We start from the raw sequence: 57,671 nt of genomic DNA, 5'->3' as shown, positions 1-57,671 counted from the left end.
GCGCTCGGTGCGTTGATCAGCATGGGCTCGATCAACCTGATCGCGGTCAAGGCCTTCGGTGAGTTCGAGTTCTGGTTTGCCCTGATCAAGATCGTCACCATCGTTGCGATGGTGTTCGGCGGCATCGGCATCATCGCCTTTGGTTTCGGCAACGACGGCGTGGCCCTGGGGATTTCCAATCTGTGGACCTACGGCGGCTTCATGCCCAACGGCGTGCAAGGCGTGTTGATGTCGCTGCAAATGGTGATGTTCGCCTACCTCGGCGTGGAAATGATCGGCCTGACCGCCGGTGAAGCGAAGAACCCGCAGAAAACCATTCCCGACGCCATCGGTTCGGTGTTCTGGCGGATCCTGCTGTTCTACGTCGGCGCGTTGTTCGTGATCCTGTCGATCTACCCGTGGAACGAAATCGGTACCCAGGGCAGTCCGTTCGTGATGACTTTCGAGCGGCTGGGCATCAAGACCGCGGCGGGCATCATCAACTTCGTGGTGATCACCGCTGCGCTGTCGTCCTGCAACGGCGGCATCTTCAGCACCGGGCGCATGCTCTACAGCCTGGCGCAGAACGGCCAGGCCCCGGCCGGGTTTGCCAAGACGTCGAGTAATGGTGTGCCGCGGCGTGCGTTGCTGCTGTCGATTGGTGCGTTGCTGCTGGGCGTATTGCTCAACTATCTGGTGCCGGAAAAGGTGTTTGTCTGGGTGACAGCGATTGCCACCTTTGGCGCGATCTGGACCTGGGCGATGATCCTGCTGGCCCAGCTGAAATTCCGCAAAGGCTTGAGTGCCAGCGAAGCCGCCGGCCTGAAATACCGTATGTGGCTGTACCCGGTCAGTTCGTACCTGGCGCTGGCGTTCCTGGTGCTGGTGGTCGGCCTGATGGCGTACTTCCCGGACACCCGCGTGGCGCTGTATGTGGGACCTGCGTTCCTGGTGCTGCTGACGGTGCTGTTCTACGTGTTCAAGCTGCAACCGACGAATGTTTCGCAAGGTGCGGCGCGTTCGGCTTCGTAAGGCGTAACCGTTGTAGGAGCGAGCTTGCTCCTACAATATTGCGGTTGATCCTTGGGCTGCCTGAGCAGTTCGGCTCAACCGCTTGTTGAATTCCAGCCACGCTCCCAGCAACGTCATCAATCCGGCCCCCACCAGCGCCGTGAAAATCTGCATGGCAAATGCATCGTCGGTCAACGCATTGACCATGTCCGCCAAGGGCGCCAGCAGCACGCCCAGGCAGAAAATCTCCAGCGAAAAACGGCCCATGCGGCAACTTTGCCGCGCCAGCCAGTTTTGCGTCCATCCGCTGTCGGGAATCAGCTTCGCCGTGACGTAGGCCAGTGCGAGGAAGTGCAGCAAGCGCACGGGGGACAGGTCGGTCTTGCTGATGGGGTACAGGAGGTTCTTCAGGCTCGCCGGCACCACGGCATCGTGTAGATCTGGCCAACGCCACAGGACAGTCAACACACCCGCGACCACTACATACAGCGCCGCACTGACAAACAACGGCTGGCGTAGCAGCGGGCGAGTGTCGGGCAGGCGCGGGCGCTGGCTGTGAATCGCAGCGGCACCGCCGAGTACGAACAGCAACTGCCAGGCAACCGGGTTGAAATACCACACGCCGTCCTTGATGGCCGCCAGGTTCCAGCCCGCCAGTGGCACCATCAGGTACAGCGCCAACGACATCGCGACCACCACCCAGGCCTTGCGCACCAGTACGGGCAGCACCAGTGGCAAACCCGCCAATAGCACGATGTACAGGGGCAACGGGTCCATCAGGTTCGGCTTGAAGCGCAACAGCAGTTCATCGATCAAGGCCTGCTGCGGGTTGCTGATGAAGTGATGCATGCCCATTTCCTCCACCAGATCCCGTGTTTCCACATGGCTGTTGGCGAAAAACACAATGCCCATCAGCATCGCCAGCAGGAAGATATGCACCACGTAGAGCACCCACGCCCGGCGCAGGATTTTCACGCAGGCGATCAGAACGCCTTCGCGCGCCAGGACCTTGCCGTACGCCAGCACGGCCGCGAAACCTGCCAGGAACACGAAAACCTCGGCTGCATCGCTGAAACCGAAGTTGCGCAGGGTGATTTGCCCCAACGGGTTGTGGGGCACGTGATCCCAAAAGATGAAGATCAGTGCCAGACCACGAAAAAAGTCGATCCGGTGATCGCGCGCTAACGTCATGACAGCAGGCTCGTAACAGCAGGTAAAAATGGGATTGGCCGTGGGCACAAAAGGCCGCGCGCCCAAGCGGCGGCGCGCAGGGTGGACTGATTTGCGGGCAATTGCAAAACCGGGATATTACCGGATGTCTCGGGCGTTGCCCCAAGGCCCAACCGCTGGTCCGAAAGGTCCAAAAACCTGCGATTTGTGACAGTGGACAGGCTGAAATATTAATGAGTGCAACGTTCTTAAAACGGGAGTCTCACATGAGACTGTTGTGGAAGGGGCTGTCCAGTTACACAGTGATCGGGGTCGCCAACACCCTGATTCACTGGCAGGTCTTTTTCCTGCTGAGCGTGGCGGCCGGCCTTAGCCAGGCACTCAGCAACCTGGCGGCCTTCTGCGTGGCTGCTTCGTTTTCCTTCTACATGAATGCGCAATTTACCTTCGCCGCCAGGTCCTCGGTCGGCGGCTATCTACTGTTTGTTTCGGGCATGGGGGCGTTGAGCCTGGGTGTCGGCTATCTGGGCGACATCTGGCGATTGCACGGTTTGTTCACCGTGGCCCTGTTTTCCGCGTTGAGCCTGGTGTTCGGCTTCCTGTATTCCAAATACGTGGTGTTTCGCGAGCGTGGCGCATGAAAGTCTCGTTGATTGTTCCGGTGTTCAATGAGGAACAGGCGATTGACCTGTTCTACCAAGCCGTGCGCCAGGAATCCTCGCTAAGCCCATATCAGGTTGAAATCCTGTTCATCAATGACGGCAGCACCGATCACACTTTATTGCTGGCGAGTTCGATCGCTCAGCAGGACAGCGATGTGCTGCTGATTAATTTTTCGCGCAACTTCGGCAAAGAGCCTGCGCTGTTTGCCGGGCTGGAATATGCCACCGGCGATGCGGTCATTCCGATGGATGTGGACTTGCAAGACCCGGTCAGTGTCATTTCCCGTCTAATCAAGGAGTGGACCGATGGCGCTGACGTGGTGCTTGCCAAGCGCCGCAATCGTTCGGCCGACGGTTATTTCAAACGCCATTTCGCGGCCCTGTTCTACCACCTGCTCAATCGGATTGCCTCAACCCGCATCGAAGAAAATGTCGGTGATTTTCGCTTGATGGACAGGAAAGTCGTTGACGTCATCAAGAGCCTGCCGGAACAGCAGCTGTTCATGAAGGGGGTGCTGTCATGGGCCGGATTCAATACGCGAGTCATTGAATACGATCGCGCGCCACGTGCCGCCGGCAAAAGCAAATTCAATATCTGGAAGCTATGGAACCTGGCACTTGAAGGCATCACCTCGTTCAGCACGGTGCCATTGCGTGTTTGGTCCTACGTGGGCGGCATCATCTCGCTGGCGGCACTTGTGTATGCGGCCTGCATGATTCTGGACAAGATTCTCTTCGGTAACGATGTCCCGGGGTATCCGTCCCTGATGACTGCCATTTTGTTCTTGGGCGGCGTTCAATTGATTGGCATCGGCATCCTCGGTGAATACATCGGGCGCATCTATATGGAGTCCAAGCATCGGCCCCGCTATGTCATCAAGGACATCATCAAAAGCAGTGACGAGTCGGCCGACAAACCCTCACTGAAGAGAATTGTATGAACGCGACGGAACGTCTGGCCGAGGATGTCCAGGAGCGTCAGTGGCGTTGGGCCGTCTACCCATCGATTGTGCTGGCGTTGTTCACCCTGGCCCTGATCGTTCGATTTCACGGGATTTCAGTCCCGATCATCTGGTACGACGAAGGCTATAGCCTGATGCTGAGCGAGCGTTCGCCGGCATTGATCTGGTCCACCACGGCGGGAGACGTTCATCCACCGTTGTATTACGTGATTCTTCATTACTGGACGATGCTGTTTGGCGCCAGTGTGGTGGCTGTGCGCGGACTGAGCACCGTGGCGGATGTGGGCACGGTGCTGCTGTGTATCAAACTGATGAGTCTGCTCGCCACGCGAAGAGCGACCTGTATCGCCGGAGTTTTGCTGGTGCTGCTGCCGATCTCGGTTCGTTACAGCCAGGAAGTGCGCATGTACACGCTCGTCGGTTTCTGGCTGATGGCCGCCACGGTCGCGCTGGTCTGCTGGAGTCGGCAACCGCAACTCAAACGCTATCCCGTGATGTACGTGCTGCTGATGACGGCGGCTTTCTACACGCACTACTTTGCAGCGCTCTGTGTGCTGGTGCATTGGCTGTACTGGTCGGGGCTGGGCAGTGGCGAGTCGGCATCGTTGCCTGTGCGCAAGTGGCTGATGGCCAATGTCGCGATCGTCGTGCTGTATTCGCCTTGGTTATCGCATTTCATTGACCAGACGTGGAAAATGAAAGGACTCGAATGGATCACGCCCACCACATGGGAAATGTTGCCGAGCTTTATCGCGCAATGTGTGGCGATGATATCAGCCACGGATGGCGGGTTATGGGGGGGGCTGATTGTCTCGGCAGTGATAATCGCCTGTTGTGTGATGGCGTTGCGATATGGGCGCTCCGGTCGCCGCTCGACCGTGCTGGTCATCGCCTATTTCTTCGTGCCGGTCATCACGGTATTTTTCTTGTCATTGGCCGTTCCGATCTTCGTTCCCAGGTACCTGGTGTTTGCCGCAGCCGGTTTGCCTTTGTTCGTTGCCGTTGTGCTGGATCGGTTGGCTGAACGACGCCCTGTGATTGCATTCCTCTGCTTGAGCATGTTTGTTGCGGGGGAAGTACATGGACTGCAGAAAGTGTATTCGCAACAAGACGGGCTGAACGGAACCTTCATTCGTAAAATGGCCAGGCTGGACACCTTGGCCGATGGCATCAAAAGGGAGGCTGAGGCGGGCGACGAGTTGGTCGTTGACGGCTTGTACTGGTATTTGCCGTTCCATTACTACAACACCACGGGTATCCAGCCGAGGCTTTACATCGCCCGATTGCCGACAGGCGCTTCGGACGGCCCTTCCAACTATGGTGGCTGGCTTCTTATCCCTCAGACTTTGGACTGGATTTTTTTCGACAATGTCGCAACAGTAAAACTCAGTTCCAAAAGAGTCTGGTGGGTGACCGGCAGGCCCCGGCCGGAAAAAGTCGTGACATTTCCCAAGGGGTGGAAACAGACGCAGACCCTCAAGGGAGGGGAAGTCGAGGCGCGCCTGTTTATTCTGGGCGACGAGCGCTGAAGTCCTCTCGGACTGTCAGCGCTATGGAATTGAGCATTAAGCCGCCGCTATTTCACTCGGCTCGAAACTGTCGGCCCGGGCCATCTGCCACATCCGCGAATAGAACTCGCCGTTCACTTCACCCGTCAGCAATTCCCCTGGCTTGAGGAACACGTGCAGCTGCGAGAACAACTTGATCTCGGTCGCCGACATGCGTCGTACCAGGTGCTTGGCCGATAGCTGCGACGGATGTTCGAGGCCGGCGGCGGCGAGCATTTCCGCCAGGGCCTTGAGGGTGTTGCGGTGGAAGTTGTAAACCCGCTGGGCCTTGTCCGGTACCACCAGTGCGCGCTGGCGCAAGGTGTCCTGGGTGGCGACGCCGGTCGGGCATTTATTGGTGTGGCAGCTCTGCGACTGGATGCAGCCGATGGCGAACATGAAGCCGCGCGCCGAGTTGGCCCAATCGGCGCCGATGGCCAGCACGCTGGCGATGTCGAAGGCGCTGACGATCTTGCCGCTGGCGCCGAGCTTGATCTTGTCCCGCAGATTCAGGCCCACCAGGGTGTTGTGCACGAACAGCAGGCCTTCGCGCATCGGCACGCCGATGTGGTCGGTGAACTCCACGGGTGCGGCGCCGGTGCCACCTTCCTTGCCGTCAACGACGATGAAGTCCGGGAGGATGCCAGTCTCCAGCATGGCCTTGGCGATGCCCATGAACTCCCACGGATGGCCGAGGCAGAACTTGAAGCCCACCGGTTTGCCGCCGGACAGTTCGCGCAGTTGTGCGATGAAATGCATCATTTCGATGGGTGTGGAAAACGCGCTGTGGCGTGACGGTGACACACAGTCTTCGCCCATCAGGATGCCGCGGGTTTCGGCGATTTCTTTGGTGACCTTGTGCTTGGGCAGGATGCCGCCATGGCCGGGCTTGGCGCCCTGGCTCATCTTGATTTCGATCATCCGCACCTGGGGCGTCCGGGCTTGCGCCGCGAAGCGTTCCGGGTCGAAGCGACCGTCGCTGGTGCGGCAGCCAAAGTAACCGCTACCCAGTTCCCAGGTCAGATCGCCACCGTTTTCCCGGTGATAGGGGCTGATGCTGCCTTCGCCGGTGTCATGGGCGAAATTACCCAGCTTGGCACCCTGGTTCAACGCGCGGATGGCGTTGGCGCTGAGCGAGCCGAAACTCATGGCCGAGATATTGAACACCGACGCCGAATACGGCTGGGTGCACTGCGGCCCGCCGACGGTGACCCGGAAACTGCTCGGGTCGCTCAACGGCGCGGGGCGCATGGAATGGCCGATGAATTCGAAACCCGACTGATACACGTCAATCAGCGTGCCGAAGGGTTTGTCGGCGGTTTCATTCTTGGCCCGGGAGTAGACCAGCGAGCGCTGGGCCCGGGAGAAGGGCAGGGCGTCGCTGTCGGATTCGAGCAGGTACTGACGGATTTCCGGGCGGATGCCTTCGACCAGGTAGCGGATATTGCCGAGGATCGGGTAATTTCGGCGCACCGCGTGGGGACTTTGCAGCAGATCGAACAGGCCGATCAGGCTGAGGACGGCGGTGACGGCGGTTATCGGCCAGAGCCATTCATATTCAAGAAACGGCAGGCTGGCGAGGGTGAAAATCACGCAGACGGCAAAGAAGGCGTAGCGGCTCAGGAGTGACAGGCTCATACGGTTTCCTTGGGTTCGGACTCAATAAATTTGGCTAAACACAAAACACTGTGGGAGCGAGCTTGCTCGCGATGGCGGTCTTTCATTCAGTATTGATAGCGACTGAACCACCGCTATCGCGAGCAAGCTCGCTCCCACATAAAAGCAAAGTGCTCCACAGGTCATTCAGGCATTTTGTGCCTGCAGAAAAATCGAAAACAGCTCGGACTGGGACTTGATCCCCAGCTTGCTGTACATGTGTTTCTTGTGGACTTTCACGGTTTCGACCGAGATTTCCAGCTTACGGGCGATTTCTTTACTGGAGCAACCGCTGAGCATCAAGCGCCCGACATCCAGCTCCCGGGCCGTCAACTGCGCACCTTTGAGCTGCTGCACCGAGGCCTCCAGTTGTACCCGCCAATCAGCTTGCGGCGGTGCGGGGGCCAGGGCCACGACTTCGTTGATTTCATAGGGTAGACGCTGGCGCAACAGGCCGAGCACCCACGGCTGGATCAACGACAACAAGGCGATCTGCTGGCCGCTGAAGCGCTGGGTGCTGCCCAGCGACAGGCACAGCGTGCGGTCGCCTTCGAGCTGACAATTGAACTGGATTTCGTCGGCCACCACATTAAGACGAAAGTAGCGTTGGTAATACTCGGTCAGCTCGAAGTGCTCCGGGGCCACTTCCGAAAGGCGATACAGCCCGGTGCGTGATTGCTCGCGGCAGGCGATGTAGAACGGGTCGAGCAGGTACAGGCCGCGTAGGTAATCCTGGAACAGTTGATCAGGGCTGCCATCCTCGCCGGGGCACTCGGCGAACACCTGCGGGCGCTGATCGGCACTGAAAAGCAGGGCCACCCAGCTGTCGAAGGACACGTACTGGTCCAGCAGGCGTACAAGCTGGGTCCAGAAATTGGGCTTGTCCAGGGCGTCGATCAGTTGCCCCACCGAGCGGTGCCAGGCGATGTCGTCCAACGAGAGTGTCATGCATCTACCCCTATCGTGTTACCCCAGCGGCGTAATTCCCCGCCCGGTTGCTTGCTGCGCATACTGGCGCACAGACACCGACCGGGCAATCTTTCTGCCGCCCGGCCCATGACAAGGAATACCCATGAAGGTCGAACTCGCCCAATTGGCAGGCCGTGACAACGATACGGCCTACAACCTCGAACGCACCCTGGCGGCGATGGCTGCGTGCGCAGCCGACACGCAACTGATCCTGTTCCCCGAAGGCCACTTGATGGGCTTCCCTTCGGCGGAGTCCGTGGCCGAGGTGGCCGAGGCGCTGGACGGCCCGTCTGTCAGTGCGGTGATCGCCGCCGCCCGCCAGCGCAATATCGCCGTGGCCATCGGCATGGCCGAAAACGACAACGGCCGTTTCTACAACACCACGTTGCTGATCACCCCAGAGGGCATCGCGCTGAAATACCGCAAGACTCACTTGTGGGCTTCGGATCGCGGTGTCTACGAGGCGGGCGATCGCTACGCCACTTGCCTGTTCAACGGCGTGCGTGTGGGCCTGCTGATTTGCTACGACATCGAATTCCCCGAAAGCGCCCGCGCCCTGGCGCAATTGGGTGCCGAACTGTTGATCGTCACCAACGGCAACATGGACCCGTACGGCCCGACCCACCGCACCGCGATCATGGCCCGCGCCCAGGAAAACCAGGCGTTTGCGCTGATGGTCAACCGGGTGCAAGAGGGTGACGGTGGTTTGTTGTTTGCCGGCGGCAGCGCATTGGTCGATCCGCTGGGCACCTTGTTGTTCGAAGCCGGACGCGAGGAAGGGCAGTTTGCGGTCGAACTGGACCTGAACCGGTTGACGGCGGCGCGCCAGGATTATCGCTATCTGGATGATCAGCGGCTGAGATTGCCGGGGGAGGTGGTTGAGCATGCATCCGGATTGCGCGAGCTGCTGATTCCAGCGCGCTGATCCGGATTACTTGTCGACCGGGCTGCCGCCATCGCGAGCAGGCTCGCTCCCACAGGATTTGTGTCATTAACAAAATCTGAATCCACAGGAGACCCCTGTGGGAGCGAGCTTGCTCGCGATGGGGGCCTGACAGACGACACACCTGTTTGACCATTCACCCTAGAACAACAACGCAACACCCGTAACTTGCGCCGAACTCGGCTCTGCCATAAATCCAATAAAATCCGGAGTAGTCGCTCATGGCTCGTTTGCAACGCACCCTGTCATTAGGGTCGGTGGTGCTGTTTGGCATCGCCTACATGACGCCGATCATTGTACTCGGCACCTTTGGCATCCTCGCCCAATCCACCGCCGGCATGGTGCCGGCCGCGTACCTCGCKGCGCTGGTGGCGATGTTCTTCACCGCCATGAGCTACGGGCGCATGGCCTCGGCGTTCCCGGTGGCCGGCTCGGCCTACAGCTATGTGCGCAAGGCCATCAGCCCGAAACTCGGGTTCATCGCCGGTTGGGCGGTGCTGCTCGATTACCTGTTCCTGCCGATGGCGATCTGGCTGATCGGTGCGGCCTACCTCAACTCCGCATTCCCGGCCGTGCCGCAGTGGGTCTGGGTGCTGGCGTTCATCGGCATCACCAGCGCGATCAACATCGTCGGCCTGAAACTGGCCAACGGCATCAACGCCTTGCTGATGCTGGTGCAGTTTTTGGTGCTGATCGCCTTCGTCGCGTTGTGCGTGCATTACGTCGGCGGCGATGCGAGCACGCCGTTGTGGTCGATCAAACCGTTCTTCAATGGTGACATGCAGATGCCGTTGATCATGAGCGGCGCGGCCATCGCCTGCTACTCGTTCCTCGGCTTCGACGCGGTCAGCACCCTGACCGAAGAAACCCGCGATCCACGCCGCACCATTCCCCGGGCGATTATGCTGATCACCCTGATCGGCGGGCTGATTTTCGTCGGTGTCTCGTACTTTGTGCAGATTGCTCATCCGTCGTTCCAGTTCGACAACGTCGACTCGGCGGCCTACGAAATTGCCCGCAACATCGGTGGCGACCTGTTCGTATCGATCTTCCTGATCGGCCTGATCGTCGGCCAGTTCGCCTCGGGCCTGTCGGCCCAAGCCAGCGGTTCGCGGCTGCTGTATGCCATGGGCCGCGACGGCGTGTTGCCAAAAGCGTTTTTCGGCACCTTACACGAACGCTTCGGCACGCCCATCAACAGCATCCTGCTGTGCGCAGTGGTGGCGTTGCTGGCACTGAAACTGGACGTCACCACCTCGACCTCGTTCATCAACTTCGGTGCGTTCCTGGCGTTCAGCCTGGTCAACCTGTCGGTGATCTTCCATTACTGGATCGGTGGCGAGAAAAAAGGTGCGCGCGAATTCGTGCTGTTCCTGCTGTTTCCGTTCATCGGCCTRGCGGCGGATTTGTGGCTGATGGTCAGCCTCGATCATCTGGCGGTGTACCTGGGGTTGACCTGGCTGGCGATTGGCGTGGTGTACCTGGCAGTGTTGACCGGTGGTTTCCGTCGGCAGCCGCCGGAGATGGATTTCCAGGAAGCGGCGTAAGCGAACAGCTTATGAGCTGATCACGCAGCGAAGTGCAAAAAAAAGGCGAACATCCTCAAGGATGTTCGCCTTTTTTGTCTCAAGCATGAGTGGCTTGTTGTTGTTCGTGTTTTTGCTTGTCACGGGGAAGGGTGTTGATGCAGTAGTTGACGTAGTAGAAGGTGAAAAGTCCGATATAGACCAGGTTCATGCGCAGTTCGAAGTTGTGTTCAGCCAAGGCATATGCCTTTAACACCCTTCGTACACGGAAACACCAGAGCAGGGTCAGCAGTAAATATAGTATGAACAGAACACCTATAAGGACGGATGCATCGTCGTGAGGTACCGGGCCGAGAGTTCCGATAAAACCCATGATGATCAGATAGAAGGCAAATAAAGCCGGGCTCATCGTCTTGATGTGAGTGACCTCCTCAAGTGCCGTGAAGGTTTTGTACATCCAGACATTTATATAGAGCCCACCAGACAATAGTCCCAGTAGAAGGAGAGTAAACGTCTTGGTGTTGATTTTTTCTTTCAGCGTAGAAATGTCAGACATGCGAGGCGTTCCAGTGGCGGCGGAGGGCGATTGACCGGTGAAGATCGGCAGAACACGCTACCAAAGTCGCTCGTGGGAAATTTCCGGGCTTGTTGGCGGAGAGTTCCGGATTCACTCTTGGCCGAGTTTTGAAGGCATGGGATTCTGTGCATCCCTCAACATGGACCTGTGGTCAGCGATGTCTTCTTCTATAAATGTTTCACTCAATCATTCCAGGCTCATCCGCATTGCCGCCGCCCTGCTGATCGGCCCTGATGGCCGCACACTGTTGGTGCGCAAGCGCGGCACCACGGCGTTCATGCAGCCGGGTGGCAAGATCGAGCCTCATGAATTGCCGGTCCACGCCCTGGCCCGGGAACTGGAAGAAGAACTGGGTCTGGACATCGACCCGGCGCAGGCCGTTTACCTCGGTCACTTCTCGGCACCGGCCGCCAACGAGCCGGGTTTTGTCGTACACGCCGAACTCTTTCAGCTGAATATTGATTCAGATGTCACCCCGGAAGCAGAGATCGAAGAAGTGATCTGGATCGACCCCGCCACCGATGGCGGTGTCAGCCTGGCGCCATTGACACGGGACCTGATCCTGCCGTTTTATCGGGCATCGCTGACCGCGATCGCCTGATCATCACGCAAAGGACCTCGCCCATGATCCCGCCTTCAGGACCTACTGATTTTTGCCGCTGCCGCGTTGCATCCTGGTTCGTCAACAATCCGTCCTGGCTGGCGATGCAGCGCTATTTCATGGGCTTCGTATTGTCGGCACTGGCGCTGCGGCTGATGCTTGAGCAAAAACGGATGGCTTGAGCATGTGGATCGAACGCCTGGATGTCAGCCATGCCCTGGACTACCGGGCGCTGATGCTCGAAGCCTACGACTTGCACCCGCAGGCCTTCACCTCGAGTGTGCGCGAGCGAGCGGTGATGCCGCTGAGCTGGTGGGAGTCGCGCCTGAGCGGCAAGCTGGACGTGGTGCTCGGGGCGTTTGAGGAAGGCCGGTTGGCCGGCATCGTCGGCCTCGCGTTCGAGCCAAGGGAAAAGGCCCTGCACAAGGTGACGCTATTTGGCATGTACGTCTCGCCGACGGTCCGCCAGCGCGGGCTCGGCTATCTGCTGGTTCAGGCTGCCTTGGCCGAGGCGCAGAGCCATGCGGGTTTGCGCCTGATCCAGTTGACCGTCACCGCCGGCAATGATGCCGCGTTCAACCTCTACCAGCGCTGCGGCTTCGTCCAGTTCGGCCTGGAACCGATGGCTGTGCGGGTAGGGGAGGATTATTTCGACAAGATCCACATGTGGCGCGAGCTCTAAGAACACCACAATACCCTGTGGGAGCGAGCTTGCTCGCGATGGCGGCGTGTCAGTCAATGCAGATGTTGAATGTCAGACCGCSATCGCGAGCAAGCTCGCTCCCACAGGGATATGTGTCGCTCTATCGAACTGCGCTAACCCCATCCAATGTCGAAAACGACGTGTCCTTGGCCGTCAGCAAGAAGTCGCGCATGTACGGTGCATCCAGCATGTCGGCACGGATTGCCGCATACAACGTCGCGAACAAACCTTTCTCACCCAGCCGCTTGGCTTTCACGTAGCCCCGTGAGCTGTACTCATGCAGTGCCCAATGGGGCATGCCGCACACGCCGCGACCGCTGGCCACCAGTTGCATCATCATCACCGTCAGCTCCGAGGTGCGGACCTGGGCCGGTTCGATGTCGGCGGGTTCGAGGAAGCGGGTGAAGATGTCCAGCCGATCCCGTTCCACCGGGTAGGTGATCAAGGTTTCCGGGAGCAGGTCTTCCGGGACGATATAGGCCTTGCTGGCCAGGCGGTGCTGATTGGCCACCGCGAGCATCGCTTCATAAGTGAACAGCGGTACATAGGTGATCCCGGCCAGATCCAGCGGGTCGGAGGTCACCACCAGGTCCAGATCGCCACGGGCCAAGGCCGGCAGCGGGGCGAAAGAGAAGCCCGAGGCCAGGTCCAGCTCGACTTCCGGCCAGGCATCGCGGAACTGGTCGATGGTCGGCATCAGCCACTGGAAGCAACTGTGGCATTCGATGGCCATGTGCAGGCGACCAGCGGTGCCCCCGGCCAGGCGACTGATGTCGCGCTCGGCAGCGCGCAACAGCGGCAGGGTGGCGTCGGCCAATTGCAGCAGGCGCAGACCGGCGCTGGTGAACCGCACCGGTTTGGTCTTGCGCACGAACAACGGCATGCCCATGCGCTCTTCCAGTTCTTTGAACTGGTGAGACAGGGCCGACTGGGTCAGGTGCAGGCGATCGGCCGCATCCACCAGGCTGTCAGCTTCGCGCAAGGCGTGCAGGGTCTTCAGGTGACGGATTTCAAGCACCGGTGGCTCCATGAGTGAAACTTGTGATCAATACGAAAAGGTTGAGTTTGTCTCATGTTGGCTTGAGTGTCGACAATGTCGCCATGTTTTACAGCAACTTTTATGGAGCAAACATTCATCATGGACAAAAAACCGTTGAGCTTTCCTGCTCAACGGTTTTTTAGATCAGCGAACATTCCAGGATGACTGGACGCAGGACTCAAAGCCCTTCGAAGTGAGCAACGACACCTGACCGTTTACCGATATCCGCGTAGGGTAGGTCCGCGTTGTCAGCATGAGTCAGAAACCGGTGCGCAGGCAGCTTCAAGTGAGCTTTCTCGAATTGTCGCAGCGCCGGCGTTGCGCTGGAGTAATGAAAGTGCGCATACCACAGTATTGCGGCAGGCTCGAGCGTAAGATCCCAGATTTCGTATTCCTGCATGTAGTCGTTGCGACCGTCCTTGCGTTTACCGAGGTTCTTGAGCTGGCTGGTTTTACGGATGTCGACGGCGTTCTGATCGAGCAGATCTTCGAGCATCCCATCCGTGGGTTTTTTGGTGGTCAGCGACTGCCGGGTGCGCATTTCCCGTCCGGTATTTGTAAGTGCTCCGGCCTTGTCGCGCAGCTGTCGAATGAGTGGGTTTTGAGCATCTATCGCCTGGATGCGATCGGCGCGGCGGCTGAGTTCGCCTGCTTCGCTGACCATCATGTGTTCCAGGTCAACCGGGAGCATGTCTTGATCGGCATAGGTATCAACCCTGGACTGATACGTTGGCTGAAAATCCAGGCGCTTTTGGGCTTCGTCCACCAGCGTTGCAAGATCCATTGGAACCGGTGCCGGTGTTTCGACCGTCGGATTCAACTGGCGGAACTTGCCATCACCGGTTGGTTCCCAGACTTCCCCCTCGTTTACTTCGAAATGCCGCTTTGTCTTTTTCTTGTCCCACTTTTCAACTCCGATCAGCCACTGGTTGTCTTCGGTGGGGAAGACCTTCTTCTCGATTTTCCCCGCAGGTGCCGCCGGGGCGGGTTGATCAATACCCTTGCGGGCCCACTCAGTCATCTTTTCGATTCCGCTCAGCAACGGTTCAACCGCCTCCATATGGAAATGTTGCGGGTAGCTGGTGGTCCAGATTTTCATTTCGCGACGAAATTGCGTGTACAGCGTAATGCAGTCCTGGAGGATCTGGTTACGTTGTTCCCGCGTGACGCTCACTTCCGGGAGGCTGTCTTGCGTATACAAGGCGCGATCGACCTTGGCACGAAGCTCCTGCGTCTGTCCTTGCAGGTAAAGCCAGGAGGTATCGCTGGTCCTGGCGTAGTGTTTGACAATTTCCAGGTAGTTGGCGGTTCTCAGATAAACCACATTGCTTTCACTGAGCTTTGCGTTCAAATGCTCGACATCGCGCCTTATGCAGTCTTTGTCTTTTTTGATGCGGATGCGATCGTACCAACGGTTGACATCGCCCTTGAATACCTCCATTTGATCCAGCTTGCGTACGAACTCCATGCGCAATTTGCGGATTTCCTCCAGTAAGCTCAAACGCTGGCTGAGTGCCTCCCTTGGTAACTCGTCCAGTTTCGCGCTCAGCACGGAAATCCGTTGCGTCAACGGGATGCTACTGTGGGAGGCAAAAATCGCTCGTTGTCTGTAGCGATCCGCTATCAACCAGGCGGTGCTGCTTTGCCCCTCGATCACGGTGCGCTCTTTTCTTGCTTGAGTCAGCGGTTCCAACTCAACCAGCGCGTCGTATCGGCGGGTGGCTGTTTCAATATCGCTGATACACACGGCTTCGACAGCGGGCATCAATGCCGGGCGATTTTCTGCCGCGGCTTCGTGGTATTGGTCGATCGTTTCATTGTTTTTCTTGATTCGGGCATCAAGTTGGTAAGCAAGATCATCGGCTGTCTCGGTCAACTGATGTTGGCGGCGAAATCTTTGATCGGCCCACCAGCGCGGCAACCGTTCGCGAATGACCTGCGGCCAGACCTGATCGAGCGAATCTGCCAGCAGCCCGAACACTTGACCTCCACCAAGCCCGCCGCCTTCGAAGGTCGTCCCGTAGACCCCGAACCAGGTATCCCAATGACCTGTTTCATCCAGGGCAATCGGCTGTTTGTAGGTTTTTTGGGCGTTACCGAACAAGCGCCAATTGCGTGAGTCCTTGCTGAGTTCAACCTGAAAGATGCGCCCTTGGCGCACGATGAAGTCGCCGTCGACATGCCGGTAAATGCCACGGTAGAGGCCGTGAGCGGCTGGCTGCAAACCGCTGAGCGAGATCGGTTTTTCATAGTCGTAACCGGCGAAGCGTGCCACGACATGTCGGGCCTGGCGCTGCGAGATGCCATGCATCGCGGCTCCATGCCTGGCTAACTTATGCAGCTGGCGAGTGCGCGTCAGTGAGCGAGCCGCCTTGGAGCCGACCGAGAATGCTGCTTCACCGGGCAACAGATCCATGGCGGCGTCGATCAGCGACACCAGCATCGATTCGACTTCCGCCAGGCCATCTCCCACCTCTCCGCGCAAAAAGGCCGCCACCGCCTGGTTCGCGCTGGTCCAGGCATCGTAGAGGGCGAAAGCGCTGCCAATGAAAGGCAGCATTCCCATCGCCATTTTTATGTAATTGAAGGCGCGCGGGCCTTTCAAGGCGTGACGCTCCATGTACAGTGCATCGTTGGAGCGGGATGTGCCGCGATGGGCCTCGATCAGGCGCCCCATATGCGCATTGAGCAGATGGGCGGCCAGTGAGGTGGTCGCCGGCCAGCTCACGCCAACACCGATCATTGCGTCGAAGTTTTTCAGCATGGCCTGTTTGATGCGGCTTTCATGAGCCGGCACGCTGCCCTGCAAGGCCCGGCCCGCCAGGTAGGTGACCCATTTGTCATGCAGGCACAGATTGAACAGGGCCTTGCGCGCCGCTTCCAGGCTGTCGTAGTGACGCAGGAATTGGTCGTCGGGGCTGTCGGGCAGGTACAGCAACGTTACGCCGCTGATCTGTTCTTCGATGAAGGTCACGCCCGACAAGGTGACGGAGCCTTCATTGGGCGTGTCCTTGCCACCCGGGGTCAAGCAGGCCGGCAGCAATACGATGCGCTTGCCATCGGCTTTCCACGCTTGGGAGGTGCTTGCGTCGATGGCGATCTTCAGGATATTCAGGTCGTTCTGGTTGATGTGTTGTTGCAGGCGGGCGAATTCGCCTTGCAGCTTCAGCATCAGTGCCCAAGGTTCGATCAGGCTTTCACGGCGATGCTCCCTGACGAAAACGGGCTCGGTGGTCGCCCCCATGAAAGCGTCGTGGATCAGTTGTTCATAGGTCTTGGGCAAATCGAGTTCCGGCAGGACGCGTTTCAGATAGTCACGGGTAATGCCGCTGGTCAGGGTCTGACGCTCGGTTGCATCCGCCGTCGTGACCTCCACCCGCATGAAGCCCAGTTGCAGTGAAAGCGGCTCCAGGTTCATCGACGGGGTGTTGTCGATGTTGAGTTGAGCCAACTCATCCAGGGCCATTTTGCTGCGTGTGGTGCTGGGAATCAGTGCGAGTTTGTAGCCGGAATGTCCAGGCGCGGGATCGAATCGCTTTTCCCATTTCACCGAATCAGGCAAATCGATCTGCACATCGAAACTGCCCTCGATCGAGAAATCCTTGCGCAGACGGGCATGCAAGTGTTTGCGCGTGAAGTCATCGCGCGATTCCAGGGCGATGGTCATCAGCGCGTGGCTGCGTTTCATCGCCGGGATATAGGTCTCGATCAGGCTCCTGAGTCCGTTACGATCGTCCTCGGTCAGTTTGCTGAGCCAGCCGGGCAGGTTGGATGCCAGGGTCGCGCTTTGGCGTTGCTCCTGCAGATGGGCGAAGGCCAGGTTTCTGGCGGCGTGCACTGGAACCTGCAAGGTGGCGAGTGTTTTTTTACGCAATATCTCCAGCTGTTCGTCCCTTTGAGCGTCCGCGGCCGCTCCGACGTGACGCTGGCGAATTGCACCGGCCTGTTCTTCGAAGCCGCTGGTCAATTGATCCAGGCCATACAAGAGCGCGTCGCCGGTGATTTTTTTTAGCAGCACCGTCAGCCCGGTATTTCGATCGTGAATCTTGAATACCTGGCGTTCCAGCTCGCGACGGTTGGCGAACCGTTGCAGGCCACCACCGGTGCCGATCCAGTAGAGCAGCACGCTGTGCGGTGAGTCGGCTTCGGTCAGCGCATCCGCTCGGGTCACGATAAATGCGCCGTTGAGTGCCTGAGTGTTGACCGTGGTCTTGTCGCCGTCCTGTTGGCTCATTGACAGAGTTATGCTGGCCGCCACTGCGTCGGGGCCGGGATCGTCGGGAGTATCCAGCAGGGCCTTGAGCAGACTGCAATCATAGTCGTCCATTTGCTTGAGGGTTGATTGCAGCGCAGCCTCGGCGTGCAATCCAGCCTTATGGGCGCTGTGCAGGGCGGTGAACTCACTCTGGAAGGTGACCAGATCCGCTACTCGCGACCGATTCAGCAAGCCAGAAGCAGCCTTGTCGGCCGCTTGTTCAGCGGTTTCCAGGGCTTTGAGCGAGTCCTTGAACGGTTTCAGGCCCTCACCCTCGCCAGCCTCTTCGATCAGTGTTTCGAGTGCATCGCGCTGTTTTTTCAGTGTCGACTGGCGCAAGGACCAGGGGATATCGGGATAGAGGCTGCCGAACAGTGATGTTTGATCGGTCTCGGCAGCGTCATCGACCCCTTCCAGCTTGGGGGGTGAGGCGAAGACGGTGAGGTGGCTGCGCTGCTGATCGGTCCGGTCAGCCTGGACCAGCGATTGCGCGCCATGCGCCGCCAGCCCGGATTTACCGGGCGTTCCATGACGCAGGGCGGTGACCTGGGACTGCGACAGGTCCGCAAACAGCCCGCTGGCACCCACGACCATAGGGTCTGTCTGGGCGGTGTATTCATAACGAATGTTGTCGGTGGGCAAGCCGGTGGGAACGAGTGTCTGCAGGGACAGCCAGGTTTCCATGTCGCTGCGGGTATTGAATCGCTGGATGGCGACGGGCCGGCTGGGCAGATACAGCCATTGGGCGACCGTTGCCGGGTCCCCCACGCTGATGACCCACGCACCTTTGGGTTTGATTTTGCTGCCGTTGCTCAAGATCAGCGCCAGTTGCTCGGTGTGGACGGGCTGGTTGTCCAGTGTCAGCGCTCCGGCGGGCGGGTCGATGAGCAGTTGCAGGGGTTTGAACTGTTCTGCCGTCAGGGTTTTTCGGGCCAATGCCAAGTGAGCGGCCGCCTCGAAATGTTGACGGTACAGCTGCGTGGCCCGTTCTTTTCGCGACACCGCAGTGCCGGCAGCACGCTTGTCCCAGAAGGTTACCCAGCGTTCGCTGTGTGCCTGTACCGGGTCAAGCGTCTTGAGTCGTTCGAGCATTTGCAGCGGGGTCAGGGACGACAAGGTGTGGGCTTGATCCAGGCCGGTCACTGTGCAGCCCTGATCCAGTGTTGTCTCCAGCGTCGGGTGTTGCAGGACGAAGGCGCAGGCCTGGGTAAAGCTGACAAAATGTTCCGGCTGTTCATCCGTGGCGACGAAGAGCAAGCCGGCCTGTTGCCCGTCCAGATCCAGTTCCTGTTTGAGCAGTTGATCGAGCGTGTCGCGGATTCCCGGACTGTCGGCCATCAGCTCGCGCAAGCCCTGGCTGCTGTCCCGCCAGCGTGCCGAGGCTTTCAGAAACAGGCTTTCGTCGGGGAGGGACGGCAACGGGGAAAAGGGTGGTATGACAGCCTGCGCCGGGAAGGGCAGGTCGAAGAGCAGTCTATCGGTCATGGCAGTATGGCTCGGTGTACGGGGAGCAGTGGATCTACTCCTTGGTTGAGCCATTTAAGGAAACTCCAGCGGGCCATTGGCACTACATAGTTACCGCACCGACCATTCAGCGACATTCATCAAACTGTCACGCAACTGTGGCAGCGCGCTTGAACAAACTTCATCAGACTCGCGCTCTACTGGGGTTCTGCGTTTTGGTGTTTTTTCATGGGCGCTTCATTCTTTTCACGAATCGTATTTTTGGCCGCGTTGTTGTTCGGCCTGCCGTCCTTGGCGGCTTCTCGTTGCGACGTCAATGTTCCGACCGAACGGGTGGATCTGGCCCAGGTAAGCCTGGCGTACCAGAGCATCGGCCGTGCGTCCGATCCGGCATTGCTGCTGGTGATGGGCCTGGGCGGGCAGTTGATTCACTGGCCGGACGAGGTGGTGGTCGCCCTGTGCCAGCAGGGGTTCCGGGTGATTCGTTATGACAATCGCGATGTCGGCCTGTCGACTTGGCGGCAAGCACCGGCCGAAGCCAACCTGACCTTCGAAGTGCTGCGCTACAAACTCGGATTGCCGGTGTCGTCGCCGTACTCGCTGACGGACATGGCTGACGATGGCCTGGGCTTGATGGACGCCCTGCACATCGATCAATTCCACGTGTTGGGCGCCAGCATGGGCGGGATGATCGCCCAGCACATGGCGGCCATGGCGCCGCAACGGGTCGAGAGCCTGACCCTGATCATGACTACCTCCGGCGCCGAAGGCTTGCCGGCACCGAGTGCGGCGCTGGTGCAGTTGTTGTCCCGGCGCGGTGCGCCGAGCCGCGAAGTGGCCCTGGAGCAACAGGCCGACTTGCTGGCGGCGCTGGGCAGCCCGATGGTCACCGATGATCGCCAGGTGCTGCTGCATCAGGCGGCGCTGTCCTATGACCGGGCGTTCAATCCCGAAGGCGTAAAACGCCAGATCATGGCCATTCTCGCCGAACCGAGCCGGGTGACCCTGCTCAATCAGTTGCGGGTGCCGGCGCTGGTGGTGCATGGCACGGCCGACCCGTTGTTGCCGGTGATGCACGGGGTGCATCTGGCGGCGCATCTGCGAGGCAGCCAATTGATCCTGATTCCGGGCCTGGCCCATCGCTTCCAGGAGGCGTTCAAGGCGCCGTTGCTGGCGGCGGTGTTGCCGTACTTGCGCGAGCACCGTGAAGACACTTCGCACTGGGCGCAGATCGAGCCGGTGGCCGATCGTAACCTCCTCTAACCCCCCCCGATCACCTGTAGGAGCGAGCCTGCTCGCGATAGCGGTGTTTCAGCCAACGATGATGTCGACTGATCCGGCGCTATCGCGAGCAAGCTCGCTCCCACAGAATGCATGGTCCATCAGTGGCTCAACCCGTATTTTTTCACTTTGTCGAACAGCGTGGTCTTGGCCATGCCCAGTTCCTGGCTGGCCTGGGTCAGGTTGCCGCCGCTGCGTTGCAAGGCATCGCTGAGCAGGTTGCGTTCGAACGCTTCCACCGCTTCGGCAAAGGCCAGGCCCTGATTGCCACCGCCGGCACCGGTTTTCTTGAACGCCGGCAGGCCCAGGGCAAAGCGCTCGGCAACGTTGCGCAGTTCACGCACGTTGCCCGGCCAGTCGTGGCTCATCAGGTTCGAAACGGTCTGGTTGTCCAGCTCCGGCACCGCGCGGTCGAAGCGCAGGGACGACTGCTGCAAAAAGTGTTCGAACAGTTGCAGGATGTCCTCACGGCGCTCGCGCAATGGCGGCAGTTCCAGGGTCACCACGTTGAGGCGGTAGTACAGGTCGCTGCGGAATTCACCGGCCTTGCTCGACGCGACGAGGTCGGATTTGGTCGCCGCGATCACCCGGCAATCCACCGCTACGCTCTGGTTCGAACCGAGGCGTTCGAGGGTGCGTTCCTGCAACACCCGCAGCAGTTTGATCTGCAAGGGCAGGGGCATGCTTTCCACTTCGTCGAGGAACAGCGTGCCGCCGTCGGCGTGTTCGATCTTGCCGATCCGCCGTTTGCCCGCGCCGGTAAAGGCGTTGGCTTCGTGGCCGAAGATTTCGCTTTCGAACAGGTTCTCCGGCAGGCCACCGCAGTTCAGCGCGACGAACTGCTTGGTGTGCCGCCGGCTGAAATCATGCAGGCAGCGCGCGACCAACTCCTTGCCGGTGCCGGTCTCGCCTTCGATCAGCACGTTGGCCGAGGTATCGGCGACGTTGGCAATCAGTTCCCGCAGGTTCTGCATGGCCGGCGAGCGTCCGATGATCCGCCCTTCGAGGGAGTCGCGCTCGGCCAGTTGCCGGCGCAGCGACGACACTTCCCGTGCCAGGCTGCGTTGCTCCAGGGCGCGGCGGGCCACGTCCACCAGGCGCTCCGGGGAGAACGGCTTTTCCATGAAGTCGTAGGCGCCTTTCTGCATCGCGCCGACGGCCATGGAGATGTCACCGTGCCCGGTGATCAGCACCACCGGCAGGCTGCGGTCGCGGGCCTTGAGCCGGGTCAGCAATTCCAGGCCGTCGATGCCCGGCAGGCGAATGTCGCTGACGACGATGCCGGCAAAATTGTCGCCGACCTGCTCCAGGGCTTCTTCGGCGCTGCCCACGCCAATGCAGGGAATGTCTTCCAGGGTCAGCGCCTGTTGGCAGCCGAGCAGCACATGGGGGTCGTCTTCGACGATCAATACACTAAGGTCGTTATTCATATTGGCTCGGCGGGAGTGGGGCTTACCAACGGTAAACTGAGGACGAATGTAGTACCACCGCTGGCCGGGTGCTCGACACCCAGATGCCCGCCGGTGGCGGCGGCCAGGCTGGCGGAAAGGGTCAGGCCAAGGCCCAGGCCCTGTTCGCCGGGTTTGGTGGTGAAGAAGGGTTCGAACAGGTGCTTGCGCGCTTCGGCGTCGATGCCATGGCCGTTGTCTCGCACGCGCAGGCGGTATTTGCCATCGAACGCTTCGCCTTCGAGCCACAGTTCGGGTTGCGGCTGCGCTTGCATGGCGTCGAGGGCGTTGCCGATGAGGTTGACCAGAATCTGCTCCAGGCGGGTCTGGTCGATCTGCACCTGCACGGCTTCGAAATGGCGGTGCAATTGCAGAGGGGTGTTTTCCACCCGTGCACCGTGCAATTGCAGGGCCGCGTCCACCGCTTTGCCGAGGCAGGCCTGGCCCTTGTCGTCACCGCGCCGGGCGAACGAGCGCAGGCTGGCGGTAATCCGGCCCATGCGGTCGATCAGTTCGTTGATGGTCTTGAGGTTGGTGCTGGCCACGTCGAGCTGGCCACGTTCGAGGAAGCGCACGGTATTGCCGGACAAGGTGCGCAGCGCCGCCAGCGGCTGGTTCAGTTCGTGGGCGATACTGGTGGACATCTGGCCGATGGCCGCGAGTTTTCCGGCCTGCACCAGTTCATCCTGGGCGCGGCGCAAAGTCTCTTCGGCGAGCCGGCGCTCGCGGATCTGCCCCTTGAGCCGTTCGTTGCTGGCTCGCAGGTCGGTGGTGCGTTCGGTAATCCGACGCTCCAGCTGGTTGTTGGCTTCCTGCAAGGCTTCCCGGGCCGCAAGACGGGTGGCGATCACCTTGCGCCGCTCGTTCCAGGCGATCAACAGAAAGGCACAGAGGGCAAACGCCACGGCCACCAGGATCCCCTGGTTGATCGCTTCGCGACGCAAATCCTGGAGCGGCGTGAGCAGGGTGAAGTTCCACGGCGTATCGCCGAGCGGCCGGGTTTGCGCCAGGTAACTGATGTTTTCATCGTCGGACGCCAGTTCGCTGTTGGCCGGGAACGTGAGTTTTTCCACGCCTTCGGACAGGGTTTCCCGGGCCAGCGGTTGCAGTTCGTTGAGCGGGAACCAGTAGTACTGCAGGCTGCGGGCGAGTTTTTCCTTGGTTTCTTCGCTCAGCGGCACCACCGATTTCAAACGCCGAGCCGGATCGCTGGACAGAATGATGATGCCGTTCTCGTCGCTGACGAAGGCTTCCAGGCGCGCCCGCTGCCAGCGTTCTTCCATGGCTTCCAGGCGTACCTTGACCACCGCGACGCCGATGATCTTGCCGTGTTCTTCCAGTCCATGGGCCAGGTAGTAGCCGGGTTCGCCGTTGGTACTGCCGATGCCGTAGAAGCGCCCGGGCTGACCACGTACGGCGTTCTGGAAATAGGCGCGAAAGGACAGGTCTTCACCCAGGTAACTGTCGACGTCGCGCCAGTTGCTGGTGGCCATGACGCGGCCGGTGGTGTCCATCACGTAGATGGCCCGACTGCGGCTGCGCCGGTTCAGGCCTTCGAGGTAATCGTTGACCGTTTGCCGGTGTTCCGGGGTCGGGTCGGCCAGCAACTGCGAAACGCTGGTTTCGAGCTCCAGCAGGCTGGGCAGGTAGGTGTATTTGCTGATTTCGCTTTCGACGGCACGGGCGTGCAGTTCCAGCTGTCGCTGGCCGTTCTCGCCAAGGCTGCGAATGCCATAGTGCTCACTGACCCAGAAGCCGATATAGCCCAGGCCGATCATCATGGCGATGATCAGCGGTGGCAGGAACAAATGACGAACCAGACGGGGTTTCACGGCGAGTGATGGCATTGCTGCGCGATAAAGATTGGAGTCGCATTTCATCACAGATGCCTTGGGTCAACCACCACACAAATCTGCAAGCCTCCGCCGCCCCCCGTGGGAGCGAGCTTGCTCGCGATGACTTCATCACAGTCAACATTGATGTTGAATGTCAGTCCGCTATCGCGAGCAAGCTCGCTCCCACAGGGGGGCGGTGCGGCTTCTGGCTATTGCCCAGTGCTTTTAGTGCTGCAGAATCTTGTTGAGGAAGTGCTGCGTACGATCCGCACGGGCGTTGATGTCGCCGAAGAACTCCTCTTTCTTGCAGTCTTCGATGATCTTGCCGGCGTCCATGAAGATCACCCGGTCCGCCACTTTACGGGCGAAGCCCATTTCGTGGGTCACGCACATCATGGTCATGCCTTCGTGGGCCAGTTGCACCATCACGTCGAGCACTTCGTTGACCATTTCCGGGTCCAGCGCCGAGGTCGGTTCGTCGAACAGCATGACGATCGGGTCCATCGCCAGCGCACGGGCAATCGCCACGCGCTGTTGCTGGCCACCCGACAGTTGGCCCGGGTGCTTGTGGGCATGGGCCGAGAGACCGACGCGCTCGAGCAGTTGCAGGCCTTTTTTGGTGGCTTCTTCCTTGCTGCGGCCCAGCACCTTGATCTGCGCGATGGTCAGGTTTTCTGTAATGGTCAGGTGCGGGAACAGCTCGAAGTGCTGGAACACCATGCCCACGCGGGAACGCAGTTTCGGCAGGTTGGTCTTCGGGTCGGCGATGGAGGTGCCGTCGACCACGATGTCGCCTTTCTGAAACGGCTCCAGGGCGTTGACGCACTTGATCAGGGTCGATTTGCCGGAACCGGACGGCCCGCACACCACGATCACTTCGCCTTTTTTGACCTCGGTGCTGCAATCAGTCAGTACCTGGAAGTCCCCATACCACTTGTTGATGCTTTTGATAGAGATCATACGGCGAACCTTTTTTGCAGACGCTTGACCAGCCGCGAGGCGGCAAAGCTGATGGTGAAGTACACGAGGCCGGCGAAAACCAGGAACTCATTGGAGCGGCCAATGATGTCGCCACTGGCGCGCGAAGCATTGAGGAAGTCCACCAGGCCGACGGCGTAGACCAGCGAGGTGTCCTGAAACAGGATGATGCTCTGTTGCAGCAACAGTGGGGTCATCTTGCGGAATGCCTGCGGCAGGATGATCAGGCGCATCATCTGGCCATAAGTCATGCCCAGCGCCTGGGCAGCGCCCATCTGGCCCTTGGGAATCGACTGCACACCGGCGCGGACGATTTCGCAGAAGTATGCCGCTTCGAACATCATGAAGGCCACGATGCAGGAGGCGAACGCGCCGATCGGCGTGTCTTCGCCGGTGATCCAGCGCAGCACGAACGGCACCGCCAGGTAGAACCAGGTGATGACCAGCAGCAACGGGATCGAACGGAAATAGTTGACGTAGGCGCCCGCGATGTTCGACAGCACTTTGCTGTGGGACAGACGCATCAATGCCAGGATGGTGCCGAGGATGATCCCGCCGACCACGCCCATGGCCATCAGCTTGAGGGTCATGATCATGCCGTTCCACAGGCCCGGCAGGGACGGGATGATGCCCGAGAAGTCGAATTCCATCATTTACCCCCTACGGAAATCAGGCCCGGTACGGCGACTTTCTTCTCGACCATGCGCATCAGCAGCATCAGGCTCATGTTCAGGGTGAAGTAGATCAGCGTTGCCAGGGTGAAGGCCTCGAACAGGTTGGCGGAAAACTCGGCAGTCTGTTTGGTCTGCGCCAGCAGTTCCATCAGGCCGATCAGCGAGGCCACGGACGTGTTCTTGAATACGTTCAAAAATTCCGAGGTGAGCGGCGGAATGATGATCCGGTAGGCCTGGGGCAGCAGCACGTTCCAGTAGATCTGCGGCAGCTTGAAACCCATGGCGCGGGCCGCGGATTCCTGGCCCTTGGGCAGGGCCTGGATACCGGTGCGCACCTGTTCGCAAACCCGGGCGGTAGTGAACAGGCCCAGGCACACCACGACGCTGAGGAAGGCCGAGGTGGTCGGGTTCAGATCCTGCTTGTACCACTCTTGCAGGTCCGGCGGCAGCAGGTCAGGTACCAGGAAGTACCAGATGAACAGCTGAACCAGTAGCGGCACGTTACGGAAGAGTTCGACGTAGCAGGTGGCGATGCCCGATACGATGCGGTTCGGCACAGTACGCATGACGCCCAGGATCGAGCCCAGTGTCAGGGCGATGATCCAGGCCGCGATGGCGATGCCGATGGTCCAGCCCAAACCGGTCACGTACCAGTCGAAATAGGTCTCGCTGCCCACGCCGGTGGACTTGAAGAACACGCCCCAGTCCCAGTTGTAATTCATTAGGGTCTCCCCTCGGATTCGATCGATGTACAAATACCCGCTTGGGGGAAGCTCCGTTCCCGCCTGTCCTTGAGGGACAGGCACACGCGCCCGGCTCGACAGCCACCGGTTCGAGTGTTTCCAAAAAATGCCAGCAGGGAGTGACCATCTCCTGAAAGGGCATGCGCCCTGTCAGGAGATAAGGTTAGTCAGAAATCAGGATTTCTTGTCGTCAGCCGCTTTATCGGTCGGATTGGCGATCAGGGCCTTGAGCTCGTTGCTCATCGGGAAATTCAGGTTCAGGCCTTTTGGCGGGATTGGCTGCATGAACCATTTTTCGTAGATCTTGTTGATCTCGCCCGATGCGTAGGTGGCCTTGATGGCGTCATCCACAGCCTTTTTGAACGGCTCGTCGCCTTTGCGCACCATGCAACCGTAGATTTCGTAGGACTGCGGAGTACCGGTCACTGCCCAGTCTTTCGCATTCTTGGCCTTGGCTGCTTCACCTGCCAGCAGGGCGTCGTCCATCATGAAAGCCACGGCACGGCCGGTTTCCAGCATCTGGAAGGATTCGCCATGGTCTTTGGCGGAGATGACGTTCATGCCCATCTGCTTGTCGGCGTTCATCGCCTTGAGGATGCGCTCGGAGGTGGTGCCGGCGGTGGTCACGACGTTCTTGCCGGCCAGGTCAGGGAAATCCTTGTACTTGGAGTCTGCCTTGGACAGCAGACGAGTACCGATTTCGAAGATGCCAACGGAGAAGTCAACTTGCTGCTGACGCTCGACGTTGTTGGTGGTGGAGCCGCACTCCAGGTCCACGGTGCCGTTCTGCACCAGCGGGATGCGGGTTTGCGAAGTCACCAGGTTGTACTTGACCTGGAGGTTCGGCATATCGAGGTCTTTTTTCAGCGCTTCGACGACTTTCAGCTGGATGTCGTGGGAGTAGCCGACCGGTTTGCCGGAAGCATCCGCGATGTAGGAGAACGGAATGGAAGCGTCACGATGCCCGAGGGTGATGACGCCGGACTCTTTGATCTTCTTCAGGGTGCCGGTCAGTTCGGCGGCGAAAACTGGCGTGCTGATCAGAGCGGCAGCAATGGCTGCGCCCAGGATGTGGGGAACGATGCGCATCAAATTTTCCTCGACATTGTTTTTTTTATGGAGCCAGTTCATCGGCCCTTTTGTGCTGCAAATCGCCTGAGCGCTACTGAGAGAGGGCGCAAAGGACATTCGTCGAAGAAGTGTAGAGCATGACTCGTGCCAGACCAGTGACAATAGGTCATGTTATTGATTTATAAGGAAATTAAATATTTATGGCGCGAATATTGAGGTTGGATGATCCGGTTAACCGAACTGACCCGCAGGTCGCGTTCGGAAAACCGAATGGTAGTTGGGTGCTACTTGGCTGTCAGGGATATTTGCGCTTGTCCGGGGCGGGCGGGAAGTACTGATACAACCAGGTTTCGCTCAGCGTGCGGTCGTTGGTGCGGATGAACAGGCGCAGCTCGACAGGCTCCACGCTGTCATTGGTCGGGTACCAGTCAAACAGGATGCGGTAGCCCTTGATGTCATCGAGCTTGAGAACGCTGAAATCCTTGACCTCGCCGTTCGAGCAAGTGACCACCGGCTCGATACCGGCGCCTTCGGGCAAACGGTCCAGACCGCCGCCGGTGAAGTCCACGGCAAACCGCCGCGCCCAGACTGGCGGGTAATGCTCGCCCGGCGCCCAGCCTTCGGTGAATCCGCCCATGCCTGAACGGGTCGCATTGACCCGCGCCAGTGGCGTACCGACCGGGGGCAGTGCGCTCCAGTAGAGTTTGTAGCCGTAGTTCAGCGAATCGCCGGCCGCTACCGGTTTCTTCGGGGTCCAGAAGGCGACGATGTTGTCCATGGTTTCGCCGGTGGTCGGAATCTCCAGCAGATCGATCGAGCCTTCGCCCCATGCGGTGGTCGGTTCGACCCACAGGCTCGGGCGGCGGCTGTACCAGTCGACGGTGTCCTGATAACTGGCGAACTCGTGGTCGGTCTGTACCAGGCCGAAGCCCTTCGGGTCGGTATCGGCGAAGGCATTGAATTGCAGGGTCGCCGGGTTATTCAGCGGGCGGCAGATCCACTCGCCGTTGCCGCGCCACATGGCCAGGCGGTCGGAGTCATGGATTTGCGGGTGAATGGTGTCGCACATCCGGCGCTCGTGGGTGCCGCAACTGAACATGCTGGTCATCGGCGCGATGCCCAACTGGTCGATGGCGGTGCGTGCGTTGACGTGGGCATCGATCTCCATCACCACGCGCTCGGCCTGGCAGTCTATATCGAAGCGGTAGGCACCGGTGGCGCTCGGCGAGTCGAGCAGGGCGTAGACCACGAAGCGAGTGCTGTCCTTGTCCGGCGTCTCGAACCAGAACTTGGTGAAGTCGGGGAATTCTTCGCGCTTTTTGGCGTAGGTGTCGATGGCCAGCCCGCGGGCCGACAGGCCGTACTGGCCGGTGGCATCCACCGCACGGAAGTAGCTCGCGCCCAGGAAGGACACCACATCGTGCTTGTCCAGTTCCGGGGCCTTGAACAACTTGAAGCCGGAGAAGCCCAGGTCGCCCTTGAGCTGTGCGGTGTCGACCGTGGTGTTTTCATAGTTGAACAGCGACGGGTGGAAATGCACCTCGCGGGCCATCCGGGTTTTCGGATCGACGCTGTACATGCGCACCGGCTGCTTGAATCCCATGCCGACGTGGAAGAACTGCACGTCCAGCTGACCCTTGAGCTCCTTCCACAACGAATGATTGCCGTCGTAGCGGATCGCATTGAAGTTCTGCGGTGTCATGGTCGCCAGGGTCGGCGGCAACTGTTGCTTGGTGTCCTGGTAGCGATTGCTGGCGAGCTGTTTGGCCTGGAGCTTCAGTGCCTCGAAATCGAACGCGGTGGCTTCGCCATCAGCGGTGCCGCCGCTGGCGGCCCAGGCCTTGGCGGCCAACAGGCCCGTGGCGGACAAACCGGTGTAGGCCGCGATGGCCATGGAGGCTTTGAGCAAGTTCCTGCGGTGCATAAATACAACCTGTCGTGAACAATCCCGCGCCGTTCCTGGCACGTGCTGGATCAGAAATATCGGTTCGGACATGCCTTCGGCCAAACGCAACGGACTTTTATACAGAGGCCGGCTAGCTTAAACCGTTCGATTGCAGAGCAAAATTGATTGATGGCACGGCGCTAGCCCGGCAATGAAACAAGACATGTCGGGAAATAATTCCGACAGTGGTTTCTGATTTAAAGGGCATTTCTGCTTTTTTCGACTAATTACTCTAAAAATCGCTTTTCAGCGCCCGGAATATTTCTATTCTGTGCACATGACCGGTTTATGCCCTTCGGACCGGTGCGGTTCAGTGGGCACCCAGCGGCTGCTGAAAAAGGGATAGGGCGATGCGGTTTTTTGCAGTTTCTTTGACGTCTAGAGAAGGACATCGTCCATGTCGAAAGTACAGAACATCACTGAGTTGTTGGGAATCTTTCCGTGCCTGGCCAGCGGGCGGCGAAGACGCCGGCTCAACAGCGAGGAAATGAAACTGGTGGAACGCTATCGGGAGCTGTCGGAGAGCGACAGGATTGCGATGAGGTATCTGGTGGATGCGATGAGGAGTGTTTCGAGGTTTTGAGCCAGGCTGGTTACCGTGGGAGCCATTTGGCCTTCACGGTGGCCAGGCCGGTTAACCTGCCTGCATCAGCGTCGGCTAGGCCGGCGTCGATTGCTTGCTGTCGGACTGATTGCTGGTCGAGCTTATGGAGATACGCCTCTGCAAACGAGCTATCACATGGAATCATTTCGATGACGTTTCGTTTGATGCTGCGAGTCTCGTTCATGTGGAAATAACTCATTCAGCAGGACAATTAATTGAGAGGACTCAAACCAAAGGGACGGACTGTGAGTCTGTCCCTTTTTGATCAGCCCGATTTATCCCTTCAACGGCAAGTGCCGGCGATTGGGAAGGGTCGCTGCACCTGCATCAACTCAGGCATGTCACGCCACTTGATCCAGGCGTGATGTTGGTAATGCAGCAAGGGCACGGAGATTCCGGCCCAATTCAAGGAACTCAAGCTTGGCCGGTTTTCCACAGGCGCTGATTTGGCGTCGCGCAGCGAGGGTATGACTTCGTTGCTCAACCACTGGCGCAGGTTGCGGTTTTCCGGAACGAAGTGGTGAACCAGCAAGGCGTACATGCCTGATTCGCTGACCATCAGGGCATCGACCGTTTTGCCGTCCTTGCGCAGCCAGATGCTGCGACGTTGGTCGGGGTCGAGTTTCAGGGTGAGCCGTTCATTCAGGGGTTTGCCCATCAGGCGCCCAAGGTCCTGAACACAAAACCAGGCTTGGTTGTGTTGCATGAAAGCGTGGAGGAAGCGGTTGTGGCGGGTGAAGACTTTAGGAATGAAGCAGGAAGGCGTTTCAGTCGGATGTGATGTGTGCTTGTGCATTTCTCGACTCCATGTTGAAGAAAGGAGCCGCCACTAATCCTTCGAAAGATTTGGGTGGCGGACCGTGGGGCGTTCGAAGTCGGAACATTCTCGATCAACATGGAAGCCGAGAGGCCCGCGCCACACGGCCCGCCATAACGCGAAACTGAAAGGCAAAAAAATGCCCCAGCTCATATGGGGGCGCGGATGCGCCATGTTGATATGTTCCGGCTTCGACTCCGGGCCGCTGATTTGGCAGCGACGGAGGAAAGCCTATCGGTCAGGCGTTCGCGGCGCCAAGTCTACTCTGGCGACGCTTGTTGTAGGAATCGGCGCCGGTATTCGAAGGTTCGATCTGTAGGATTTTCCTGTTTTTGCATGAGGTGCTGAGAGTCAGCACCTGAGCCGCAGTTTTTCCTTTATTTATTCGCATCCAGTGAATGAACTGCAGGTTTTCTCCATGCTGATCGAATTTCCGGTTTCCAATTACCGCTCTTTCCGGGACAGGCAAACGTTGTCTAAGGCGGCCGCTCCTTACCTGAGCAAAGCGCGAAATGTGCTCAAGCCTTCGAAGTGCACAGAAAGGCTTCCTGATTTACTGGAGAATGCTGCAATTTACAGGTCTAACTCCTCCGGTAAATCTTCACTGATCCGAGTGCATGAGATAGGCGGGCAGTTTTCTTCAGTTCACTCCACACTTACCTACGATGAGCGGAGGTTGCGGAGTTTTAAGCAAAGTATTACTTTTTTATCGAGGGTAATACTTGAGGGCGGAGTTATGTCGACAACGATGACCAGCAAGGGGCAGGTCACTATTCCGAAGCCAATTCGTGACGCTCTGCATCTGATGCCGGGTTCGGCGGTTGAATTCAGTGTCAACGCCAATGGCGAGGTGGTGCTGCACAGTGGTAACCCCAAAAAAACAGACAAGTCGATTGTTTCAGACCGATTTGAGGCTATGCGGGGCAAGGCCGATATCAAATGGCGTACAGATGAATTGATGGCGTTACTACGGGGTGAGGACTGATGATATTGGTCGACACGAATGTGTTGATCGATGTTCTGGAAGACGACCCTGTCTGGGCTGATTGGTCCATCAAGCAGCTTCGTGCCCAGTCACAGATTCATGAATTGGCTATTAATCCAATTATCTACGCTGAGCTATCCCAGGCGTTCTCAACCTTTGAGGCACTGGATGATGTAATTCACCAGCTCGGTCTCGCAATGTGCGAAGTCCCGCGGCCAGCTTTGTTTTTGGCTGGGAAGGCTTTCATTCGGTATCGGAAAGTAGGTGGCGGTAAAAGTAATGTCTTGGCGGATTTTTTCATCGGGGCACATGCTGCTGTAAAACAGCTGCCATTGCTGACTCGAGATGCCAAACGCTATCGCAGCTATTTTCCTTCGGTTGAATTGATAGTGCCCGTCTGAATTTTTTTGCTCCACGGATCGTTGGGAATAGCCATCCGTGGAGCTCAATTACCGTTGCTTAACCCACTCCCCCCACCGCCCGATACGCCTCATCAATCGCCGCATGGGCACAAGCGCTCAACGCTGCATCCGAGTTGGCGATGCTCACCCGTCCAACAGGTTGCCGGGCCAGGTTCATCAGCTTTTCGCTTTCGTCGGCATCGTCGTACAGGCTGTTGGAGAAGTTTTGCCCCGGCACCACGACGGCACCGGTGCGAATGCCGTTACCGGCTGACTTTCCAGGCATCCCCAGCAGGCGCCATGCCATGGTCATACGGCCTGGCGATCCACATGTAGAGCAGGCCCAGACCAATCACGATGGCGGTACTCAGCACCATCGCGTAGTTGATGTACCACGCGGCATCCGGGGTGCGTGGCCAGGCCATGTTGATGATGGCACCGACACCGTAGACCAGCGCGCCGATGTTCACCGCCCAGCCCCAGGCGCCGAGGGTGAATTTGCCGCTCGGTTTCCAGCCCTTCATGCGGGCGTACAGGGCCGCGAGCACGATCATCTGAAACGCCAGGTAGATGCCAATGGCCGCGAAGCTGACGATGGTGGCTACCGCGTCTTGCAGGAAGAAGCCGAGGATGATGATCAGTGCCGGCAGGACGCCGGACACGAACAGTGCGGCAACTGGTACCTGAGTCGTAGGGGAGATCTTCTTCAGCAGTCGGCTGCCGACGACCATTTCATCACGGGCGTAGGAGTACAGCAGACGACTGGCCGCCGCTTGCAGGCTGATCACGCAGGAGATAAAGGAAATCATCACCACGCCCATTACCACTTTCGAACCCACCGGGCCGAACGCGTTGTTGAGAATGGTGGTGACTGGATCCTTGTCGGTACCGTTGATCACCGCCTGCATGTCCGGCACGGCCAGGATCAGCGCCAGGCAGGCGAACATCGCCGCGATGCCGCCGATGTAGATGGTCATGCGCATGGCCACCGGGATCTGCTTGCTCGGGTTCGGGGTTTCTTCGGCCACGTCGCCGCAGGCCTCGAAGCCGTAGTACAGGAACATCCCCGCCAGCGAAGCGGTGAGGAACGCCGGCAGGTACGAGCCGTCGACGCTGATATCGAAGGTGTTGAACAACACGCTGATGGGTTGATGACGCTCGAAAATCAGCAGGTAAACACCGACGATCACCGCGCCGACCAGCTCGCAGAGGAAGCCGAACATGGCGATCCGCGCCAGCACTTTGGTGCCGCTGAGGTTGACCAGGGTGGCGAACAGCGTCAGGAACAGGGCGATGATGATGTTGGTGTTGTTGCTCGGTTCAAAGCCCATCATGGCGGCGAGGTACGGACCGGCACCCACGGCAACCGCCGCGATGGTCACGCACAGGGCGATGGAGTAGATCCAGCCGACCATCCACGCCCAGCGCTTGCCCACCAAGCGACGAGCCCACGGGTATACGCCGCCGGAAATCGGGAACTGCGAAACCACTTCGCCGAAGATCAGGCACACCAGCAACTGCCCGCAACCGACCAGCAAGTAGGCCCAGAACATCGGTGGCCCGCCCGCGGCCAGGCACAGGCCGAACAGGGTATACACCCCGACGACCGGGGACAGGTAGGTGAAGCCCAGGGCGAAGTTTTCCCACAGGCTCATGCTGCGATTGAAGTTGGAGGTGTAACCCAGCTTGCGTAGTTGCTCGGCATCGCTGTCGGCAAGGGCTGCAGAGAGATCGGGTGATGCACTCATGTGTGTTTGCTCCGGAAAATCGGCAGATTTCGGATGTCCGAAACCGTGGCGGGGCCTTGGGGGCGCCGCCCGGATCGGTGGTTATTGTTTTGTCTTCTTTGGGGTGGGGCCTGGTGGTGCTGGTGCCGGTTTCTTCCTTGAGGTTGCGGTGACGCCATCGCGAGCAAGCTCGCTCCGGGCGGCGATCCGACGATGCTTTTTCTAGTGCTTGAACATCACATGCCGCACGACTGTGTAGTCCTCCAATCCGTACATGGACATGTCCTTGCCATACCCGGACAGTTTCTGACCGCCGTGGGGCATTTCACTGACCAGCATGAAGTGCGTGTTGACCCAGGTGCAGCCGTACTGCAAACGGGCGGACAGGCGATGGGCGCGGCCGACGTCGGCGGTCCACACGGAGGACGCCAGGCCGTAGTCCGAATCGTTGGCCCAACCCAGCACTTGCGCTTCGTCGCTGAATTTAGTCACCGAGACGACCGGCCCGAACACTTCACGGCGGACGATTTCGTCGTCCTGTTGCGCATCGGCCAGTACCGTCGGTTCGAAAAAGTAGCCGTTGCCCTCGACCGCCTTGCCACCGGTGATCAACCGAATGTGCGGCTGGGCGATGGCGCGCTCGACGAAACCGGTAACGCGGTCACGGTGTTGCGCGGTGATCAGCGGGCCGAGTTCGGTTGACGGATCATCCTGCAGGCCGTACTTGATGCTGCTGACGGCGACGCCGAGTTTCTCGACGAACTTCTCGTAGATCCCTGCCTGCGCATAGATGCGGCAAGCGGCGGTGCAGTCCTGCCCTGCGTTGTAGAAGCCGAAGGTACGGATGCCTTCCACGGCGGCGTCGATGTCGGCATCGTCGAAGATGATCACCGGGGCTTTGCCGCCCAGTTCCATGTGCATGCGTTTGACGCTGTCGGCAGTGCTGGAAATGATGTTCGAACCGGTGGCGATCGAACCGGTCAACGACACCATGCGCACTTTCGGGTGAGTGACCAGCGGGCTGCCGACGGTAGGACCACGGCCGAACACCAGGTTGAGCACGCCGGCCGGGAAGATGTCCGACGCCAGTTCGGCCAGGCGCAAGGCGGTCAGCGGGGTTTGTTCCGACGGCTTGAGCACCACGGTGTTACCGGCGGCCAGGGCCGGGGCGATTTTCCAGGCGACCATCATCAGCGGGTAGTTCCACGGCGCGATGGAGGCGATCACGCCCACCGGGTCGCGGCGGATCATCGAGGTGTGGCCCGGCAGGTACTCGCCACCGGCCGAACCGCTCATGCAGCGGCTGGCGCCGGCGAAGAAGCGGAACACGTCGGCAATTGCCGGAATCTCGTCGTTCAGCGCGGCGCTGTAAGGCTTGCCGCAATTGTCCGATTCCAGTTTGGCCAGCTCTTCGCCGTGGGCCTCGATGGCATCGGCGAGTTTGAGCAGCAGCAGCGAACGCGCTTTCGGCGGGGTCTGCGACCAGCTGTCGAACGCGGCATCGGCGGCGCGCACGGCGGCATCGACCTGGGCTTCGCTGGCTTCGTTGATTTCCACCAGCACCCGTCCCAGCGCCGGGTTGAATACGGGTTGGGCGGGGCCTTCGCCATTGAGCAGTTGGCCGTTGATCAAGAGTTTGGTTTGCATGGCATTGTCCTCTTCGAAGCAGTTGTTGTTCTTCTGCAGAAACCGGCCCCCTGTGGGAGCGAGCTTGCTCGCGATGGCTGGCGGACATTCAACATTGATGTCGCCTGACACACCGCTATCGCGAGCAAGCTCGCTCCCACAAGGGCCGGTTTCCACATTGGGAATTGAGTTGTCAGTTATTTCCCACCACTCCCCGCAACGCTCTCACCACCGCGCGTCAGGTAATAGGCACCAAGAATCGGCAGCATGGTCACGATCATCACCAGCATCGCCACGACGTTGGTTACCGGCACGTCCCGTGGGCGGCTGAGCTGGTTGAGCAGCCACAGCGGCAGGGTGCGTTCATGGCCAGCGGTGAAGGTAGTGACGATGATTTCGTCGAACGACAGGGCAAACGCCAGCATGCCGCCGGCCAGTAACGCAGAGCCGAGGTTCGGCAGGATGATGTAGCGGAAGGTTTGCCAGCCGTCGGCGCCAAGGTCCATCGAGGCTTCGATCAGGCTATGGGACGTGCGGCGCAAGCGGGCGATGACGTTGTTGTAGACGATCACCACGCAGAAGGTCGCGTGGCCGACGATGATGGTGAACATCCCAGGTTCAATGCCCAGCGTCTTGAAGGTCGCCAGCAGCGCGATCCCGGTGATGATCCCCGGCAGGGCAATCGGCAGGATCAGCATCAGCGAGATGCCTTGCTTGCCGAAGAAGTCCCGGCGGTACAACGCGGCGGATGCCAGTGTGCCGAGGACCATGGCGATCAGGGTGGCAATCGAGGCGATCTGCAACGACAGCTTGATGGCTTCGAGTACGTCCGGCCGCGAGAACGCCACGCTGAGCCACTTGAGGGTGAAGCCCTTGGGCGGAAAGCTGAACGCCGCGTCTTCGGTGTTGAAGGCGTACAGGAAGATGATCAGGATCGGGAAGTGCAGGAACAGCAACCCGCCCCAGGCTGCAATGCGCAGACCTATGGAAGCTTTCTCAGAGTGCATCGAAGGCCCCCAGTCGTTTGACGATGGACAGGTAAATGGCGATCAGTACGATCGGCACCAGGGTGAAGGCGGCCGCCATCGGCATGTTGCCGATAGCACCTTGCTGGGCGTACACCATGCTGCCAACGAAGTAGCCGGGCGGGCCGACCAGTTGCGGCACGATGAAGTCGCCCAGGGTCAGCGAGAAGGTAAAGATCGAACCTGCGGCAATGCCCGGGATCGACAGTGGCAGAATCACTTGCGTGAAGGTCTGGCGCGGCTTGGCACCGAGGTCGGCGGAGGCTTGCAGCAACGATGGCGGCAGGCGTTCCAGCGAGGCCTGGATCGGCAGGATCATGAACGGCAGCCAGATGTAGACGAACACCATGAAGCGCCCCAGGTGCGAGGTCGACAAGGTGCTGCCGCCAACCCCCGGAATGCCCAGCACGAACTGCAGAACCGGTTCCAGCCCCAGGTGCTGCACGAACCACTGCGCCACGCCACCCTTGGCCAGCAGCAGCGTCCAGGCGTACGCCTTGACGATGTAACTGGCCCACATCGGCATCATCACCGCGATGTAGAAAAACGCCTTGGTCTTGCCCGTGGTGTAGCGCGCCATGTAGTAGGCAATCGGGAACGCGACGACGGCGCTGGCCATCGACACGACGACCGCCATGCCCAGGGTGCGCAGGATGATGTCGAAGTTCGACGGCTGGAACAGCGCGGTGAAGTTGGCCAGGGTCAGGTCGGGTGTGACCGCCATGGTGAAGTCATCGAAGGTGTAGAAACCTTGCCACAGCAGCACCAGCAACGAGCCCAGGTAGATCGCGCCGAACCACAGCAGCGGTGGCACCAGCAGCATCGACAGGTACAGGTTTGGCCGGCGATACAGCAGGTTGGAGAACCGGCGCAACGGCGAGCTGCCCGATCGGGTTTGAGAGATAGCCAGGGTGTTCATGTCACACCCCGCCCGCAACGGTGTCGTGCAATGCGATCATGGCTTCACGCGCCCAACGAGCGCTGATGCGCTGGCCGGTCTGGTGCTGTGCACTGGTGTCCAGCCATTGGTTGTTGGCCTTGCTGATGTTCAGGGTTTGGCCGTTTTCCAGTTTCAGCTCGTAGCGGGTGGCACTGCCCTGATACTGGATATCGTGGAGCAAGCCAGTGACTTCGATTTCGTGGCTGGCCAGCGGGCCTTCGGCGAATCGCACGTGTTCCGGGCGAATCGAGAACGGCTGCGGATTGCCACTGAGCTGCCTGGCCAGGTCACCGCGAATCACATTGGAGGTGCCAACGAATTCCGCGACGAAGGTGGTGGCCGGTTTCATGTACAGGTTGCGCGGGCTGTCGACTTGCTCGATGCGGCCTTTGTTGAACACGGCCACGCGGTCGGACATCGACAGTGCTTCGGTCTGGTCATGGGTGACGAAGATGAACGTGATGCCGAGCTGGCGTTGCAGCTTTTTCAGCTCGCCCTGCATTTGCTCGCGCAGTTTCAGGTCGAGGGCACCGAGGGGTTCGTCGAGCAGCAACACCCGTGGACGGTTGACCAGGGCGCGGGCCAGGGCCACGCGCTGGCGTTGACCGCCGGAGAGCTGCACCGGCTTGCGCTCGCCGTAGCCGCCGAGGGCGACCATGTCGAGGGCTTCTGCGGCGCGCTTGAGGCGTTGATCCTTGGCGACACCTTTGACTTTCAAACCATAGGCGACGTTGTCGCGAACGTTCATGTGCGGGAACAGCGCGTAATCCTGGAACACGGTGTTCACGTCGCGCTGGTAGGGCGGCAGGCCGGCGGCCTCTTCGCCATGAATACGGATGGAACCGGCGCTCGGTTGTTCAAAGCCGGCGATCAGGCGCAAACAGGTGGTTTTGCCCGAGCCGGAAGGCCCCAGCATGGAGAAGAACTCGCCGTCCTGGATGTCGATGGAAACCCGGTCTACGGCTTTCACTTCGCCGAATTGACGGGAAACGTTGGTGAACTGGACTGCAAGCGTCATGGTGCGGTGCTCCAAAAAGACGAAGGCCGTCGCAGCGGCCCTGCCTGGACTTCTGAAAAAACGAACATCTTCTATCTGTAAGCCGTGCGCGTTAGCGGCAATGGCGCTGATCTACTGTGGGAGCGAGCTTGCTCGCGATGAGGGCAGAACAGTCAGTATCTCTGTCGACTGACACACCGCCATCGCGAGCAAGCTCGCTCCCACAGGGGAGGGCGGGTTATCGGCCGCCCATGATCGCGATGTAGTCCTGGGTCCAGCGGCTGTACGGAACGAACTTGCCGCCTTCAGCCTGCGGGGTTTTCCAGAAGGCGATCTTGTCGAACTGGTCGAAACCGTTGGTCTTGCAGCCTTCGGCACCGAGCAGTTCGCTCTCCTTGCACGCCGCCGGAACCGCTGGCAGCGAGCCGAACCACGCCGCTACGTCGCCCTGGACTTTCGGTTGCAGCGACCAGTCCATCCACTTGTAGGCGCAGTTCGGGTGCTTGGCCTCGGCGTGCATCATGGTGGTGTCGGCCCAACCGGTGGCGCCTTCTTTCGGGATGGTCGAGGCGATTGGCTGTTTTTCGTTCATCAGGCCGTTGACCTGATACGGCCACGCGCCAGAAGCGACCACGCCCTCGTTCTTGAAGTCGCTCATTTGCACAGTGGTGTCGTGCCAGTAGCGGTGGATCAACGGCTGCTGGGCGCGCAGCAGGTCGAGCACGGCCTTGTATTGGGCTTCGGTCAGTTCGTAGGGGTTCTGGATGCCCAGTTCCGGCTTGGCGGTCTTCAGGTACAGCGCAGCGTCGGCGATGTAGATCGGGCCGTCATAGGCCTGCACGCGACCCTTGTTCGGCTTGCCGTCCGGCAGGTCTTCGGCATTGAACAGCACGCCCCAGCTGGTGGGCGCGGTCTTGAACACGTTGGTGTTGTACATCAACACGTTCGGGCCCCACTGATACGGGGCGCCGTAGGTCTGCTTGTTGACCACGTACCAGGGTCCATCCTTGAGGCGCGGGTCGAGGTTTTTCCAGTTCGGGATCAACGCGGTGTTGATCGGCTGTACACGCTTGCCGACGATCAGGCGCAGGGAAGCGTCGCCGGACGCGGTGACCAGATCGTAACCGCCCTTGGCCATCAGACTGACCATTTCATCGGAGGTGGCCGCTGTCTTGACGTTGACCTTGCAGCCGGTTTCCTTCTCGAAACCGGTCACCCAGTCGTAGGCCTTGTCGCTCTCGCCACGTTCGATGTAGCCAGGCCAGGCCACGATATCCAGTTGGCCCTCGCCCGCCCCGACAGCTTTGAGCGGCTCGGCGGCCTGGACGCTGGCGCTGGCGAGCAGTGCGGTGGTGATTGCACTGAGCAGTGCGGTCTTGTGCACGAACATGGGAATTCCCTCTTCTTTAATTATGGTCGGGGCAGTGTCTTGAGCGTGGTGAAGCATGCCGTTGGTGGCTTGTTATTAGCGTAGTCAGAGATGCTCGCCATGGCGGGCCATGATGTGCCGCACCACGCTGTAGTCCTGAAGCGAATCGCTGGACAGGTCTTTGCCGTAGCCCGAACGCTTCAGGCCGCCATGGGGCATTTCGCTGACCAGCATGAAATGGCTGTTGATCCAGGTGCAGCCGTACTGCAGGCGCGCTGCGACCTGCATGGCCTTGTCGAGGTTCTGGGTCCAGACCGACGAGGCCAGGCCGTATTCCGAATCGTTGGCCCAGTCCACCGCTTGTTCCAGTCCGTCGAAACGGGTCACGGTGACCACCGGCCCGAACACTTCGCGCTGGACGATTTCATCGCCTTGCTTGCATCCGGCCAACAGGGTCGGCTGGTAATAGAAGCCGGCGCCGGAATGCACGGCTGCACCGGTCACCCGTTCGATGTGCGGCTGACCGAGGGCGCGTTCGACAAAACTGGCCACGCGGTCACGCTGGCGGGTGCTGATCAGCGGGCCGATTTCATTGTCGGCGTCGCGCTTGCCGGCGAAGCGCAGGCTGCTGACGGCGGCACCGAGTTCGGCCACCAAACGGTCATGAATCCCGGCCTGGGCGTAAATCCGGCAGGCGGCGGTGCAATCCTGACCAGCGTTGTAATAGCCGTAGGTACGCACGCCTTCGACCACGGCCTGAATGTCGGCATCGTTGCAGACGATCACCGGGGCCTTGCCGCCGAGTTCGAGGTGGGTGCGTTTGAGGGTTTTCGATGCGGCCTGGAGGATTTTTTGCCCGGTGACGATATCGCCTGTCAGCGACACCATGCGCACTTTAGGGTGGCTCACCAGGTGGCTGCCAACGCCTTCGCCACCACCGCAAACGATGTTGATCACACCCCGTGGCAGGATCTCGGCCAGCGCTGGCGCCAGGGCGAGGATCGACAGCGGCGTGTGTTCCGACGGCTTGAACACCAGGGTGTTGCCGGCGGCGAGGGCCGGGGCGATTTTCCATGCGGCCATCATGATCGGGTAGTTCCACGGCGCAATCGACGCCACGACCCCGATAGGATCGCGGCGCACCATGCTGGTGTAGCCCGGCAGGTATTCGCCGCTGAGCTGGCCGGTCTGACAACGCACGGCACCGGCGAAGAAGCGGAACACGTCGATCGTGGCATTCAGGTCATCCTGGCGGGCCAGGTGCAACGGTTTACCGCAGTTCAGGGCTTCGAGGCGGGCGAGTTGGTCAGCGTTTTTTTCGATGGCGTTGGCGATGTCGAGCAACAGGTTCGAGCGTTGCTGCGGTGTGGTCCGCGACCAACCGGCAAACGCGTGGTGGGCGGCGAGGATGGCAGCTTCGACTTGTTCGATGCTGGCTTCGGCGATCTGCGTCAGGACTTCGCCGGTGGCCGGGTTGAGGATTGGCTCGACAATGCCTTGCCCAGAGACCAGTTCTCCATCGATCAACAGGGCGGTGAACAACGGGGTCTGCGCGCCAGCCATTTTTCGGGTTCTCTTTTTTTGTGTGGCTTGTTGTGTAGACATGGCAGTGCTCCCTGTGACTGGGGCCCGGCCGTCTTTATTGGATGCAACAAGACTAGTTCGCGGGCCCGAGGACAACAAATACTAAATACCGAAGGTGGCGTTCGATTAAATAGATGGCTTGCGCCCGCCGTGGGGTTGTTCGCGGGCGACCGTGAGGAAGGGGTCCACCAGCGCCGGCCGCGCGGTGCCACGACGCCACGCGAGGCCGACATCGAGGGTCTGGCTGAGGTCGGCTATCGGCCGGGCTTCAATGATGTCGCCTTCCAGTGACCACGGGCGATACGTCATGTCGGGCTGGATCGACACACCTAATCCGGCGGCCACCAGGCTTCGCACCGCTTCGGTCGAGGCCGTGCGCAGGGTGATGCGCGGTTGCAGCGAGGCTGCCGACCACATGCGCTGGGCGTTGCGGTCCATTTCATCGACGTTAAGCTGAATCAATGGCTCGCGAGCCACGTCGGCGAGGTTGATGCTGTCGTGTTCCAGCAGCGGGTGCTGAGCCGGCAGCCATAGTCGGTGCGGCGAATGGGTCAGCACTTCGGTCTGCAGGGCGTGGCGGTCTTCGAGGTTGGACAGGATCAACACGCCGACATCGATCTCGCCGCTGACCAGCAAATGCTCGATGTAGGGGCGCTCGTCTTCCATCACGCGAATTTCCACGTTGGGGTAGGCACGCTGGAAACGGGTGAGCAAATCCGCCAGGTAATAACCGGCGACCAGGCTGGTCACGCCGACGATCAACTGTCCGGCGACCTGATCGGTGCTCTGTTGCAGGCTGCGCTTGGCGTTATCCACAGTGGCCAGGATCAAGTGCGCCTGACGCAGGAATTGATGGCCCTGGTGGGTCAGGGTCATGCCCTTGGCGTGGCGGCTGAACAGGCTGACGCCGATTTCCTCCTCCAGTTGCTGGATCGCCAGGGTCAGGGTCGACTGGGAAATGAACGCGGTTTGCGCGGCGGCCGAGATCGAGCCGGTCTCGGCCACGGCGATGAAATGACGGATCTGACGCAAGGTCATCATGGGAAAGCACCCGGTGGGCTGTTTTTATCGATTTTTTGGAGTGTATATCTTTTTTTTCGATGGGCAGCGCCAGGTGACTTGGCGATGCAACATCTGGAAGCACTCTCGCGCACGGGACGTGGGTACTTTCGATCTAGGCTGGTGGCCTTGGTTTCAGGTTAAACGTCTTGTGGAGGCGGCAAATGAACACCCGTGGATTGCTCGATCAACTACTCAAGTCCGGCCAGGACCTGTTGCAGAACAAGGCCGGCAGCTCACAGCAAAAGGGTGCGAGCGGTGGCACCAGTGCCCTCGGCAGCTTGCTCTCCGGCGCGAGTGGCGGGGCATTGGCGGCCGGCGCCATGGGTTTGCTGCTCGGCAGCAAAAAGGCCCGTAAAGTCGGGGGCAAGGTTGCGGTCTACGGCGGTCTCGCCGCGTTGGGCGTGCTGGCCTATAAAACCTTGGGTAACTGGCAGGCGCAGCAGGGCGGTGTGGCCGCTACGGAGCCGCAAACCCTGGACCGCGTACCGGCCGCGCAAGTGGAGCTGCACAGTCAGGCGATTCTCAAGGCGCTGGTGGCGGCGGCCAAGGCCGACGGTCATGTCGATGAGCGTGAGCGAGCCTTGATCGAAGGCGAATTCACCCGGCTCGATAGCGACCAGGAACTGCAACGCTGGCTGCACGCCGAGCTCAACAAGCCGCTGGACCCGAGCGATGTCTCCCGCGCCGCCCGCTCCCCGGAAATCGCCGCCGAAATGTACATCGCCAGCGTGATGATGGTGGACGAGGAAAACTTCATGGAGAAGGCCTACCTCGATGAGCTGGCGCGGCAGCTCAAGCTGGAGCCGGGGTTGAAAGCTGAACTGGAGAAGCAGGTTCGCCAGGCCTCCCTGTAAACCTTCAGCCCGCCATCGCGAGCAATCGAGCGTCGACCGGCTGCTCCCACAGGGGATCTTCAGTGATCACAGATTTTGTGTACGCCAGAGATTCAATGTGGGAGCGAGCCTGCTCGCGATGGCGTTTTCAGTCGCACCACATATCCAATGACCATTCCACGGTCTCTTTCTGCCCAATCATCCCTGGCACCCGCCCCCTCAATTAGCGGACAGTCCCAATCCCGAGCCCCCCGGCTTGCCCGTGGGATGAGCGGTGGTGTGCAAGCGTCTTATAAATGAAACACCGCCCTCAGCTATACTCCCCCGCATTTCGTATCAGCCCCGAGGAATGACTGTGAAGAACTGGACGTTGCGCCAACGCATCTTGGCGAGCTTTGCGGTAATTATCACCATCATGTTGCTGATGGTGGTCGTCTCGTATTCCCGGCTGTTGACGATCGAAAACAGCGAGGCCAGCGTGCGTGAGGACGCTCTGCCAGGGGTGTATTACAGTTCGATGATTCGTGGCGCGTGGTCCGACAGTTATGTACGCATGCAGGCCATGCTCGGCCTGGAGGAAGGGCAGGGCTTCACTGCCGAGGATGCCGCGAACTTCAAGGGCTTCGCCGAGCGGTTGAAGGAGCAGATGGACCTCTACCGTGCAACGATGGCCGACGAAGAAGACAGGGTCGATTACGCAGCGTTCGAAAAACTTCATGAGGACTACCACCGGATTCTGGCCGCGGTGATCGAGTTGCATAAACGTAACCAGAACGCCGAGGCCGTCAACATGTTCCACAGTGAGCTGACCCCGACCTGGATAGCGGGTCGAATGAAAGTCAATGACATCCTGCAGCATAACAAGACCGTGGCGGACACAGAAATCGCGGCCATTGATGATGCGGTGGTCACCGCCAAAGCCATCATGGGCATTTCCCTGGTGATCGCGGTGCTGGCCGCCGCCCTCTGCGGCCTGTTGTTGATGCGCGCCATCATGGCGCCGATGAACCGCATCGTGAAAATCCTCGAAATCATGCGCACTGGCGACCTCAGCAGCCGCCTGAATCTGGAGCGCAAGGACGAGTTCGGCGCGGTAGAGACCGGCTTCAACGACATGATGACCGAGCTCACATCTCTGGTGTCCCAGGCCCAGCGTTCGTCGGTGCAGGTGACCACGTCGGTCACTGAAATTGCAGCCACTTCCAAGCAGCAGCAAGCGACCGCCACTGAAACCGCCGCTACCACCACGGAAATCGGTGCGACCTCCCGTGAGATCGCCGCCACTTCCCGGGATCTGGTGCGCACCATGACCGAGGTCTCCACCGCCGCCGATCAGGCTTCCGTGGCCGCCGGCTCCGGGCAACAGGGCCTGGCGCGCATGGAGGAAACCATGCACTCGGTGATGGGCGCGGCCGATCTGGTCAACGCCAAACTGGCGATCCTCAACGAGAAGGCCGGCAACATCAATCAGGTGGTGGTGACCATCGTCAAGGTCGCCGACCAGACCAACCTGTTGTCGCTCAACGCCGCCATCGAGGCCGAGAAGGCCGGGGAGTACGGGCGCGGGTTTGCCGTGGTCGCCACCGAAGTGCGGCGCCTGGCGGACCAGACGGCGGTGGCCACTTACGACATCGAACAAATGGTGCGCGAGATCCAGTCGGCGGTATCGGCCGGGGTCATGGGCATGGACAAGTTCTCCGAGGAAGTGCGTCGCGGCATGTCCGAGGTGCAGCAGGTCGGCGAGCAGTTGTCGCAGATCATCCATCAGGTTCAGGCGCTGGCGCCGCGGGTGCTGATGGTCAACGAAGGCATGCAGGCCCAGGCCACCGGCGCCGAGCAGATCAACCATGCGCTGGTACAGTTGGGCGATGCCAGCAGCCAGACCGTCGAGTCTCTGCGTCAGGCCAGTTTCGCCATCGATGAGCTGAGCCAGGTGGCCGTCGGGCTGCGCAGCGGCGTTTCGCGATTCAAAGTCTGATGAGCGAAATCACGGCCAAACGCTCTGCCGTGAAGCGGGCGCTGCATGCATTGTTTCTGGTGTTCCGCATCGGCAGCGAGCGCTATGCGTTGCAGGCCGTCGAGGTGGCGGAAGTGCTGCCGCGCCTGCCCTTGAAGCCCATTCCCCATGTCCCCGCCTGGGTCGCCGGGGTGTTCGCCTATCGGGGCGCCGTGGTGCCGGTGATCGACTTGAGCGCACTGACGTTCGGTACGCCTGCACAGGCCCGTACCAGCACGCGATTGGTGCTGGTCAACTATCGCCCGGATGAAACTACCGAAGCACAGCTGCTCGGATTGATTCTGGAACAGGCGACCGACACCTTGCGCTGCGATCCAGCGGATTTTCAGCCCTACGGCCTGGAAAATCGGCACACGCCTTACCTGGGGCCGGTGCGCAAGGACGAGCAGGGCTTGCTGCAATGGGTACGGGTCAGCGATCTGCTGGACGAACAGGTTCGCTCCTTGTTGTTTCCCTCGCCGCCACTGGATCCGGCACTGCTGGAGGAGCGGTCATGAGCAGCGATCAGCGCTTTTTCGACTTCCTCAAAGAGCGTATCGGACTCGACGTGACCTCGGTGGGACCGGCAATCATCGAGCGAGCGGTGCGCCAACGCAGCATAGCGTCGCAAGCACCTTCGGCCGATGAGTATTGGCACACCTTGCAGGGCTCGCGGGACGAGCAGCAGGCGTTGATCGAAGCGGTGATCGTTCCGGAAACCTGGTTCTTCCGTTATCCGGAATCCTTCGCCACCCTGGCGAAGCTGGCGAGCAAGCGTCTGGCCGGGATCAACAACCTGCGCGCACTGCGGATTCTCAGTTTGCCGTGTTCCACTGGCGAAGAACCGTACTCGATCGCCATGGCGTTGCTCGATGCCGGGCTCAAGCCGCACCAGTTCAAGGTCGACGGCATGGACGTCAGCCCGTTGTCGGTGGAAAAAGCCAGGCGCGCCTTGTACAGCAAGAATTCCTTTCGGGGTGACGACATTGCGTTTCGCGATCGCCATTTCATTGCCGAGGGTGACAACTATCGCCTGAACCCGTGTGTGCAGGAGCAGGTGCGCTTGCAGGTCGGCAATCTGCTGGATCCGGCCTTGCTGGCTGGTGAACCGCCATTCGATTTCGTGTTTTGTCGCAACCTGCTGATCTACTTCGACCAGCCGACCCAGAAGCAAGTCTTCGAAGTGCTCAAGGGCCTGACCCACGTTGACGGCGTGCTGTTTATCGGGCCGGCCGAAGGCAGTCTGCTGGGGCGTTTGGGGATGCGCTCGATCGGTATCGCGCAGTCCTTCGCGTTCAGTCGACAGGGGGCTCCGGACCCTGATCCCTTGCCGGCATTCGTGCCTGCTCCATTGCCAGTGCCGCAACCGCTGCGTAATCCACCGCCTGCGCCAGCGCGCAGTCGTCCATTCGCCAGTGTTGTGCCGCTGGCTTCTGCGCCGAAAACGTCTGGCGTCGATACGGTCGTGCTGCTGGCGAACATCGCCGCGCTAGCCAACGAAGGCAAAAGCGCCGAGGCGAGGGCCGCTTGCGAAAGCTATTTGCGCAGTCATGAACCGGTAGCCCAGGTGTTCTATTGGCTGGGACTGCTCAGTGATGTCGTCGGAAACGTCCTCGAAGCCCAGGGCTTTTATCGCAAGGCGTTGTACCTCGAACCGCAACATCCCGAAGCGTTGATGCACCTGGCTGCATTGCTGCAGGCCCAGGGCGACGTGGCGGGAGCCAGGCGATTGCAGGTACGTGCCGCCCGTAGCGCACGCACCACCGACAGTGAGCGTAAACGATGATCGCCTCCGACACCTTTAGCGTCACCCGGGATGCCCAGGCCATCGACGACTGCTGGAACCGTATCGGTATCCATGGCGACAAGTCTTGCCCGTTGCTGGCCGAGCATATTCATTGCCGCAATTGTGCGGTGTATTCGGCGGCCGCCACACGCTTGCTCGATCGCTATGCGTTGCAGCAGGAGGATCGCGGGCCAGTGTCCGTCACGGTCGAGAGCGAGGTGAAAACCCGCTCGTTGTTGATGTTCCGTCTGGGTGAAGAATGGCTGGGCCTGGCCACGCGCAGTCTGGTCGAGGTGGCGCCGCTGCAGGCGATTCACTCCTTGCCGCACCAGCGCTCCCGGGCCTTGCTCGGCGTGGCGAATGTGCGCGGTGCGCTGGTCGCCTGCCTGTCGTTGGTGGAGTTGCTCGGGCTCGACGACACTGGCAGCGCTGTGTCCGGCACGCGGGTCATGCCGCGCATGCTGATCATCGCGGCCCACGGCGGGCCAGTGGTGGTGCCGGTGGACGAAGTCGACGGGATTCACGCCATTGACGAAATCATCCTCGATACCGCATCGCGCTCGGGTGCTCAGGCCAGCGCCAAATACACCCGTGGCGTGTTGCAATTCAAAGGTCGCAGCCTGCGTTGGCTGGATGAAGAACAGCTGCTGTCCGCCGTGACCCGGAGCCTCACATGACCCCCGAGCAAATGCGCGACGCTTCTTTGCTGGAGCTGTTCAGCCTGGAGGCCGAAGCCCAGACCCTGGTCTTGAGTGTCGGCCTGCTGGCGCTTGAGCGCGACCCGACCCTGGCCGATCAACTTGAATCGTGCATGCGTGCGGCGCACTCACTCAAGGGGGCGGCGCGGATCGTTGGCGTCGATGCCGGGGTCAGCGTTGCCCATGTGATGGAGGATTGCCTGGTCAGTGCCCAGGAAGGGCGCCTGGTGCTGCGTCCCGGGCACATCGATGCGTTGTTGCAAGGCACCGATTTGCTGATGCGCATTGCCACGCCAGGCAGCACGCCGGGGGACGTGGACATCGACGCCTACGTGGCATTGATGGCGCGGTTACTGGACCCGACGGCGCCGTTGATTGCGCCAGCAGAACCGGTGATGGCCGAACTTCAACCCGAAGCACCCGCGCCCAAGGTCGAGCCGCCCATGACTGCCGCCGAACCGCCATCGGCGCCAGCCCCGCGCAAGACCACACGCACCACCGAAAACGGCGAACGTGTGCTGCGTGTCACCGCCGAGCGCCTGAACAGCTTGCTCGATCTGTCGAGCAAATCCCTGGTGGAAACCCAGCGGCTCAAACCGCACCTTGCGACCATGCAGCGGCTCAAGCGCATGCAGAGCAACAGCTTGCGTGCACTGGAGAGTCTCAACGTGCATCTCAAGGATCACGCCTTGAGCCTGGAGGCCCAGGAAACCCTTGAGGATGCCCGGCGCTTGCTCGCGCAATCCCAGCAGTTGCTTATGGAAAAGAACGCCGAACTCGATGAGTTCGCCTGGCATGCCAGCCAGCGGGCACAGGTGTTGTACGACACGGCGCTGGCCTGTCGCATGCGGCCGTTTGCCGATGTGCTGACCGGTCAGGTGCGTATGGTCCGTGATCTGGGGCGTGATCTGGGCAAACAGGTGCGACTTGAGATTGAAGGCGAGAAGACTCAGGTTGATCGCGACGTACTGGAAAAGCTCGAAGCGCCGTTGACTCACTTGTTGCGCAATGCGGTCGACCACGGCATCGAAACCCCGGAACAAAGGCTGCTGGCGGGCAAGCCGGCTGAAGGTTTGATTCGCCTGCGCGCGTCCCATCAGGCCGGTTTGCTGGTGCTTGAATTGAGCGATGACGGCAATGGCGTGGACCTGGAAAAGGTCCGTCGCAGCATCGTTGAACGAAGTTTGTCGCCCGCGCAAACCGCCGCTCAGTTGAGCGAAGAGGAGTTGCTGACATTCCTGTTCCTGCCCGGTTTCAGTTTGCGCGACACGGTCACCGAGGTGTCCGGTCGCGGCGTTGGCCTGGATGCGGTGCAGCACATGGTCCGGCAGTTGCGCGGCGCGGTGGTGCTGGAGCAGACGGCGGGCGAGGGCAGTCGTTTCCACCTTGAGGTGCCGCTGACCCTGTCGGTGGTGCGCAGCCTCGTGGTGGAAGTCGGCGACGAAGCCTATGCCTTCCCGCTGGCGCATATCGAGCGCATGTGCGACCTGGAGCCGGCGGAGATCGTGCAGGTCGAAGGCCGCCAGCATTTCTGGCACGAAGGCCGGCATGTCGGCCTGGTGGCGGCCAGTCAGTTGCTGCAACGTCCGGCCTGCCAGAACAGCGGGCAAACCCTGAGCGTCGTGGTGATTCGCGAGCGCGATGCGATCTACGGCGTGGCAGTGGAACGGTTTATCGGTGAGCGGACATTGGTGGTGTTGCCACTGGATGAGCGTCTGGGCAAGGTGCAGGACATTTCCGCCGGGGCCTTGCTCGATGACGGTTCGGTGGTGCTGATCGTCGATGTCGAAGACATGCTGCGTTCGGTGGATAAATTGCTCGACACTGGGCGTCTGGAGCGCATTGCCCGTCGCAGCGATCAGGTGGTCGAGGCGGCCCGCAAACGAATTCTGGTGGTGGACGATTCCCTGACCGTGCGAGAGTTGCAGCGCAAGCTGTTGCTCAATCGCGGATATGACGTGGCGGTTGCGGTGGACGGCATGGACGGCTGGAACGCGCTGCGTTCGGAGGATTTCGATCTGCTGATCACCGACATCGATATGCCGCGCATGGATGGCATCGAACTGGTCACGCTGCTGCGTCGGGACAATCGCCTGCAATCGTTGCCGGTGATGGTGGTGTCCTACAAGGATCGTGAAGAGGACCGGCGCCGTGGACTGGATGCCGGGGCCGACTATTATCTAGCCAAGGCCAGTTTTCATGACGACGCCTTGCTCGATGCAGTGGTCGAGCTCATCGGAGGAGCGCGGGCATGAGGATCGCAATCGTCAATGACATGCCCATGGCGGTGGAGGCCCTGCGCCGCGCCCTGGCATTCGAGCCGGCCCACGAGGTGGTCTGGGTCGCCGGCAATGGCGCCGAGGCGGTGCGCCAGTGCGCGCAGGACACACCGGACCTGATTCTGATGGACCTGATCATGCCGGTGATGGATGGCGTCGAGGCCACGCGGCGGATCATGGCCGAGACTCCGTGTGCCATCGTCATCGTCACCGTGGATCGCCAGCAGAACGTGCACCGGGTATTCGAGGCCATGGGCTACGGTGCGCTGGACGTGGTCGATACCCCGGCCCTCGGCGCCGGCAATGCCCAGGAAGCGGCCGCGCCGTTGTTGCGCAAAATCTTGAACATCAGCTGGCTGATCGGCGACAAGGGCAACCGCCCGCGTCCGACGCCGGCACCGTTGCGCAGTACGGGCTCACGCCAGAGCCTGATCGCCATTGGCTCATCCGCCGGTGGGCCGGCAGCGCTGGAAGTCTTGCTCAAGGGACTGCCGCACAATTTTTCTCCGGCCATCGTGCTGGTGCAGCACGTTGACCAGGTGTTTGCCGCCGGCATGGCTGAATGGCTCAGTAGCGCCAGCGGTCTCAACGTCCGCCTGGCCGAGGAAGGCGAGCCGCCGCAAAGCGGCACGGTATTGCTGGCCGGCACCAATCACCATATTCGCCTGCTGAAAAACGGCACGCTGGCCTACACCGCCGAACCGGTCAACGAGATCTACCGGCCCTCCATCGATGTGTTCTTCGAAAGCGTGGCCAGTTACTGGAATGGTGACGCCGTGGGGGTTTTGCTCACCGGCATGGGGCGTGATGGCGCCCAGGGGCTTAAACTCATGCGCCAACAGGGCTACCTGACCATCGCACAAGACCAGCGCAGCAGTGCGGTGTATGGCATGCCGAAGGCGGCCGCGGCCATCGACGCTGCCGTGGAGATTCGCCCGCTGGACAAGATAGCACCACGATTGCTGGAGATATTCGCCAAATGAGCACCTTTTCCCTCATCCCTGGCTCAGGTAGTACTCAGGTGACCGCACATGAATGAATTACAGCTCGACGACTTCAAGACCGACGAAAACGCCGCCATGGTGTTGCTGGTGGACGATCAGGCCATGATCGGCGAAGCCGTGCGCCGCGGCCTGGCGAATGAAGAGAATATCGATTTCCACTTCTGCGCCGACCCGCACCAGGCCATCGCCCACGCGGTGCGCATCAAGCCGACGGTGATTCTTCAAGACCTGGTGATGCCGGGACTGGACGGTCTGAGCCTGGTACGTGAATACCGCAATCACCCGGCGACCAAGGACATTCCGATCATCGTCCTGTCGACCAAGGAAGACCCGTTGATCAAGAGCGCGGCCTTTGCGGCCGGAGCCAACGATTATCTGGTCAAGCTGCCGGACAACATCGAACTGGTCGCACGTATCCGCTATCACTCACGCTCCTACATGACCCTGCTGCAACGGGACGCGGCGTACCGCGCGCTGCGGGTCAGCCAGCAGCAACTGCTCGACACCAACCTGGTGCTGCAACGCCTGATGAATTCCGACGGCCTGACCGGGTTGTCGAACCGTCGGCACTTCGATGAATACATGGAACTGGAATGGCGCCGTTCGCTGCGTGAGCAGAGCCAGTTGTCGTTGCTGATGATCGACGTGGACTACTTCAAGGCCTACAACGACAGCTTCGGTCACCTGGAGGGCGATGAAGCCCTGCGCAAGGTCGCCGCGGCGATCAAGGACGCCAGTGCCCGGCCTTCGGACTTGCCGGCCCGCTACGGCGGCGAAGAGTTCGCCCTGGTGCTGCCCAACACCTCCCAGGGCGGGGCACGGCTGGTGGCCGAGAAGCTGCGCCAGACCGTGGCCGCCCTGAAGATCCCGCATAACTCGCCCACCGAAGGTTCGAGCCTGACCATAAGCATCGGCCTGTCGACCATCACCCCGAAAGCGGGCAGCAATTGCCGCGACCTGATCCTGGCGGCGGACAAGGGGCTGTATTCGGCGAAGAACAATGGGCGTAATCAGGTGGGCGTGGAGTGATCTACCCTATTTCCTGAGCGACGCAAAGCCCTGTGGGAGCGAGCTTGCTCGCGATGGCGTTGTGTCAGTCGATAGTTCCATGGACTGACACTCCGTCATCGCGAGCAAGCTCGCTCCCACAATGGCCTCAATCGCTGTAAAGAACGTCTGTAAACCCGTCTTTTCGGCCAAGCGGACTGCCGTTATCGGCCGTTTCCCGGTATACTCGCCGGCTTTCAAAAGTTCGCCAACGAGTGCTGCCCGTCATGGAAATCAACCCGATCCTGAACACCATCAAGGACCTGTCCGAGCGCTCCGAAACTATTCGGGGGTATCTTTGACTACGATCAAAAGCATGAGCGTCTGACCGAGGTCAATCGCGAGCTTGAAGATCCGAGTGTCTGGAACAAACCTGAATACGCCCAGGAACTGGGCCGCGAGCGCGCTGCGCTGGCGCAGATCGTCGATACCCTCGACGAACTGAACACCGGTCTGGCCGATTGCCGTGACCTGCTGGACATGGCCGTTGAAGAGAACGACGAAGGCGCAGTGGGCGATGTCGTCGCCGAGCTGGCCCGTCTCGAGGAAAGCCTCGCCAAGCTGGAATTCCGGCGCATGTTCAGCCATGAAATGGACCCGAACAACGCGTACCTGGACATCCAGGCCGGTTCCGGCGGCACCGAAGCCCAGGACTGGGCCAACATCCTGCTGCGCATGTACCTGCGCTGGGCCGACAAACGCGGTTTCGACGCGACCATCATGGAGCTGTCGGCCGGTGAAGTCGCCGGGATCAAGGGCGCGACCGTGCACATCAAGGGCGAATACGCGTTTGGCTGGTTGCGGACCGAGATCGGCGTGCACCGTCTGGTGCGCAAGAGCCCGTTCGACTCCGGCAACCGTCGCCACACTTCTTTCTCGGCGGTGTTCGTTTCCCCCGAGATCGATGACAAGGTGGAAATCGAAATCAACCCGGCAGACTTGCGGATCGACACCTATCGCTCCTCCGGTGCCGGTGGTCAGCACGTAAACACCACCGACTCGGCCGTACGTATCACCCACGTACCGACCAACACCGTGGTCAGCTGCCAGAACGAACGTTCCCAGCACGCCAACAAAGACACCGCCATGAAAATGCTGCGGGCCAAGTTGTACGAGCAGGAAATACAGAAGCGCAACGCGGCGTCCCAGGCGCTGGAAGACACCAAGTCCGATATCGGCTGGGGTCATCAGATCCGTTCGTACGTGCTCGATGCTTCGCGGATCAAGGATCTGCGCACCAACATCGAACGCAGCGACTGTGACAAGGTGCTCGATGGCGACATCGACGAATACCTGGAAGCCAGCCTGAAATCAGGGCTGTAAAAGACGCAATACAGGATCGGCTGATTCAACTCGATCCCTGTAGGAGCCAGCCCTGCTGGCGATCCCCGGGCCGAAGGGCCCGGGGGCAACGAACCTGTGATGGAATTTTTAAAGACATGAGCGACCTAGAACTCGACCCGCAAGCCCTGCAACAGGAAGAAAACTCCCTGATCGCCCTGCGCAAGGAAAAGCTTGCTGCCGAGCGCGCCAAGGGCAATGCCTTCCCGAACGACTTCCGCCGCGAAAACTACTGCGAGCAACTGCAGAAACAGTACGCGGACAAGACCAAGGAAGAGCTGGCAGAGGCTGCGATCCCGGTCAAGGTTGCCGGTCGCATCATGCTCAACCGTGGTTCGTTCATGGTGATCCAGGACATGACCGGGCGCATCCAGGTCTATGTCAACCGCAAGACCCTGTCCGAAGAAACCCTGGCCGCGGTGAAAACCTGGGACATGGGCGACATCATTGCCGCCGAAGGCACCCTGGCCCGTTCCGGCAAGGGCGACCTGTACGTTGAAATGACCAGCGTGCGCCTGCTGACCAAATCCCTGCGCCCGCTGCCGGACAAGCACCACGGCCTGACCGACACCGAACAGCGCTACCGCCAGCGCTACGTTGACCTGATCGTCAACGAAGACGTGCGCCAGACCTTCCGCGTGCGTTCGCAAGTCATCGCCCACATCCGCAGCTTCCTGATGAAACGTGACTTCCTGGAAGTGGAAACGCCGATGCTGCAAACCATTCCGGGCGGCGCGGCAGCCAAGCCGTTCGAAACCCACCACAACGCGCTGGACATGGGCATGTTCCTGCGTATCGCGCCGGAGCTGTACCTCAAGCGCCTTGTTGTTGGCGGCTTCGAGAAAGTGTTCGAGATCAACCGCAACTTCCGTAACGAAGGCGTTTCGACTCGTCACAACCCTGAATTCACCATGTTGGAGTTCTACCAGGCGTACGCCGACTACGAAGACAACATGGACCTGACCGAAGAACTGTTCCGCGAACTGGCGCAGCTGGTTCTGGGCAGCACCGACGTGCCGTACGGCGACAAGGTGTTCCACTTCGGCGAGCCGTTCGTGCGTCTGTCGGTGTTCGACTCGATCCTCAAGTACAACCCCGAGCTGACCGCTGACGACCTGAACGACATCGACAAGGCCCGCGCCATCGCCAAGAAAGCCGGCGCCAAGGTGCTGGGCTTCGAAGGCCTTGGCAAGCTGCAGGTGATGATTTTCGAAGAACTGGTCGAGCACAAGCTTGAGCAGCCGCACTTCATTACCCAGTACCCGTTCGAAGTGTCGCCGCTGGCCCGTCGTAACGACGACAACCCGAACGTCACCGACCGTTTCGAGCTGTTCATCGGTGGTCGTGAAATCGCCAACGCCTATTCCGAGTTGAACGACGCGGAAGACCAGGCCGAGCGCTTCATGGCCCAGGTGGCCGACAAGGACGCCGGTGACGACGAAGCCATGCACTACGACGCTGACTTCGTTCGTGCGCTGGAGTACGGCATGCCGCCAACGGCCGGTGAAGGCATCGGTATCGACCGTCTGGTGATGCTGCTGACCAACTCCCCGTCGATCCGCGACGTGATCCTGTTCCCGCACATGCGGCCGCAAGCGTAAGTGTTTCAATTAAAAAACCGCCTTTTCAGGCGGTTTTTTATTGCCTGTCTGGTACAAACGTATCAACTTGTTACTTTCATCTGAGAGGAAATACCTGTCGTGATTCGTGCAATAGCTCAAGAAGGTGCAGCGGGTGTCGCCACTGCGGTCGCTGAAAGTGTTCAGTACCAGGGCCGCAAGGCCAGCCGACAGGGCAGCGAGCAGCGACGACAGGAAATCCTGGATGCTGCCATGCGCATTGTCGTGCGTGACGGTGTACGGGCCGTAAGGCACCGTGCGGTGGCCGCCGAGGCGCAAGTGCCGTTGTCGGCGACCACTTACTATTTCAAGGATATCGATGACTTGCTCACCGATACCTTCGCCCAATACGTGGAACGCAGTGCGGCGTACATGGGCAAACTGTGGGTGAACAACGAAGGCCTGTTGCGCGACATGATCGCCAGTGGCGATGGCAGCCCGCAGGCGCGCTCGAAACTGGCGGACGATATTGCGCGACTGATGACCGATTACGTTCACCGGCAACTGGTCAATCGCCGTGAACATTTGATGGCCGAGCAGGCGTTTCGTCAGGAAGCATTGCTCAACCCGCGCCTGGCCGAGCTGGTGCGCTCGCATCAGCAAATCCTCCTGCAGGGCTCTTGCCAGCTGTTCCAGGTGCTGGGCTCGCGCGAGCCGCATCAGGATGCCAAGGTGTTGACGGCGATTATCGGCCGGATGGAATATCAGGGGCTGCTCAACGTAGACGAGCCTGCCGCCGAAGAGGAAATGCTCGGCATCCTGACGCGCTACATGCACCTGGTGCTGGCGTCGGTGTAGTTCCGGGCGGGAGTTACCTCTGTAGGAGCGAGCCTGCTCGCGAAGGCGGCTTAACATTCAACATTGATGTTGTCTGGCACACCCTCATCGCGAGCAGGCTCGCTCCTACAGGTCAGCGGTGTATTCATAGGGAGTATTGAATGAAAGCCTGGCGTGTCGTTGTGATCGCCTTGTCGTTCCTGCTGCTCAGTGGCTGTCTGGTGGCCTTCAAGGAACCGCTGCCTGCCAGCGACCCCGCGCCCAAAGGATTGCTCGGCAAATGGACCAGCACCAATGCCTGGGGCGAGCCGCTCAACCTCGAACTGACCCGCATCGGCGACAACCGCTATCAGGCCGTCAGCTACTACCGGGCCAGGCCCAGGGAACGTGAAGCCTACCCGTTCACCCTGTCGCGCCATGGCAACCGCTGGTACCTGTCGGCGAAGGTGCCGGCGCAATTCGGCGGGCATTTCACCATCGGCGGGTTTGAGCTGACCGACAAGCATGAACTGGTGGTCTACAACCTCGACCTCGACCAGATCAACCAGGCCATGAAGCAAAAAGCCCTGAGCGGTGAAAGCTTCCAGACCAACGACGGCGATGGCGTATTGATCGACAGCCACATGGATCAAGTCGCCGCCTACCTCGACGACCCGGCCAACTCCGATGTGTTCGTCGAAGCGGTGCGCTATCAGCGTCAGGCCAAAGCCAAATAACCGGCACCAACAGGTTTCTACAGGAGTTTCGCGTGGACGATTACCAACAGTCGATACGCATTTTGTCCGATCGCATTGTGGTGGCGCAGACGCCGATCCGCGTCCTCGATGCGGTCAAATGGGACGACAACATTCGCAAGGGCTTCCTCAAGGCCCAGGGCAAGGAAATGCCGGCGGTTGACCGCGACTACTACCTCAACCGGCCGCTGGCGTTCGATTCCAGCAAAGTGAAGCTGGAGTTCCAGAACATCGAGCGCGACATTACCCGCCAGCTCGGTCAGTTCAACCCGGTCGGCCAGATCATGCGGCGCATGTGCAAGGAATACCGCATGGTGGTGCGTATGCTCGAAGCGCGTGGCACCGAGGATTTCGGCCTGATTTCCCAGGAGTTGTACGGCGCCGCGTCGGACGCATTCCACGCCGGCGATCCGACGCTGTCTGACCTGGGCATGATGCTGTCCGAATACCTGAACAACATCGACGGTCGTGGTGACCTCAAGGATGAACCGAAGACATTGACCGCCAAGGAGGCCGTCAGCCTGCTGCAACACCGCTTGAACAAGGTGTTCGGCGAGGCCGAGGAAACAATCCGGGTGTTCGAGTCCGACGGCATCGTCGCCGATGCGGCGGCGGGCGCCGACTACATCAAGATCCGCGCCGACGCGATGTTCAACGACCGCGATGTGCGCGCCCTGGAAGTCCACGAAGGGCTGGTGCACGTCGGCACCACCCTCAACGGCCTGAACCAGCCGATCTGCACCTTCCTCTCCAAGGGCCCGCCCTCGTCGACGGTGACCCAGGAAGGCCTGGCGATCCTGATGGAAATCATCACCTTCGCCTCGTACCCGAGTCGCCTGCGCAAGCTCACCAACCGTACCCGCGCCATTCACATGGTTGAGGAGGGCGCGGACTTTTTGCAGGTGTTCGAGTTCTTCCGCGAGCAAGGTTTCGAGATGCCCGAGAGCTACAGCAACGCCAGTCGCGTTTTCCGTGGCTCGGTGCCGACAGGTCTGCCATTTACCAAAGACTTGTCCTACCTCAAGGGCTTCATCATGATTTACAACTACATTCAACTGGCCGTGCGCAAAGGCAAGCTGGAGCAGATACCGCTGTTGTTCTGCGGCAAGACCACCCTGGAAGACATGCGCACCTTGCGTCAGTTGGTGGACGAAGGCCTGGTAGTGCCGCCCAAGTACCTGCCGGAACAGTTCCGCGACATGAACGCGCTGTCGGCGTGGATGTGCTTCTCCAACTTCCTCAACCACCTGAGCCTGGACCGGATCGAGGCGGATTACTCCAATATTTTGTGAGCAACGGGTCCCCCTGTGGGAGCGAGCTTGCTCGCGATGGCGGCATAACATTCAACATGGGTGCAAGCTGACAGATCGCTATCGCGAGC

The 57,671-nt window shown here is 60.1% G+C and carries 48 protein-coding genes and 1 pseudogene (1 of these 49 running past the window's edge); 26 read left to right on the top strand and 23 right to left on the bottom strand.

The window, feature by feature from the left end; all coding sequences use genetic code 11:
• A protein-coding gene (locus tag AC1DRN_RS12700; RefSeq protein WP_223458234.1) for an amino acid permease crosses the window boundary here: on the top strand, window positions 1-1,011 show its 3' portion. It extends 411 nt beyond the left edge of the window; only the last 1,011 of its 1,422 coding nucleotides appear in the window; its start codon lies beyond the left edge, outside the window; the stop codon is at window positions 1,009-1,011.
• Between the two features lie 30 nt (window positions 1,012-1,041).
• On the opposite strand, the gene AC1DRN_RS12695 is transcribed toward AC1DRN_RS12700, so the two are convergent.
• Entirely contained in the window at window positions 1,042-2,181 is a 1,140-nt protein-coding gene (locus AC1DRN_RS12695; RefSeq protein WP_223458236.1) for an OpgC family protein, read from the bottom strand.
• 245 nt (window positions 2,182-2,426) lie between these two features.
• Between AC1DRN_RS12695 and AC1DRN_RS12690 the strand changes: the two genes are divergently transcribed.
• Genes AC1DRN_RS12690 through AC1DRN_RS12680 form a run of 3 tightly spaced genes read left to right on the top strand, consistent with a single transcriptional unit; the run spans window position 2,427 to window position 5,313 of the window.
• Entirely contained in the window at window positions 2,427-2,801 is a 375-nt protein-coding gene (locus AC1DRN_RS12690) for a GtrA family protein (RefSeq protein WP_223458238.1), read from the top strand.
• Complete coding sequence (locus AC1DRN_RS12685; protein ID WP_223458240.1) at window positions 2,798-3,763, top strand: glycosyltransferase family 2 protein; 966 nt, start codon at window positions 2,798-2,800, stop codon at window positions 3,761-3,763. Before AC1DRN_RS12690 ends, AC1DRN_RS12685 begins: the two co-directional genes overlap by 4 nt.
• Complete coding sequence (locus tag AC1DRN_RS12680; RefSeq protein ID WP_223458242.1) at window positions 3,760-5,313, top strand: glycosyltransferase family 39 protein; 1,554 nt, start codon at window positions 3,760-3,762, stop codon at window positions 5,311-5,313. The genes AC1DRN_RS12685 and AC1DRN_RS12680 overlap by 4 nt, the downstream gene beginning before the upstream one ends.
• A 36-nt stretch (window positions 5,314-5,349) precedes the next feature.
• Here AC1DRN_RS12680 and AC1DRN_RS12675 read toward each other — a convergent pair whose 3' ends face one another.
• Together AC1DRN_RS12675 and AC1DRN_RS12670 are read right to left on the bottom strand one after the other, a co-directional pair.
• Window positions 5,350-6,969: an FMN-binding glutamate synthase family protein gene (locus AC1DRN_RS12675; RefSeq protein WP_223458244.1), complete on the bottom strand. Its 1,620-nt coding sequence runs from the start codon at window positions 6,967-6,969 to the stop codon at window positions 5,350-5,352.
• 165 nt (window positions 6,970-7,134) lie between these two features.
• The gene (locus tag AC1DRN_RS12670) at window positions 7,135-7,935 is read right to left on the bottom strand and encodes a helix-turn-helix transcriptional regulator (protein WP_007985741.1); all 801 of its coding nucleotides are present in this window, start codon (window positions 7,933-7,935) and stop codon (window positions 7,135-7,137) included.
• A gap of 124 nt (window positions 7,936-8,059) precedes the next feature.
• Here AC1DRN_RS12670 and AC1DRN_RS12665 point away from each other — a divergent pair, with 124 nt between their 5' ends.
• Entirely contained in the window at window positions 8,060-8,881 is an 822-nt protein-coding gene (locus AC1DRN_RS12665) for a carbon-nitrogen hydrolase family protein (RefSeq protein WP_223458246.1), read from the top strand.
• Window positions 8,882-9,120: 239 nt separating this feature from the next.
• Entirely contained in the window at window positions 9,121-10,446 is a 1,326-nt protein-coding gene (locus AC1DRN_RS12660; protein ID WP_223458248.1) for an APC family permease, read from the top strand.
• Between the two features lie 79 nt (window positions 10,447-10,525).
• Here AC1DRN_RS12660 and AC1DRN_RS12655 read toward each other — a convergent pair whose 3' ends face one another.
• Window positions 10,526-10,981, bottom strand: coding sequence for a hypothetical protein (locus tag AC1DRN_RS12655; protein ID WP_223458251.1), 456 nt, complete (start codon window positions 10,979-10,981; stop codon window positions 10,526-10,528).
• Between the two features lie 178 nt (window positions 10,982-11,159).
• Here AC1DRN_RS12655 and AC1DRN_RS12650 point away from each other — a divergent pair, with 178 nt between their 5' ends.
• From AC1DRN_RS12650 to AC1DRN_RS12640, 3 genes and pseudogenes are all read left to right on the top strand, one after another.
• Complete coding sequence (locus AC1DRN_RS12650; protein ID WP_223458253.1) at window positions 11,160-11,603, top strand: NUDIX hydrolase; 444 nt, start codon at window positions 11,160-11,162, stop codon at window positions 11,601-11,603.
• 65 nt (window positions 11,604-11,668) lie between these two features.
• Window positions 11,669-11,785: pseudogene (locus tag AC1DRN_RS12645) on the top strand (LysE family translocator); the annotation flags it as partial.
• A gap of 2 nt (window positions 11,786-11,787) precedes the next feature.
• On the top strand, window positions 11,788-12,285 hold the full coding sequence (locus AC1DRN_RS12640; protein ID WP_223458255.1) for a GNAT family N-acetyltransferase: 498 nt from the start codon (window positions 11,788-11,790) through the stop codon (window positions 12,283-12,285).
• 121 nt (window positions 12,286-12,406) lie between these two features.
• Here the strand turns inward: AC1DRN_RS12640 and metR are convergent, their stop codons facing one another.
• Complete coding sequence (gene metR / locus AC1DRN_RS12635; RefSeq protein WP_223458257.1) at window positions 12,407-13,324, bottom strand: transcriptional regulator MetR; 918 nt, start codon at window positions 13,322-13,324, stop codon at window positions 12,407-12,409.
• A gap of 199 nt (window positions 13,325-13,523) precedes the next feature.
• Entirely contained in the window at window positions 13,524-19,085 is a 5,562-nt protein-coding gene (locus AC1DRN_RS12630; RefSeq protein ID WP_223458259.1) for a dermonecrotic toxin domain-containing protein, read from the bottom strand.
• Between the two features lie 207 nt (window positions 19,086-19,292).
• On the opposite strand from AC1DRN_RS12630, the gene AC1DRN_RS12625 reads away from it, so the two are divergent.
• On the top strand, window positions 19,293-20,327 hold the full coding sequence (locus tag AC1DRN_RS12625; protein WP_223458261.1) for an alpha/beta fold hydrolase: 1,035 nt from the start codon (window positions 19,293-19,295) through the stop codon (window positions 20,325-20,327).
• Between the two features lie 119 nt (window positions 20,328-20,446).
• Here the strand turns inward: AC1DRN_RS12625 and aauR are convergent, their stop codons facing one another.
• The 7 genes from aauR to AC1DRN_RS12590 form a co-directional block, all read right to left on the bottom strand.
• Window positions 20,447-21,775 carry a two-component response regulator AauR gene (gene aauR, locus AC1DRN_RS12620; protein ID WP_223458263.1) on the bottom strand — a complete coding sequence of 443 codons (1,329 nt, stop codon included), beginning with the start codon at window positions 21,773-21,775 and terminating at the stop codon, window positions 20,447-20,449.
• Window positions 21,772-23,673: a two-component sensor histidine kinase AauS gene (gene aauS / locus AC1DRN_RS12615; RefSeq protein ID WP_223458265.1), complete on the bottom strand. Its 1,902-nt coding sequence runs from the start codon at window positions 23,671-23,673 to the stop codon at window positions 21,772-21,774. Before aauS ends, aauR begins: the two co-directional genes overlap by 4 nt.
• Before the next feature lie 180 nt (window positions 23,674-23,853).
• Entirely contained in the window at window positions 23,854-24,588 is a 735-nt protein-coding gene (locus AC1DRN_RS12610) for an amino acid ABC transporter ATP-binding protein (protein WP_007985725.1), read from the bottom strand.
• A complete protein-coding gene (locus AC1DRN_RS12605) occupies window positions 24,585-25,256 on the bottom strand; it encodes an amino acid ABC transporter permease (protein ID WP_223458267.1) in 672 nt (223 codons plus the stop codon). Before AC1DRN_RS12605 ends, AC1DRN_RS12610 begins: the two co-directional genes overlap by 4 nt.
• Window positions 25,256-26,002, bottom strand: a complete 747-nt coding sequence (locus AC1DRN_RS12600; protein ID WP_223458269.1) for an amino acid ABC transporter permease — start codon at window positions 26,000-26,002, stop codon at window positions 25,256-25,258. The genes AC1DRN_RS12605 and AC1DRN_RS12600 overlap by 1 nt, the downstream gene beginning before the upstream one ends.
• Window positions 26,003-26,197: 195 nt before the next feature.
• On the bottom strand, window positions 26,198-27,112 hold the full coding sequence (locus AC1DRN_RS12595; protein WP_223458271.1) for a glutamate/aspartate ABC transporter substrate-binding protein: 915 nt from the start codon (window positions 27,110-27,112) through the stop codon (window positions 26,198-26,200).
• A gap of 277 nt (window positions 27,113-27,389) precedes the next feature.
• Complete coding sequence (locus AC1DRN_RS12590; RefSeq protein WP_223458273.1) at window positions 27,390-29,018, bottom strand: glucan biosynthesis protein D; 1,629 nt, start codon at window positions 29,016-29,018, stop codon at window positions 27,390-27,392.
• A 418-nt stretch (window positions 29,019-29,436) separates the two neighbouring features.
• On the opposite strand from AC1DRN_RS12590, the gene AC1DRN_RS12585 reads away from it, so the two are divergent.
• The gene (locus tag AC1DRN_RS12585) at window positions 29,437-29,622 is read left to right on the top strand and encodes a hypothetical protein (protein WP_223458275.1); all 186 of its coding nucleotides are present in this window, start codon (window positions 29,437-29,439) and stop codon (window positions 29,620-29,622) included.
• Between the two features lie 304 nt (window positions 29,623-29,926).
• Here AC1DRN_RS12585 and AC1DRN_RS12580 read toward each other — a convergent pair whose 3' ends face one another.
• Window positions 29,927-30,439, bottom strand: a complete 513-nt coding sequence (locus AC1DRN_RS12580; protein WP_223458277.1) for a BRO-N domain-containing protein — start codon at window positions 30,437-30,439, stop codon at window positions 29,927-29,929.
• A 439-nt stretch (window positions 30,440-30,878) separates the two neighbouring features.
• Between AC1DRN_RS12580 and AC1DRN_RS12575 the strand changes: the two genes are divergently transcribed.
• Complete coding sequence (locus tag AC1DRN_RS12575; RefSeq protein WP_411740696.1) at window positions 30,879-31,445, top strand: AbrB/MazE/SpoVT family DNA-binding domain-containing protein; 567 nt, start codon at window positions 30,879-30,881, stop codon at window positions 31,443-31,445.
• A complete protein-coding gene (locus tag AC1DRN_RS12570; protein WP_223458279.1) occupies window positions 31,445-31,846 on the top strand; it encodes a type II toxin-antitoxin system VapC family toxin in 402 nt (133 codons plus the stop codon). The genes AC1DRN_RS12575 and AC1DRN_RS12570 overlap by 1 nt, the downstream gene beginning before the upstream one ends.
• Window positions 31,847-31,904: 58 nt before the next feature.
• Here AC1DRN_RS12570 and AC1DRN_RS12565 read toward each other — a convergent pair whose 3' ends face one another.
• The 9 genes from AC1DRN_RS12565 to AC1DRN_RS12525 form a co-directional block, all read right to left on the bottom strand.
• The gene (locus tag AC1DRN_RS12565; RefSeq protein ID WP_411740697.1) at window positions 31,905-32,132 is read right to left on the bottom strand and encodes a hypothetical protein; all 228 of its coding nucleotides are present in this window, start codon (window positions 32,130-32,132) and stop codon (window positions 31,905-31,907) included.
• On the bottom strand, window positions 32,110-33,594 hold the full coding sequence (locus AC1DRN_RS12560) for an APC family permease (protein WP_223458281.1): 1,485 nt from the start codon (window positions 33,592-33,594) through the stop codon (window positions 32,110-32,112). Before AC1DRN_RS12560 ends, AC1DRN_RS12565 begins: the two co-directional genes overlap by 23 nt.
• Window positions 33,595-33,795: 201 nt before the next feature.
• Entirely contained in the window at window positions 33,796-35,220 is a 1,425-nt protein-coding gene (locus tag AC1DRN_RS12555) for a gamma-aminobutyraldehyde dehydrogenase (RefSeq protein WP_223458283.1), read from the bottom strand.
• Between the two features lie 176 nt (window positions 35,221-35,396).
• On the bottom strand, window positions 35,397-36,206 hold the full coding sequence (locus tag AC1DRN_RS12550) for an ABC transporter permease (protein ID WP_223458285.1): 810 nt from the start codon (window positions 36,204-36,206) through the stop codon (window positions 35,397-35,399).
• On the bottom strand, window positions 36,196-37,143 hold the full coding sequence (locus AC1DRN_RS12545) for an ABC transporter permease (protein WP_223458287.1): 948 nt from the start codon (window positions 37,141-37,143) through the stop codon (window positions 36,196-36,198). Before AC1DRN_RS12545 ends, AC1DRN_RS12550 begins: the two co-directional genes overlap by 11 nt.
• A gap of 1 nt (window position 37,144) precedes the next feature.
• Complete coding sequence (locus AC1DRN_RS12540) at window positions 37,145-38,182, bottom strand: ABC transporter ATP-binding protein (protein WP_223458289.1); 1,038 nt, start codon at window positions 38,180-38,182, stop codon at window positions 37,145-37,147.
• 217 nt (window positions 38,183-38,399) lie between these two features.
• A complete protein-coding gene (gene ydcS / locus AC1DRN_RS12535; protein ID WP_223458291.1) occupies window positions 38,400-39,551 on the bottom strand; it encodes a putative ABC transporter substrate-binding protein YdcS in 1,152 nt (383 codons plus the stop codon).
• A gap of 84 nt (window positions 39,552-39,635) precedes the next feature.
• A complete protein-coding gene (locus AC1DRN_RS12530) occupies window positions 39,636-41,093 on the bottom strand; it encodes a gamma-aminobutyraldehyde dehydrogenase (protein WP_223458467.1) in 1,458 nt (485 codons plus the stop codon).
• Between the two features lie 147 nt (window positions 41,094-41,240).
• Entirely contained in the window at window positions 41,241-42,155 is a 915-nt protein-coding gene (locus AC1DRN_RS12525) for a LysR family transcriptional regulator (RefSeq protein ID WP_007975056.1), read from the bottom strand.
• 182 nt (window positions 42,156-42,337) lie between these two features.
• Here AC1DRN_RS12525 and AC1DRN_RS12520 point away from each other — a divergent pair, with 182 nt between their 5' ends.
• From AC1DRN_RS12520 to AC1DRN_RS12460, 13 genes are all read left to right on the top strand, one after another.
• Window positions 42,338-43,030, top strand: coding sequence for a tellurite resistance TerB family protein (locus tag AC1DRN_RS12520; protein WP_457266001.1), 693 nt, complete (start codon window positions 42,338-42,340; stop codon window positions 43,028-43,030).
• Window positions 43,031-43,364: 334 nt separating this feature from the next.
• Window positions 43,365-44,987, top strand: a complete 1,623-nt coding sequence (locus AC1DRN_RS12515) for a methyl-accepting chemotaxis protein (protein ID WP_223458295.1) — start codon at window positions 43,365-43,367, stop codon at window positions 44,985-44,987.
• On the top strand, window positions 44,987-45,523 hold the full coding sequence (locus AC1DRN_RS12510; protein ID WP_223458297.1) for a chemotaxis protein CheW: 537 nt from the start codon (window positions 44,987-44,989) through the stop codon (window positions 45,521-45,523). Before AC1DRN_RS12515 ends, AC1DRN_RS12510 begins: the two co-directional genes overlap by 1 nt.
• Complete coding sequence (locus AC1DRN_RS12505; RefSeq protein ID WP_223458299.1) at window positions 45,520-46,791, top strand: CheR family methyltransferase; 1,272 nt, start codon at window positions 45,520-45,522, stop codon at window positions 46,789-46,791. Before AC1DRN_RS12510 ends, AC1DRN_RS12505 begins: the two co-directional genes overlap by 4 nt.
• Window positions 46,788-47,468 carry a chemotaxis protein CheW gene (locus AC1DRN_RS12500; RefSeq protein ID WP_223458301.1) on the top strand — a complete coding sequence of 227 codons (681 nt, stop codon included), beginning with the start codon at window positions 46,788-46,790 and terminating at the stop codon, window positions 47,466-47,468. The genes AC1DRN_RS12505 and AC1DRN_RS12500 overlap by 4 nt, the downstream gene beginning before the upstream one ends.
• A complete protein-coding gene (locus tag AC1DRN_RS12495) occupies window positions 47,465-49,744 on the top strand; it encodes a hybrid sensor histidine kinase/response regulator (RefSeq protein ID WP_223458303.1) in 2,280 nt (759 codons plus the stop codon). The genes AC1DRN_RS12500 and AC1DRN_RS12495 overlap by 4 nt, the downstream gene beginning before the upstream one ends.
• On the top strand, window positions 49,741-50,751 hold the full coding sequence (gene cheB / locus AC1DRN_RS12490) for a chemotaxis response regulator protein-glutamate methylesterase (protein WP_223458306.1): 1,011 nt from the start codon (window positions 49,741-49,743) through the stop codon (window positions 50,749-50,751). The genes AC1DRN_RS12495 and cheB overlap by 4 nt, the downstream gene beginning before the upstream one ends.
• A 48-nt stretch (window positions 50,752-50,799) precedes the next feature.
• The gene (locus tag AC1DRN_RS12485) at window positions 50,800-51,801 is read left to right on the top strand and encodes a response regulator (RefSeq protein WP_223458308.1); all 1,002 of its coding nucleotides are present in this window, start codon (window positions 50,800-50,802) and stop codon (window positions 51,799-51,801) included.
• A 245-nt stretch (window positions 51,802-52,046) separates the two neighbouring features.
• Window positions 52,047-53,142, top strand: a protein-coding gene (gene prfB / locus AC1DRN_RS12480; protein WP_223458770.1) for a peptide chain release factor 2 whose coding sequence is annotated in 2 segments (ribosomal slippage) — window positions 52,047-52,118 and window positions 52,120-53,142 — 1,095 coding nt in all. Because the reading frame shifts where the segments join, the coding sequence is not laid out codon by codon here.
• 116 nt (window positions 53,143-53,258) lie between these two features.
• Entirely contained in the window at window positions 53,259-54,761 is a 1,503-nt protein-coding gene (lysS, locus tag AC1DRN_RS12475) for a lysine--tRNA ligase (protein WP_057716207.1), read from the top strand.
• A 99-nt stretch (window positions 54,762-54,860) separates the two neighbouring features.
• A complete protein-coding gene (locus tag AC1DRN_RS12470) occupies window positions 54,861-55,577 on the top strand; it encodes a TetR/AcrR family transcriptional regulator (RefSeq protein ID WP_223458310.1) in 717 nt (238 codons plus the stop codon).
• 140 nt (window positions 55,578-55,717) lie between these two features.
• A complete protein-coding gene (locus AC1DRN_RS12465) occupies window positions 55,718-56,272 on the top strand; it encodes a hypothetical protein (protein WP_223458312.1) in 555 nt (184 codons plus the stop codon).
• Between the two features lie 32 nt (window positions 56,273-56,304).
• A complete protein-coding gene (locus AC1DRN_RS12460) occupies window positions 56,305-57,582 on the top strand; it encodes a flavohemoglobin expression-modulating QEGLA motif protein (RefSeq protein WP_223458314.1) in 1,278 nt (425 codons plus the stop codon).
• Window positions 57,583-57,671: the final 89 nt, after the last annotated feature.

Source organism: Pseudomonas sp. P5_B3, from assembly GCF_056400405.1.
The sequence above is the reverse complement of the archived record's forward strand: the minus strand, read 5'-3'. Positions and strand labels throughout refer to the sequence as shown.

Bases quoted from the DNA above. Each gene is read 5' to 3' on its own strand.
- AC1DRN_RS12695 (WP_223458236.1), bottom strand. From the start codon at position 2,181: ATGACGTTAGCGCGCGATCACCGGATCGACTTTTTTCGTGGTCTGGCA.
- AC1DRN_RS12690 (WP_223458238.1), top strand. From the start codon at position 2,427: ATGAGACTGTTGTGGAAGGGGCTGTCCAGTTACACAGTGATCGGGGTC.
- AC1DRN_RS12685 (WP_223458240.1), top strand. From the start codon at position 2,798: ATGAAAGTCTCGTTGATTGTTCCGGTGTTCAATGAGGAACAGGCGATT.
- AC1DRN_RS12680 (WP_223458242.1), top strand. From the start codon at position 3,760: ATGAACGCGACGGAACGTCTGGCCGAGGATGTCCAGGAGCGTCAGTGG.
- AC1DRN_RS12675 (WP_223458244.1), bottom strand. From the start codon at position 6,969: ATGAGCCTGTCACTCCTGAGCCGCTACGCCTTCTTTGCCGTCTGCGTG.
- AC1DRN_RS12670 (WP_007985741.1), bottom strand. From the start codon at position 7,935: ATGACACTCTCGTTGGACGACATCGCCTGGCACCGCTCGGTGGGGCAA.
- AC1DRN_RS12665 (WP_223458246.1), top strand. From the start codon at position 8,060: ATGAAGGTCGAACTCGCCCAATTGGCAGGCCGTGACAACGATACGGCC.
- AC1DRN_RS12655 (WP_223458251.1), bottom strand. From the start codon at position 10,981: ATGTCTGACATTTCTACGCTGAAAGAAAAAATCAACACCAAGACGTTT.
- AC1DRN_RS12650 (WP_223458253.1), top strand. From the start codon at position 11,160: ATGTCTTCTTCTATAAATGTTTCACTCAATCATTCCAGGCTCATCCGC.
- AC1DRN_RS12640 (WP_223458255.1), top strand. From the start codon at position 11,788: ATGTGGATCGAACGCCTGGATGTCAGCCATGCCCTGGACTACCGGGCG.
- AC1DRN_RS12630 (WP_223458259.1), bottom strand. From the start codon at position 19,085: ATGACCGATAGACTGCTCTTCGACCTGCCCTTCCCGGCGCAGGCTGTC.
- AC1DRN_RS12625 (WP_223458261.1), top strand. From the start codon at position 19,293: ATGGGCGCTTCATTCTTTTCACGAATCGTATTTTTGGCCGCGTTGTTG.
- aauR (WP_223458263.1), bottom strand. From the start codon at position 21,775: ATGAATAACGACCTTAGTGTATTGATCGTCGAAGACGACCCCCATGTG.
- aauS (WP_223458265.1), bottom strand. From the start codon at position 23,673: ATGAAATGCGACTCCAATCTTTATCGCGCAGCAATGCCATCACTCGCC.
- AC1DRN_RS12610 (WP_007985725.1), bottom strand. From the start codon at position 24,588: ATGATCTCTATCAAAAGCATCAACAAGTGGTATGGGGACTTCCAGGTA.
- AC1DRN_RS12605 (WP_223458267.1), bottom strand. From the start codon at position 25,256: ATGGAATTCGACTTCTCGGGCATCATCCCGTCCCTGCCGGGCCTGTGG.
- AC1DRN_RS12600 (WP_223458269.1), bottom strand. From the start codon at position 26,002: ATGAATTACAACTGGGACTGGGGCGTGTTCTTCAAGTCCACCGGCGTG.
- AC1DRN_RS12595 (WP_223458271.1), bottom strand. From the start codon at position 27,112: ATGCGCATCGTTCCCCACATCCTGGGCGCAGCCATTGCTGCCGCTCTG.
- AC1DRN_RS12590 (WP_223458273.1), bottom strand. From the start codon at position 29,018: ATGCACCGCAGGAACTTGCTCAAAGCCTCCATGGCCATCGCGGCCTAC.
- AC1DRN_RS12585 (WP_223458275.1), top strand. From the start codon at position 29,437: ATGTCGAAAGTACAGAACATCACTGAGTTGTTGGGAATCTTTCCGTGC.
- AC1DRN_RS12580 (WP_223458277.1), bottom strand. From the start codon at position 30,439: ATGCACAAGCACACATCACATCCGACTGAAACGCCTTCCTGCTTCATT.
- AC1DRN_RS12575 (WP_411740696.1), top strand. From the start codon at position 30,879: ATGCTGATCGAATTTCCGGTTTCCAATTACCGCTCTTTCCGGGACAGG.
- AC1DRN_RS12570 (WP_223458279.1), top strand. From the start codon at position 31,445: ATGATATTGGTCGACACGAATGTGTTGATCGATGTTCTGGAAGACGAC.
- AC1DRN_RS12565 (WP_411740697.1), bottom strand. From the start codon at position 32,132: ATGCCTGGAAAGTCAGCCGGTAACGGCATTCGCACCGGTGCCGTCGTG.
- AC1DRN_RS12560 (WP_223458281.1), bottom strand. From the start codon at position 33,594: ATGAGTGCATCACCCGATCTCTCTGCAGCCCTTGCCGACAGCGATGCC.
- AC1DRN_RS12555 (WP_223458283.1), bottom strand. From the start codon at position 35,220: ATGCAAACCAAACTCTTGATCAACGGCCAACTGCTCAATGGCGAAGGC.
- AC1DRN_RS12550 (WP_223458285.1), bottom strand. From the start codon at position 36,206: ATGCACTCTGAGAAAGCTTCCATAGGTCTGCGCATTGCAGCCTGGGGC.
- AC1DRN_RS12545 (WP_223458287.1), bottom strand. From the start codon at position 37,143: ATGAACACCCTGGCTATCTCTCAAACCCGATCGGGCAGCTCGCCGTTG.
- AC1DRN_RS12540 (WP_223458289.1), bottom strand. From the start codon at position 38,182: ATGACGCTTGCAGTCCAGTTCACCAACGTTTCCCGTCAATTCGGCGAA.
- ydcS (WP_223458291.1), bottom strand. From the start codon at position 39,551: ATGTTCGTGCACAAGACCGCACTGCTCAGTGCAATCACCACCGCACTG.
- AC1DRN_RS12530 (WP_223458467.1), bottom strand. From the start codon at position 41,093: ATGGCTGGCGCGCAGACCCCGTTGTTCACCGCCCTGTTGATCGATGGA.
- AC1DRN_RS12525 (WP_007975056.1), bottom strand. From the start codon at position 42,155: ATGATGACCTTGCGTCAGATCCGTCATTTCATCGCCGTGGCCGAGACC.
- AC1DRN_RS12520 (WP_457266001.1), top strand. From the start codon at position 42,338: ATGAACACCCGTGGATTGCTCGATCAACTACTCAAGTCCGGCCAGGAC.
- AC1DRN_RS12510 (WP_223458297.1), top strand. From the start codon at position 44,987: ATGAGCGAAATCACGGCCAAACGCTCTGCCGTGAAGCGGGCGCTGCAT.
- AC1DRN_RS12505 (WP_223458299.1), top strand. From the start codon at position 45,520: ATGAGCAGCGATCAGCGCTTTTTCGACTTCCTCAAAGAGCGTATCGGA.
- AC1DRN_RS12500 (WP_223458301.1), top strand. From the start codon at position 46,788: ATGATCGCCTCCGACACCTTTAGCGTCACCCGGGATGCCCAGGCCATC.
- AC1DRN_RS12495 (WP_223458303.1), top strand. From the start codon at position 47,465: ATGACCCCCGAGCAAATGCGCGACGCTTCTTTGCTGGAGCTGTTCAGC.
- cheB (WP_223458306.1), top strand. From the start codon at position 49,741: ATGAGGATCGCAATCGTCAATGACATGCCCATGGCGGTGGAGGCCCTG.
- AC1DRN_RS12485 (WP_223458308.1), top strand. From the start codon at position 50,800: ATGAATGAATTACAGCTCGACGACTTCAAGACCGACGAAAACGCCGCC.
- lysS (WP_057716207.1), top strand. From the start codon at position 53,259: ATGAGCGACCTAGAACTCGACCCGCAAGCCCTGCAACAGGAAGAAAAC.
- AC1DRN_RS12465 (WP_223458312.1), top strand. From the start codon at position 55,718: ATGAAAGCCTGGCGTGTCGTTGTGATCGCCTTGTCGTTCCTGCTGCTC.